The organism is Psychrobacillus psychrotolerans (assembly GCF_900115805.1).
Taxonomy (GTDB): domain Bacteria; phylum Bacillota; class Bacilli; order Bacillales_A; family Planococcaceae; genus Psychrobacillus; species Psychrobacillus psychrotolerans.
This window is the reverse complement of the sequence record NZ_FOXU01000001.1, coordinates 288,358-345,309: the sequence shown is the minus strand read 5'-3', so window position 1 is coordinate 345,309 and position 56,952 is coordinate 288,358. Positions and strand designations below refer to the sequence as shown.

Genomic DNA, 56,952 nt, shown 5'->3' with positions numbered 1-56,952 from the left:
AGTGAAGGACTGGATTGACTCAAATCATCCGAATGCTTCTATCTGCGTCACTGGTGGTCGGGCGGAGCAATTAAAAAAATATTTAAATACTAATAAGGAAATACCGTATATCGTCGAATTTGATGCGACAATGAATGGTGTAATGTATCAAATGCAGCGCGGATCTAACCAACCAAAGGCTGCAATTATAGCAAATATTGGAACAGGTACATCTATACATATTATGCAAGAAAGCTCCCATAAAAGATTGGGTGGTACAGGCATTGGTGGGGGGACTCTTCTAGGTTTGGGTATGGCTTTGACCGGTATATCTGATTTTGATGAAATTATCAACCAATCACGGAATGGTAAGAGGACTGCCATAGATGTATTAGTAAGCGATATTTACAAAGATAATAAGCTACCGATAAAAGGCACTTTAACGGCAAGTAATTTTGGTGGTATTTCCCTTAATAACAGTAATAATACGAGCCCTTCCGATTTGCTAGCGGGTGTTCAAGGAATTATTGGAGAAGTGGTTGCATCTCTTTGTATCCAAGTCGCAGATGCCCATCACGTGGAGGATATTATATACATAGGCACTACACTCGAGGACAATGAATTACTCCAGCAAATCATTGAATCCTATACGGTTTTAAAGCTGAAAAAACCGATCTTTTTAGACCACCATGGCTATAGTGGGGCGATTGGGGCATTGTTAGAATACACTAAATAATTTCATGTCTAATTGTTGCATTATTTGATAATGCATGGTATATTTAAAGAGGATTATTTTTGTTCGGTTAGTAAGTAAGTGGCAACACTTTTACTTAACAGTGTTGAGCAAGGATAGTAACACAATGTGTGCAGATTTTGCATACGAGGAGGATATACACATGGAACAAGGTAAAGTAAAATGGTTTAACTCAGAAAAAGGATTCGGATTTATCGAACGCGATGGCGGAGACGACGTATTCGTACATTTCTCAGCTATTCAAAGCGAAGGTTTCAAATCTCTTGATGAAGGTCAAGAAGTTACTTTTGAAATCGAGCAAGGTCAACGTGGCCTTCAAGCTACTAACGTAGTTAAAGCTTAATTAAACCTAAAACTTAACTTTACAGGCTCTCATTAGAGAGTCTGTTTTTTTTGTGTTTGTCTAATTTCATCTAGGGAACAGTAAGCTATTATTTTGGTTCATATGCTATGATTATAGTAATATTTTGAATAGGACTAAAAATGTTATCGAAAATAGAATAGGATGATAATCATATGAAAAAATGGAAAAAAGAGATTCTCTTAAATGTACCAATCGAATTCGCTTGGCCTTACTTTTACGGGAATATAGCCAAGAAGAAAAAAATATTTCCAAAAGTAATTGATGAGGCAATAGTTCAGCAAACAGAATCTATCGTGGGTACGATGATAAAACAAAGCTATCAAAATGGTTCTTTAACGGAAGAATACGAAGTGACGATTAAAAAATATACAAATGAATCCAACTATAAAGCATTTCAAGAAAGCTTTGTACTTAATAATCGCTTCAAAATAACAACGGAATATGAATTAGAAAGCCAAAGTGACAAAGTGACGAAATTCATTTATACTTCTATAAATAAACCGAAAAACCCACTGCTTTCTGTTTTTCAATTATTTGGTAGTGATGAGGTAATTGTCAATTTTATGAATAAAACTAAGGCGGCAATCGAATCAGATTTTGAGCAAACACAACAAGAGGAAGTATAATAAGGTGAGTATGAATCGAATATAGTTAAAAACAACTGCCTCTTACTTTTTAGGCAGTTGTTTTAATACAGCATCTCTCGCAAGTGCATGGGCTGCTTTGTTTTGGTCGTCTGGAATCCATTTTATAAAGAAAAAGTCAAATGTATCGATTATGGCTAAAATTTGCTCTAAAATCGCTGCAAATTCTGGATTCTTTGCGTATCTTTTTTCAACTGCAGCGCAAACGATTTGCGAATCTGACCTTGCAGAGACAATAGAGGGGGAAAGTTTTTTGGCTTCTTCTAACCCTCTTTGTAGCGCTATAAATTCAGTAGTATGATTGGAATACTCTCCAATGAATTCACTGAATCTCAGGTGATGTCCTTCGCCTTTAATGAACACACCTATACCACTTGGTCCTGGATTGCCAGTGGTCGAACCGTCAATATATACTTCTAACATGATGATCACCTTTTTTAATAAAGTCATGGATATATCTAGTTTGATGGAATGTGGGAATAGTTACACATAAAAGAAACATAATAGTACAATTGTGAAATAGTGAGGAGTAGTGATTTATGAAAAATACAGAACTAATAAATGAAATTGATAATTTATCCGATACTTATTGTAATGGTTGCTTTATCCGAACGCAATTACGAAAAGAAAGCGGTAAAACAATTGCTTATAGATTTTGTATAGAACAATGTACGGTTGGTGAAAGTATTAAACAAATTGGAAGTAAACTAAAAGGTTCAAAATAAAAAAAGCCCCACGACTATTTTGCCGCGGGAAGAAGCGTTTCTATTCGTTTTTTATCACGTTTGCAGCTTGAGGTCCACGGTTTCCTTCAATTATTTCGAACGTTACTTGTTGTCCTTCATCTAATGCTCGAAATCCATCACCTTGAATTCCTGTAAAATGGACAAATACATCTTCTCCATCGTTATATTCGATGAAACCATACCCTTTTTCATTATTAAACCATTTTACTTTCCCCTGTTGCATAAACGTTCCTCCCTTAATCCACTAAGAATTCTATAAATGGATACATAAACTATACTTGAATTGTCAGTCTTCGTCAATAATATGTCGAATTTTCACATAATTTATGGATTTTACTCAAATAGTTTTATAACTAATAGAAGTACTTATGGGAGTAGATAATTTAACTGGAATTATAAGGTCACGGAAATATTGCAGATATTTATTATAAGTTCTTTTTTTCCGTAGGTTGTTCAGTAAAAGTATTTACTTGCTTTGTTAAATCTTCTACTAAATCTTTTAGCTGCTGTTTTTGATGATCTGTTAATTTTTTTTTGATGTTTTCGGGATCAATACCATTTCTTCTAAGGGTATCATCTACTAGAAGGTCAATCACCTTGTTTGAAATATTTATTGGCTTTTCAGGTAAATTACTCAAGTTGTTCACTCCTTCATTTAAAATTAGCTGCATATTAGCATATGCAGCTTTAGGGGAATTGAATAGTTTAAATGATTGGTTATAACCAATTGACATTAAAGAATATCTAGTTTTGCAACGATTGCTACTAGAATTTGAAGCATTGCCTGGATATTTACTGCCAAATCGGTATCGGTAGTTGTCACAGATATATTTCTAGAGCCTTCAACTATCGTAGTTTGGACGTTTCTTTGTTTTGTTTTAATAAATTGATTTAGTTCTTGGGTTACTGCTCTTCCTTGGTCAGAATCACCGATAGTAACACTGATTACAGCTGCAATAGCTGCTTGTATTCCAAGTTGAAGAGAGATGGCTACTTGTGTATCTGTCGTACGTATTTCTACACCTTCCGAATCCTTTACGATAATTCGTTCGAAGGATTGTTGTTTCGTAGATACTACTTGTTTACCGTCCTGTTCTACATCACTGCCATTATTACTCGGATCATCGCAATGATCTAAAGCTCTCCATTTTTTTTTCTCCATTGTGTTTATTCACCTCTTTTGTTTATAATTTTTTTGATTAAAGAATATCCAATCTTGCAACTAATGCCAATAAAACTTGTAACATAGCTTCGATATTAACTGACAGGTCCGTATCAGTAGTGACAATATTGACGTCTTTTGAATTGTCTACATAAATTTTCTGTTTGTTCGTTTGCTCATCGTTAAACTGTTGGAATAATTCTTGTGAAACAGTTTGACCTTGAATAGAATCGCCAATTGCTATACTAATAACTAGTGCTATAGCAAGCTGTAATCCAACTTGCAGTGAAACTGCTGCTTGTGTATCTGTGGTTTGAACGGTTACGTTACAAGAATCTTTTATCCATATTAATTCGTCAGACTCTTGTTCAACAGACGAAAACTGACCGCCGCCTTGGAAAACGGTTGTATCCTCGCTATTTTCAGTGGAATCCCAGCTGTTTTCTTCTTCCCCTTGCTCCCAACGATGATTATTGCATCGTTTACACTTTTTTGGTGGCTCTTCACATTCATACTTACAATGTGTGCATTTCCAATGACTCATTTTATAATCTCCTTTCTCTTTGTTAGCCAGATTGCAATATTTATTACAAGCGGCTTTATATAACATATGAGCTTTTTAAAAAGAGACATAGTCTATTTGACTAGACTATTAAAACTATTTTAGCTAGGTGTTAGTAAAATAAATGCAAATAGTACAGTAGAGCAGCTTTATTGTATATAATAGAGAAGGCGAATCAGACCTGAGGAGATACAAAGATGAATTCTATTGAGCAATGTGAGAATTTAGTTAAAGAAGTGTACATGCACTTTGATGCAAGTCACGACTTTCAACATATAGAAAGAGTACGTAAAAATGCTTTTGATATTGCAGATAGTGAACCATCTGCAAATAGAGAGATAATTGAGTTGGCTGTATTACTCCATGACGTGAGTGATCCAAAATATTCAACAGAAGAAAAGCTTGAAGAAGAGAGAATTATAAAACAGCTGAACTTATCAGATGAAAAAATAGCTCATGTAAAAGAAGTGATCAAAGCAGTCTCCTTTAGTGGAGGTCATGAAGTAGAAGCGAAGACGATAGAAGCGAAAATAGTACGTGATGCGGATAGACTGGATGCTATAGGAGCAGTAGGTATCGCCCGCACATTTGCTTTTGGCGGTGCAAAAGGTAGACTACTATATGATGCATCTGAAACTCCACGAGATAATATGTCCGTAGAGGAATATCGCACGAAGGAAACAGCCTCGGTAACACATTTTTATGAAAAACTATTAAAGCTATCTGAAGGAATGCAAACAAAAAAAGGAAAAGAGCTTGCAGTCGAGCGTCATGCCTTCATGGAACTATTTCTACAAAACTTACGTAAAGAAACAGGTGAACAACTATGAGTCATTTAATCATATCTAATCTAACAAAAACAGTCGGGGAAAAAACTCTATTCGAAAATATTGCCTTTACTATTAACAACCAAAATAGAGCGGGCTTAATAGGTATAAACGGTACAGGTAAATCTACTTTTCTTTCTATAATTGCTGGCGAATTAGAAGCGGATTCTATTGAACGAGATCATCCGAACAAATATCGTGTTGCATACTTAGAGCAACAGCCAACATTTGAAAAAGATGAAACAGTGATTCAAACTGTATTTGGTGGAGATTCTCCTATATTAAAGATTAACAGGGAATACGAGGAAGCTTTGTTGGCATTAATGGAGAACTCCGATTCGACGGAACTTCAAAATACGTTGATGGACTTACAACAAAAAATGGATGATTATCAAGCGTGGGATGTCAATTCATTGGCTAAAACTGCTCTAACAAAGTTAGGTATAACGCAGTTTGAAGAATCTATCCTGCATTTATCTGGAGGTCAACAAAAAAGAGTAGCACTAGCAAAAGTGTTAATCGAACCAGCGGACCTTTTACTATTGGACGAACCTACAAACCATTTAGACAAAGAGTCAACGGATTGGTTACAGGATATGCTACAAAGAGTAGAAGGCTCAATCATATTTGTAACGCATGATCGATACTTTTTAGATACAGTGGCAACTCATATTTACGAGCTTGCAGACAAGACTTTATATACCCATACAGGAAATTATGCAGATTATTTAGAGTCAAAAGCATTACGAGAAGAAATGAACGCATCCTCTCAGCAGAAACTTCAAAATTTATATCGTAATGAATTAAAGTGGATTCGTAGAGGTGCAAAAGCAAGATCTACTAAACAAAAGGCAAGAAAAGATCGATTTGAAGAGATAGATGCAAGTTTAGACCGTGACAATTCATCACTCAATTTAGAATTGGAAATGGTTACAACTCGACTTGGAAAACAAGTGTTAGAAGGCAAAGATATTTCTAAAAGGTTCGACACTAAAAATATCGTAGAGGATTTCTCGTTCTTGTTACAAGCGGGCGATCGTATTGGTATAGTAGGTCCAAATGGTGTAGGGAAGAGTACACTTCTTAAAATGCTTGCCGGTGAAATTCCTATGGATTCTGGCGAAATTATAAAGGGTTCAACAGTTAAGTTGATGCATTTTACGCAGCAGTTACCCGAACTGAATCCCCAAACAAGAATGATCGAATATGTTCGGGAATCATCTGATTTAATAGAAACTGGTTCTGGGGAAAAATTCTCTGCAGCGCAAATGTTGGAACGCTTCTTGTTCCCATTAAACACACATGGTACACAGATAGGGAAACTTTCAGGTGGAGAAAAGAAACGATTAGTACTTTTAAAAATGTTAATGGAGCAGCCGAATGTTCTATTCTTGGATGAGCCTACTAATGACTTAGATATCCAAACACTGTCTGTATTAGAAGACTTTATGGAATCTTTTCCAGGTGTTATTATTACGATTTCCCATGATCGTTTCTTCCTAGACCGCATTGCTAAAAAACTATGGCTATTAAATGGGGATGGAACTGTAACAGAGTGGTTAGGGGTATATTCTGATATGCTTGATGCTCCGAAAACAACTCCAAAGGAATCTTCGAAACAAATAGTAGAAGAGATTAAAGTGGAAATCCCGAAGGAAAAGAGAAAATTTTCCTACAAAGAACAAAGAGAATGGGAAACTATTAGTCAAGATATTGAGAAAACAGAACAGTTAATCGAGCAATTAGAAGGCAAAATGCAAGCTGCCGGAGCTGATTTTACTTTACTGCAAGATATAACAAACCAATTAGCTGATGCTAACGCCAAATATGAGAAACTTATTGAAAGATGGTCCTATTTGGAAGAAATAGCATCTTCTTAACTTTACTTAATGGAGGTATGTAAGCATGAAAATAGTAACGATTGAACCAACACCAAGTCCAAATACCATGAAAGTTGTGATTGATCAGGAATTACCTTTTGGTAAAAGTTATAACTATAAAAAAGACAATATAGCAGATGCACCAAAGGAAATTCAAGCTCTATTTACGATCGACGGTGTTAAAGGTGTTTATCATGTGGCGGATTTCCTTGCTATCGAACGGATTGCAAAGTTTACATGGGAAACAATCTTAGCAAGCGTGGAAAATGTTTTCGGCGCTGCTAATGATGAAGTCAACGAGACAGTTACACCTTTAGAACATTACGGGGAAGTATACGTTCATGTGCAGCAGTATAAAGGAATTCCACTTCAGGTGAAGGTATTTGATAGTGAAACCGAATCGAGATATGGACTATCAGAACGCTTTATTAAGGCATTAGACGAAGCGATGGAAGGCGATAAAGAAAACTATATTTTGCTTCGTAAATGGGTAGATTATGGCGTTCGTTATGGCGATCAGAAAGAAATAGGCGAACAGTTAGTAAAAGAACTGGAAGCTAGTTTCCCGCAGAGCAAGCTAGGGCAGCTTATAGCAGATAAAGATCTTAACGAAGAAGATAAAAAACCAATTAGAGTACCATTTACATTAGCGCAATTCGAGGTTAGTGAATGGGAGCAACGTTTCCAATTACTAAATAACTTGATCAATCCAGAAATTGAGGACTTACCTATATTAGAGCGAGCAGTGCAGGATGAGCAAGTCTCTATTCGACGTTTAGCTACTGTTTACCTAGGGTTGATAGAAGATGAAGCCGTTGTTCCCTATTTAGAAATGGCGCTAAAAGATAAGAGTTCAGCAGTTAGACGAACAGCTGGAGATGCGATGAGTGACTTAGGGTTCGAACAATTTGCTGATGCCATGAAGATTGCTCTCTTTGATAAAAACAAACTAGTTCGCTGGAGAGCAGCGATGTATTTCTATGAAGTTGGCGACACAGATTCACTTCCAGCTCTTAAGGAAGCAATGGACGACAAAGAATATGAGGTTAAACTCCAAGTTCTCATGGCTATTGCACGTATTGAGGGTGGAGAAGAAGCAAAAGGTTCTGTTTGGAAACAAATGAGTGAAGCAAGAAAATAGTACGTATTTTAAACGCAAGAAAGCTGTTCACTAAGATGAACTGCTCTCTTGCGTTTTTTGTTCTATAGGATAAAAATAATGGAGAAATATAATGTTCCGCTAGTAAATCATTAGCTAAGCGAGTATTTAAAAAATGAGGTCAGTAACTGGAATAAAACGTGAGATCTTGATAGTGAGCGAAAGTAAATGCCGCGCTAGACACAAGTAAAGCTACTATTCTTATACCAGAAAGTAATCCAGAACAAATTGGTGAAATAATTTAGCAGCGGGGGAAAGATAGCGATCTTTCACTACGGCCATACCTATTACTCGTTCGTAGGAAGCGTCTTCAATTTTCAATTTAGTCATTTTATCCATTTCTTCTCCGTAAGGTAAAATGGAGTATCCCAGTCCAGCAGCTATAAATCCTGCTACAGTAGCAACTTCATCACCTTCAAAGGAAATAATAGGTTTTAACCCTTCATTCTCGAAAATTTCGTCTGTTGTTTTGCGAAGTGCATAGCCTTTTTTTAGTGCTATAAAGGATTCGTTTGCTATTTCTTTTAACCGGATACTCTTTCGTGCTGCGAGGGGATGGTTTGTTTGCACTATAACAAATAATTCATCTCGCCAAAGTTCTGTCCATTCAATCGGATTTTCGTGTTCCATGGAAGCTAGCAAACATAAATCCAAACTGCCATGTTTTAGTTCTTTCAACTGTGTATGTGTATGATTCTGATGAAACTTAAACGTGATATGTGGATACTCCTTATGAAATGCCCGGATAATATTGGGAACTGTACTTGTTCCTAAAGTATGTAAAAATCCTAGTGAAACTTCTCCGTGTTCAGGATTAATAATATGTTGTATTTCCTCTAAACCTTGCTCCATTTCTTTCATAATATTATTGACCGTCATTAAAAACAGCTGACCGTATTTGTTTAATATAATAGAGCGACCTTGTCTGTCAAATAAAGGGACACCAATCTCTTTCTCTAAGCTTGCAATAGATCTGCTTAATGCGGGTTGAGAAATAGACAGGATTTCTGCTGCTTTCGTCATATGTTGAATCCTAGCAAGTGTCTGAAAATATTCCAATCGCTGCCATTCCATTTATATCATTCCTTTTCTTTCATTCATGCACAAAAGGTATTGTACTGATAAGAATAATAAATTATACATTATAAATAGTCAATGCTACTATTAGTTTAACGGACTAATAGTTTAATGAAATAAAGGGGATATTTAAGGTGAAAGTTGTAGCACCTAAGGCCTTTACATTAGAAGGCGGTAAAAGAGCAGTATTATTGCTTCATGGATTTACAGGGAGTACGAAGGATGTAAAAAGATTAGGGCAATATTTACAAAAAAGAGGCTATACTTGTCATGCGCCTATGTACAGAGGACATGGACTAACCCCAGAAGAATTATTATTAACTAGTCCATCCGAGTGGTGGCAGGATGTAGTAGATGGCTATAATCATTTAAAAAACTTAGGCTATGAGGAAATTGCAGTAGCAGGGATCTCCCTTGGAGGAGTTTTTTCATTGAAAGTGGCTGAAGAGTTCCCCGTAAAAGCGGTAGTATCTATGTGTGCTCCTATAAAAAGAAACAATACAGACGGATTGTTTGATCGGTTATATAACTATGCCAAAATTTATAAATCTTTTGAAGGCAAACCAACAGAAGTAATAATAGACGAATTAGAGACATTAAAAAACACCAACACCGAATCGCTTCATGGAGTTCATGAAATAACTGAAACGACCTGTGATGGCTTACAACGTATAAATTCTCCTATTTTAGTAATGCAAGGATCATTAGATGATGAGATATACCAAAAAAGTGCTTCTTATATTCATGAAACAGTTGAAACAGATGATAAAGAAATTATTTGGTATAAAGAATCTGGTCATATTATTACTCTTGGAAAAGAGAAAGAAAAAGTTTGCGAGGATGTTTACGAGTTTCTCAATCATATCGATTGGATTGCTTCTTAATAAGTTCATGATGAAACCTTTTACTTTAGTGCATGCAATTTTGTGCTTACTATGTAAAAGGTTTTTTCTTGTTGTGATTGTAGTATGATATGTAGTAATCATGATTCAGGAGGAATAACGTTGAGAATTATTAAAGTACTTTTTGGTATTATAATTTTTTTGGGCATTATTGTAGTAGGCGCATATTACTTTGGACCAAAGCTAGTTGCCGATCAAGTCATGGAGAAGATATCGCTAGAGTTACAGGGTAGTGGAGAATTAGAAATGATAAAAAATGAAATTGAAAATGATCCAGAACTTCAAGAATTTATAGCAGAAGGTAAGGATGTAGATAGTAGCAAACTACCATTTCAAACGAAAGAAGAGGCTACGAGAGCTTTGGTAACAAAGTTTGGTATAAGTGAAATTCAAGAAATCCAATTAAAAGCTCAAAATGGGATGACAGTAGAAGAAAAACAGGAAATATTTAATAAGTTAGAAAGTAATCTGACGGAGGAAGAAATGCTTGCCTTAAAAGTATTGGCCTATAAGGAACTGTTCAAATGATTATATGGGGGGTAACATAATATGAATCTTAAACTGAAGGAAGTATTAGAAACAGAGAAGACTATTTTGCAAAATCTTTACTCATTATATCTTCATGACCTTTCAAAATTTACTACACTCTTAGATATTGGAGAACAAGGGAACTTTGAGTATGAGGAAATTGATGATTTTTGGGAATTAGATGGACTTACCCCATATTTCATCCTTTTAGATAAAGACATTATTGGATTTATGCTACTACTGGAAAGACCATTCCTGAAAAAAGATTATGACTTCGGCATAAATGATCTATTTATATTAAATAAATACAAAGGCCAAGGTTTAGGCAGAAAAGCAATACAGGAACTATTCAAAGTTAAGAAAGGGAAGTACTTTGTCATTGAATTAATAGAAAATAGTCCCGCAGTTTCGTTTTGGAAAAACGTTTATAGCGACTTAAATATTCAGTATACAGAAAAACAAGATGTAGTGGATGATGAACAGTGCCTAATTCAGACATTTACTATTAAGTAGCAGGAATGAGCCGAAATAAGTTCATTTCAGGAGAAACTTGACATGCAATGAGAGGATAAACATATTTAGCTATAATTACCAGGTTACTATCTAAGTGTGTCGGGTAATATAACAAGGAGATGCTGAAGATCTCCCTTCGTATTCTCAAACAATAGTTGAGCCCCACTGTTGAAGCGGTGGGGCTTTTTGTATTTCAGCAAGGAATTTTAATGAATCTCAGTAAAATAGACCTGATCAGATCTATTTTCTAAATTCATTGTTCACATGCTCTCGAACGAGAAGTAGCTCGATTACATCTTGTGCGGAATAAGAATAAGAAGCGTGCTCAGGAACTAGTTCATTGTATTGTTTTACAATTTCATTGAGAGTTTGAACATAAAAATTATTTAAAGTTAGTTCATATTTTATCAACATATTCACCTACTTCTTTTTAGGAAGTATGTACCTATCAAATCAAATATATACAGGTGATTGGCTATTCGATGAGCCGAATCAAGCCTAATTTAAAGGAGTCGATTAATCAGATCAGCTTCCACCATTTTGAAAAAAATGGTTACTACACCATTACGCGCTTTTTGGAGAAATAATATTCGAGGATTTAAATTTTAGATTGCCTCTGCTATACATAATTACTTTATTTTTAATTTTGTTTAATAAGTCAAGTTTACCTTCATAATGAAAATGAGCATAATATCCAATCTGACGAATGGTAATTTTAGAAAAAATCTTTTTCCTTCCATCAGTAAGTCAATAAAATTATTTAGTTTTTTGTTGCTCTCGTTGTATGCAGACATTCTTTTTTTCTTTCAAACCACACAACAATGTGTTCGATATTGTTTATTGCTTAAGAATAGCCGTAGATGTAAGCTTTTAATAGAAATTACACACCATACTAGAGAGGAACGTGATCTATTTTGAAGAAAAAAATGATTATTTTATATATTGCTTTAGCAACACTTCTTATAATGATTGGTAAAAGTTTTATATTAAATGAAAGTGTCAAATATTATTTAGTTATTTTTATGTTCGTAGGCTTAGGACTTGCGCTATTACGTATTGGTGTAAACACTGCCATTAAAAAAATAAAAGGCAAGCATATCAGTATTAAAATCCTGTTTTTTGCGGTGCTTCTAGGTCTAGGTTTACCCTTTCAAAACTGGTTTCGAAAAAGTGTAATATTTGCGATGGATTCAGATTATATTTTGCCTTGTATTATTACAACTGCCGCAAGTGTTTTTTTCTTTACTATAATCTTTGGCTTACTTTTTCCAAAAGATCACAAAAATCATACCAAAAAATTAGAACAGTAAAAGTCTCTCCCACCACTACATTTTGATCACTTATTTTACATTGCGTAACATAAAGCTAATTTGTAGTGGTGAATGAATATACTTCAGAGAAAGACTCAAAAATTACCTACCTTCATAAAAGGAATTATCAAAAGAGATATAGGCGTTATCGTAATACTTTGAGTAAATCTTTTAGTTTTCATGAGGTAAAAATCTTACAAAATAATCTCTATCTTCTTTTGAAACACCAATTTCTATTAAACTATAATTGGTGTATTATTCTTTGATAACAAGAGCAAATAGCATATGGAGTCGATTAAATATGGATGGGTAAGGAAAGAGAATTACTTTTTCGCTAAATCTTTTATTCAAATATCATATGAAAGGTGATTTTCTATTTGAGTTATATAAAAGAATGGGTAACTTGAAGATTTGGAGTTTGTTTAACATGTTGCACAAAAATATTTTCGGTTGAACAAGAAAGTCACAAAAATCACAAAAGAGTAAGCAAAACTACGAAAACAGGTTATTAGCTTATGCTGTAAAATTGTTGTTATAATAGGATATGTGAAACTAAAAGAAAGAGGGCGAAACCATGAATGCATACGATGAGTATAAGCATTCACATCTTTCGTGAACCTTGGTGTATCAACGACGTTTATGAAGGGTAAATATTATCTTTTTAAAGAAAAAGTTACAAAAAGATAACATTTATCCTGGTTTTCTCCCAAACTTAGTTTTTTAAGATTTAATCCTTTAGTAAATCAGTAAATTTAGCATGCATTTTTTGTGAAGCATTATCTCTCATTCCACCAGTTACATGTAAATAAATTGCAGTCGTTGTTTTTGAATTTTTATGTCCAACACGATTCATAATGAAATTTAAATCCACTTCAGCTTCTGCTAACAAACTTATATGTGTGTGCCTCAAGATGTAAGTCCGGAATTGTTTTTTATAGTGTTTTTTCACCTAACCTCCGGACTGTTTGATTTAATGATTTAACAGTAGGGGGGATGGCATCTATATTCCCAAATACATAATCTGAAACAATCCATTCTCGAATTACACGATAATGAAATAACTCCTTCAACTTTTCAACAATAATATCATCAATATCAACTGTTCGAATACTACTAATGGTCTTGGGTGGAGTTAGATCAAAATCACCTCGTAGACTTTTCTTAGCGTAAGTAGTTTTGTTAATTCGAATACTTTTCTTTTCCAAATCAATATCTTCATATTTTAAAGCTATTGTTTCCCCTGGACGCATTCCTGTAAAGGCAATAGTATAGATTAATGTCCGATTCATTATATTTCGATGAGCATCTACAGTGTTTAAAAATACTTTTAATTCATCTGTTTCCAGATATAACTTTGATACATCTTCACCATTGGTCTCTTCGAGTGTTAGCTTCTTCTTTGGAACGAATACTGCTTCTACAGGATTTACTCCAATTACTCCAACTTCTTTTGCATAATTGAAAATCATCTTTGCAGCATTGTGAATTCCTCTAAGCGTATGGTAAGCTGTGCCTTTTTCAAATAAATCGTTTAATACTCGTTGTAATTTGAGGGTTGTTATCTCAGTCATCTTCAGCTGGGCTATATATTTATTAATTACAGTAATACAGTATGCCCGATATTCAACTGTAGTTTCCTTGTTTCCTTTTAAACGGTAAAGATTTAACCATTGATCGCTGAATTTATTAAATTTTACTTTCGAATCAAAGCTATGTGATTTTTTTATTTCTTCAATAGTCTTTTCAACTCTTTCTTTAGCTTCTCCTTTGCTTTTGCCACGCCTAGCTATTTGTTTGCGCTTTCCGGTATATGGATCAACCGGACCGTCCACGATACATCTCCACGTGGTTTTATTAATTTGTTTAAAATGCATTAATAATTACCATCCAGTTTTCTGTTACTTAGAGACACTTGATTGAATGATCTCCCACATGTTTTTTAGTTTTTCAACGTCATCTTCTTTGTTATTTGGTAAAGATTTATACCATAGTTGTAACGAGGGGTTAGTAGGGAATGGTTCTTGTAATTCAGGATTAAATTTCTCGTCATCCAAATATCCGGAAATTTTAATTAGTTTCATGTAATCATATTTATATGCTTTAGCTATTTGATGTAAAGTTTCTGGTGAAGGCTTTACTGGTTTGCCCGTTCGCTTATCAATTCCGTTTTCAAGAAGTGATAAATAAGAGTAACTAATATTCATCCGTTTAGCTGCCGTTCGTAATGACTCATCTCCTCGTAATTCCTTTAACAAATCAGCTAGTTTCATAGATATTATCCTTTCTCAAGATAGAATAAGCGTTCATCCTATTATCATTGTCGCTATGATTTTGAAGTGTGACGGTCACATCTGTTGTAGGAAACCCCCAATTTGTTAGTCTTCATTTAAGCTACCTATATAAGTTTTGCATAGTATTGCACACATACTGTTGCAATCTCTTTTCTGCAAACTCGCGCTCAACACCAAATTTCTCTTGGATCATCCATATTGCTTTAGCTTCCGTGTTAGGTAATTCTAGTGTATCTAACATAAAAGTTGGGATGCATGCGTGTTCAGCAAAACTATTAGCTTTCCATTCTTGATATTCTTTAAAAGGCTCTGACCGTTCGGAAGTTTTATAGCATGCATCCTAGAGTTGTTGTGAGGGTGGCTTATTGATAATGCACAGTTAACCAAGTTATGTTGAGTAGTAGGGTGGGCAATTGGATCAACTAACTATTTTCGAAATGATAAATGAATTTGATGATTCAAAATGTAATTGGATTGATATACTAGAAGAATTTGAGATATGCACTGTATTAGCGGTAATACCAGCTGAAGGTTTTAGTCCATTAGAAAATCCATACAAATACGGAAGTGATGAATACGAAAAGGCTAAAAAATATGGAGTGATTATACCTATGATATTTTCAGTCAAATTGGCCCTGGTGAAAAAGCGTGGCAAATTGCTTGCAATAGATTTAGAGATTACAGAGAAAACAACGAGCCTTGTTTGATGGAGATCCGCAGAACTAAGAGGAGTGATGATTTTAGACCATCTCAAGTGATTGATTACATTTGAATCAAAATGTGATTTTATGTATGAGGTAAATTTAAAAGTTTATTATGTCGGAGGCTAACCATTACTCATGACTGAGCATGGTTGCTGAAAGTCTGTCACGAAAGTAGATGATTGAGGATTGTCTCTACAATTAAGTAAATTAATTGTTTTAGAAACCTTTTCCAAATTCTCTTTCGATCTTTAGGCATGACTTTCACCTCCTTTTATGAAGATGATAATCCAAGAATAGGCTTTCCTCTTATTTTATTAGGTGGATACACATGATGCTATCTGTAGATCTATGAACCCTTATTTATTTCTACGTTCCATTCTATCTATTTTTCTAGTTAATTGCTCAATTTGCTTTTGCATACTTTCTATTTCTTTGGATTGATCCGATTGGTTTTGAGGGTTTTGATTATTTGTTTTTTCTAATTCTTGTAAAGTAATCCCTGCAGCGATTGTCTGAAGAGCATCGCCCAATGTAGAAAGTGTTGTTCCAACTAAATTAAGCTTAGCTACATAAATATCTGGTGATTCAGAATTTTCATCCATTTGATGATCAATTCCATTATTCATTTTTACACACCCTTAATTTTATTCTGATTACTAAATTAAATTAAGTGAAAAATAATTATTTAACCATAATTATAGGTTATGGTAATTGACTTGTTTTTTTAGATTTTCTATTTCAGTGTTTAAATAGTCAAGTTGTTTTTGCATGTTTTTACTTTCTGGAGTGTTACTTCGTTCTTGTTGTTGTCCATCAAATGTTGTAAGTACTTCTGCCATAGCAGCTAGGGCATCTGAAAGCGGAATTAAAGCGGCGTTGACTACCGGTAGAATAGATTGGTTGTCTGTTTGGAAATCTGAATTACTTTCTTCAAAATTTAAATTATTATTGTTCAAATCATTAGCCTCCATTGTTTACATTTTCAACTTATATTATTCAATATGTATTTTTTCGTGAAAGGTTTTATATTTTTTAGCGCAGTTCGACCAAGATATGTACTGAGGGAATAGAGGAGAAATTCATTCCCTCAGGGTAAATAGTGTCTACAAAACAGTTTATTCTTACCATCTTAATATAGGTAGGCGCTAAAAGTTGAAAGTAATTGGCAAGCCGAATAGTGTATTTTGTAAATTTTTTAATTTCTGTGTTTATTTCTGTAAGATAATATCGCAGTTTTTAGTGAAGCGTAATTCCCTATTGCAGCATAGCCATAAAACCATCCCATGAAAAGACCTGCAATAAAATGATGGCGGTGACTGATAAAAACTGAAATAAGAAGTCCTAATATTAAGGCTGTAAGAGGAACATATTTGGATTGTACTCGAAAAAGAATCTTAATTATTTGGGTAATGATTATGATTACGGGTATTGCGATTACAGCATCCCAAAAGTTTGTATGGATGGTTGGAAAATTCATTTAGTCACCTCTTAGATAGAGTGTCCAATTAATAAAAACCTAACCATGAAGAGCCTAAGTTTTTTCATAAGATAATGTCGAAGTACAACCATACGGAGGGGTAAAGAGTGAATGAGACCAGAGCCTAGATCGGCATAATCAGCAGGCTTCCCAGACTGCTTTCGGCTCTAGTTAAATAATTATAATCACAATATTGTTGTTTTATACAGGGAGGGACCTCTTCCATAAAGAAAGAGATCCCTTATAACTCAGTCTGCTTCTATTCGTAAAGCTTGAATGTCTTGGCAATCTACGATAAGTGTTGAACCAGGTTCTGTTTCTGGATCATTAAAGAAAGCACAGCAATTTTCCCGATCAAAGGCAATAAAGATAACATCTTCTAAAATTTGGCCACCGGATAAAAAAACATCAACTTCAGTCTGTGTTTGTAATCGTCTTAATTGGTCACAAATGCAACCTTTACATCGATTTCTATCATTCTCATTTGAATCTCTAAAACTCTCAGTAGACTGTCTATGTTTTCTACAGTCAAGTTTATTACATTCTGTACAACTCGAACTCATATTCAAGACCTCCTTTCCTGGCTATTAAAATCTAGCCTTACATTTATAAAGTATGATGTCGCCATGAAAAGAGATTGTACAATTTGTCCAAAAATAATAAAGAGATTAAATTTGGAGTCTTAAAACTATTTATTTTCAAGAGTTTCATAAAATAACGTAGTAAAGGAGTGAGTAAAATCTCAATCACTGAAGGTTTTACGAGTATACAAGAATCACAGTTTTTGAAAATGATCACATCTAATTTGGTTCCAGTGAAATTATTAAGGAAAAGAAGGGTGTTGCAACATTGATCAAGTGTAATGGTCAGCAATATGTTGTGCAGCATCCATCACATATGAGAAGTAATCAGTAGCGAATATTGTAAATAGGAGGTGAAGATATGAAAATTACAAATGAAGAAGTTACAAGTAAACAACATGGTTTAAAGGCTGAGTCGAATAACGAAATTTTAAATTCATTAGTAAAAGAGACGATCACTCTAAATGGACAACTAGGACAAATCTTCAAGAACAGAATTGATGAGTTGAAGCCAGTAATTGAAGTATTAAGAAAGAACAATTACTATTTTAAATACCCTGACAATGAATGTGAAGGGATGTCTACACGAGGCCCTATCATTGATTACAATAATAATCATTATTTTGTCTATTCCATTGATGAAGATTCTGTTTACAAAGTGAATAATTTTAACACAGATTCATCTGAGAAAATTCATTTTTCAAATTTCATCAAACAATGGGATTTTGAAAAAGCAATGAATGGATTAAATTATGTATTAGAATTGCAAGAACGCTTTGCAGAGATTCACAAGAAAAATCAAATTGATATGAGAGCATTGATAGATAAATATTCTTAATATAGCATCTCTCTCGAGGTGCTTTTTCTATGTCTAAAAAAGCAAATAGCATAATGGGGTGATGCCATTGATTGAAAAGAGATTAAATCCAAAAAGGAAACCGGTGCGGGTAGTTTTAGCTATTCTGGCGATTATGTACTAGATGTATAAAAAGGAGGCGACAAAGTGGGAATAGTAATTTATAGAAAATCAGACAACAAAGTTCTGTTAGAGGTAATACAACACCCTTTGTTTAATACGGAAGTATTTGACCGGTTTATTGAAACCGTTGGACACAAGGCTAGTGAATACGAAAAACTAGAAATAACAGCAGATGAAATGCCCCAAGCAATGCAGAAAGAAATAATCATTGTAGATGGTCAGATTACGTTTGGTGAGGATAAGAACCCGGTAGTACTTGAACTAGTAATTCCTTCTGAAGCAGATGCGTTAACAGACTATATCGTCGATGTAGACTACCGAGTAACAATGATTGAACTAGGTCTATAAAAATAGAATGGAGAATGCAAAATGAACTTAACTTTCAGAGCATGTGAATCACAAATTGAACGTCAGTCTTATATTTCAAAAGAGGATATGCGACAGAAACTAGATATTTTTCTAGTCGGTGATCGTATTACTCAAACACAATATGAAGAGTTAACAGAGCAATTAAGCATATAATAAGCTAGAGTTATTTGTTTTATTATTTGTAAATGATTGAAAAAATATATTTCACATATTTGGTATTTTAGTGTATTGTTAATAAAAGTGTTAATATTTAGGAGCTATTTGTTTTGAGTATTACGATAGTATTTGATTTTTACTTCAAACTCAAATATTTATCGTCTATATTTAGACAACTAGATTTTATTTGAGATTCTAATTAAAATACGAGGTGAAATTTAATGGAAAATCTAAAAGACTTTTTTAAAAATAATATAAGGTTTGTTTTAGGATTAATTGTTTACGTAGTTGGTATTTTTGTTATTCTTTCAATTAATTTTAATTCTTTTAACTTAACGCAAAAAATAATAATAACATCAATTGCTGCAATAATTTTTGTTGTTATAAATAAGTTGTTAAAAAGAAATAAAGTTAACAAAATCTAATATTTACCAAATTAGGTTCAAAATGTAAATTGGTGTGATATTATAAAAGAGAAAGGGGGAATTTTAAAATGAATAAGCTTTCTAAAAGTATATTATTAAAGTTAGGTATGGTGGTATCTATCGTTGTATTATCGGTGTTTGGAGGTTTTGTTGAAACTAATAAAACTAATGCTTATGACGAAGGTGATTCAGAGGATATAGCTACACTTGAAACTGCTTTAAGTTTAATTTTTGAAAAAGGTATTGTAACCGATAAAAATGGGTTTACGCTTGGTTATGATAGAGCGATTTTTGAGGAAGAATTAAATGGTTTTGAAGATTATCAAGAGATAATTCAAGGGATGGAAGAAGCAGGGTTATTTGTGGAGGTAAATGAGAAAGGGTTTGATGATTCTTCGGTAATTACTCCCCTAATAGTGGCATGCGAGTGGCATTTAATGAAGGAAAAACCTGAATTTATTGCAGCTGAGAATAAGTGTTTATTAGCAGGATTAAAAGCAAATTACGGTCCAACGACAGCTCTTTCGACAATAGCCAATTTGATTTCTGATAAAGAATTTACTTTAGCTGCTAAAAAAATAGTAGCCCTAGGCATTAAGTCTAATATAGCTGGAATTGCTGTAACTTTAGGAATTGTAATGTACAATTGTAATCAAGACTTAGAGAAGAAATTCCCTGGAAAAAGTAATTGTATGTAATTATATAAACTATACTTTAAGTAAAAAATCGAGGTCCAATAATTTGGGTCTCTTTATTTTTGGAGAATTATCGTGTACATTTTAACAAATCGTTTGTTGTTTTAGATTCAATAGTAAATTTTTTAATTAATCGTTTTACTAATAATAAGAGAACTTATTATTAGTTGCTTTTGGAACATATTGCATTGTAAGAAAAACTTAATAATCAACATTGAGGGCATCCATTGGGTGCTCTTTTTATTTGCCAAAAAGGGGTGAGAGGATGCCAGAAGGAGGCAACTCGTCTATGTTTGAAACAGTTAAAGTACATGGAGAAGAGATAGAGCAATTAAAGAAAGATAGAGAATATTTATTGAAGGGTCAAAACGCTCTGTTCGAATGGAAAAAGGAAATGGAAAAATGGCGACGTGAATCCGACGAAAATTATCATGACCTAAAGACGACCATTCTTACAGAAAACAAAGAAACGCGTTCTTTCTTTCAGTCAATTATGGATAAACAATGGGATTTGATAAAATCCTCAACTGGTATGCAACAGGAACTAAGAAAAGCTGACATCGACATGCAGCAGGAACAAAGGAAGGCAGACATAGAAATTAAAAAAGTTGATACTGAGATCAAACGGGATAATTGGGCAAAAGCTTGGGATTTCATGAAAACAATATTTTCAGCTGGTGGTATCATCTACCTGATACTTGAAGCAACTATTTTAAAATAAGAGGAGGAACTTATGATGACGGCAGTGTTATTATTTGCAACAGTAATTGTACCAATTGTTTTAGGAGTGGTGGAATTAATTAAAAGATCAACCTCGGAAACACTAAATAAGAATTTCATTCCACTCATCGCATTTGCGGTGGGTATTTTTATTGGATTCGCAGGTCAGATAATGAAATACACACTTGATAGTTTAGATGGAGATTTTGGCAAGTTTTTATTACTTGAGGATGAATTAGTGCAGTTATTGATTCCTAAAAATTTAATCAATCTTCATTTGGATGAAGGAGATATTGTTGAGATTATAAAGATCAATGAAACCTACAAAATTACACTTCTGCAAGGCGAAACAGATGATGCTACTGAAAAAGTAAGTAGTTTACTAGAAAAATTAAGAAATAATAAATAGTATTTTATAGCGATTTTCTCTTAATTGAGTTTGTCGCTTTTTTATTTGTCCAAAAATTACTAGTTATAAATTAGAATAAATGTTCTTGTGGTAAAAAAAGATGAAAGGTGGTTTCTATTTGTATTTATAAAACCTGTTTAACAAGTTGCACAAGAATACTTTTGGTTGCACAAGAAAGTCACGAAAATCACAAAAAAGTCACAAAAATCCTGAAAGAGTACGCAAATTGAGAAAACAGGGTATTAGCTAATGCTGGGAAAATGTTGTTATAATAGGATATGTGAAACTAATTGAAAGAAGGCGAAATCATGAATGCATACGATGAGTATATGAAAGGTATTGTAGGACCAATGAGAAGTGAATTAACGGGGGCAGGATTTAAAGAGCTTACTACACCTAAGGATGTACAAGAGCATATGTCTACAGCAAGTGGAGTTTCTTTAATCGTGATCAATTCCGTGTGTGGTTGTGCTGCTGGACTCGCTAGACCTGCAGTTGTTCATGCATTAAATGAGTTAGAAGTTAAGCCTGAAAACTTAGTTACTGTATTTGCTGGACAAGATCAAGAGGCTACTGCAACAATGCGAGGTTATTTTGAGGAGGTACCACCAAGTTCACCTTCTATTGCTATTTGGAAAGATGATAAGTTAGCTTACTTCATTCCACGTGAACAAATTGAAAGTAACTCGATGGAGACTATTAAAGATCATTTATCTGGTGTCCTTTCACAAGTTGTTTCTTCATGAACACCGTAATTACGACAGCTGGAAGAACGAATGAAGCGTATATTTTAAGAGCAAAAGGGATCGCCAAAGAGTTAAATTTACCTTTTATTCAACGGCACAAGAAATCAGTTTCTACTATACAACAAGAGCAGAATGCTAATGTACTTGTGGTGAACAAAGAGAGATTGGAACTGTATTCTTACGGTTTCACTTCTCCTTTTTTCTTTCACCCCAATTCTGCAGCTTTTCGATTGAAGAGACTCATGAATGGTGAGCAAGATTCATTTTTGGAAGCAACGCGTTTAGAGCGAGGTGACCATATTTTAGATATGACAGCTGGTCTGTGCTCCGATAGCATTATTGCTGCTTATGCGGTAGGTGATGAAGGGGTTGTGCGTGCATGCGAGAAGGAACCCCTTATAGCATATGTGGTCGATGTAGGGCTAAAAAATTATGAATCGAATAATGACACATTAGAAACTAGTATGCGGAGAATACATATAATTCATCAAGATGCAGTGGAATACACAAGAACGGTGCCATCCAATTCCTTTGATGTTGTTTATCTAGACCCAATGTTTGAAGAAGTTATTGAAGAGTCTTCCAATTTTCAAGCTTTAAGAGCAGCTGGTATTCACGATGCTTTAAACGTTGAGTGGATAGAAGAGGCTAAGAGAGTTGCAAGAAAGAGAGTTGTATTAAAAGCGCATTTCCGTTCTACGGTGTTTGAACAATTCGGGTTTGAAAGAGAAATAAGATTATCCTCCAAAATTCATTATGGAGTGATAAATTTATAATCTGGTCATATAAATAGAAAAGAGAGTCATGACGTTAGTCACGACTCTCGATATAACTTCCAATTAATCAGTAAAGCAAAGTGATGTTAAATATGCTATTAAAAATAAAAATCCGATACCAATAACTAATCCTAAATCCATCGTGATTTTCCTCCTTTGATAAAAAAAAGCTGTATGGAATGTTTACACATTTTATTGTACAATGAATAGTAAGAAGATGAAACCTTTAGTTCTTTAAAACGTTTAATAGAATGTAGAGTTTTACTAAAATTGCCCAATATAGAAGGTGAATAGGATGAAAAAGTGGTTCCAAAAGTCAATAATCATAACTGTTGCATTGCTAACATTTGGTCTAATATCTCCTAGTCATTTTATATGGGAGCAAATATTAGATACCAAGAGTCCTCCAAGGGCAATTTCTTCTGATGTAAGTGATTATGAACAAGTTACAATAACGGAAGAAGCTCCGACCTATGAACATATGGCAGTTGCTGCCAGAGAACAAGCATACATAAAGTTTGGTAATCGAATAGGACCAGTCATTCAAAATGAATTTGACGACGTTATTTTCCCTAAAATACAAGAGGTTATTGATATGACAATTGCAAAAGCTTCCAGTCAGGAAGTAACACGTTTGTCTATTTCTGAGAAGCCATCTGGAGATTATCACGAAAAGATTTTCAATATTTATAATGAAACTACAAGAAAAGACTTGATCCGTTTTCATGTAAGAACGGACAAAAAACCTTTAGAAGGATATTATTTCAATTTCCATTACCACTTGGCCGAAGATAAATATTCTAAACATTATGTGCTAGGTGACATATATTGGTCAAAAAACACACCACCAAAATGGTTATCCTAAAAAAGCCAAAACACTCATGTGAAAATGAGTGTTTTTTTGTTTGGATAGTGTATATAGAAATATACCCCCTCATTCTTCGTATTCATCAAATGGATTAAGTAAATAATTCTGCCCATAATATTTAGAAGCAGCTATTCCATCTTTCTGAAAAGCCCTCAATTCCCTAATCCGCACTCCGTTTAATATTAAAATACAAATACAGGTAAAATGAGAAATTACATAGCTACAATCGTATCTTCAGTATAGCTTTGCTTCAACAGCTGATCAAATATTTCCTTTTGATTGTAGTAACGGCCTTGACTTTATGATTACCAATCGAAATTAGAATATACTTTTTATGACGCTCTGGAGGTACTTTTGTACAAACTCAAAAGCCAAGAAGATAAGGTTCCCGTTTTTAAATTCCAGTCTACAAATGTGTAAGGTATGTAGAGAATCTAGTCCAAAGTTGAAGATAGAATAATACAATAAAGGAAGTTTTATGCTGGTTATTTAAAAATTTAATTTTATTTGTCTAATTTTTGGGGGGCGAAGGTATAAAAACTACCATGGAGTAAAAAGTAATCAAATCTCCGTAAAATATTAAGATTGGAATGATGAGGTGTCATGACAAAGAGATATAGTATTATACTCACTTTATTTTTAGTTGGAATAACTTTCTATCTTGGTTCTAATTTAAGGGCCTCAGCAGTTAAAGACCGATATCATTACGAAAATACTGGAGAGATAGTGTGGGAGATTAACACGAAAGAAAAGGTCGTGGCTCTTACATTTGACGACGGACCACATCCAAAATACACAGCAGAGATACTGGAAATTTTAGAGAAACATAATGCAAAGGCTACATTTTTTGTTGTTGGTGAACTTGCTGAAAAAAATCCAGATTTAATTTTACGCCAATACAACGAAGGTCATGAGATTGCAAATCATACTTATACTCATCATCCAAAAACAACGCTCTCTAAATTAGAATTAGAGTTAAAACAAACGGATGACTTAATTTTTAGTATAACGGGTTATCGTCCAGAGCTGTTCCGTCCAGTAGAAGGGCAATACACCGATCAAATGATTCAAAGTGTTGTAAAAAAAGGGTACCAAGTGGTGATGTGGTCTTGGCATCAAGATACCGAGGATTGGAAAAGTCCTGGAGTGCATCGTATAGAAAAAAAAGTATTAAATAATGTAGAGCCAGGGAATATCATTTTATTTCATGATGGTGGGGGAAATCGAAGTCAAACAGTTAAAGCTTTAGAAAAAATTATTGAGGAGCTCCAAAAACAAGATTATGTCTTTGTTACGGTGTCAGAACTCATAAAGATAAACAATAAACAAGAAAAATAGGTTTTTAAGAAGCTGTACCTTTAATGTACTAACGGCAATACTAGAGTCTAGAATGTTTAATGCGCGACCTGCCCATCCGTCTAACTTTTCAACGAGCAATTATTTAATAGAACAAAAAAGGTGAATATTACTCCAAATGCACCCCAAAACAATGCTATAATATACTAAAGTTATAAGTAATACAAATTCGAAACCTAATAAACGTTGATTTATCTAGGGCTAGTATTAAAATATTATACATTGCTAAATGGATTGGGTTTTGGTCAAAAAACACACCACCAAAATGGCTCTCATAGTGAGAGCTTTTTTGTATGAAAACGGAAAGAGGGATATGACATGGAGCAATACCTTACTTTGTGTAAACATATTATGAATAGTGGAGTTACAAAAGGAGATCGGACCGGAACTGGTACAAAAAGCGTTTTCGGTTATCAAATGCGCTTTGATCTGTCAGAAGGATTTCCTCTTCTTACCACAAAAAAGACGGCATTTCGTTTAGTAGTCAGCGAGCTACTATGGTTTTTAAAAGGTGATACAAATGTCAAAACACTTATACAAGCTAATAATCATATTTGGGATGAATGGGCGTTTGAAAAATGGGTAAACAGTGAAGAATATACGGGACCTGACATGACAAATTTTGGTGTTCGGGCAGCAAAGGATCCGGAATTTAAAAATGTTGTGCAACAGCAAATGGATCTATTCTGCGAAAAGATATTATCGGAAGATGCATTTGCAGAAGAATTTGGTGACTTAGGTCCAGTCTATGGCCGTCAATGGAGATCTTGGCCGACGATGGATGGTCAAACGATTGACCAATTGCGTAATGTTATAGAGCAGATTAAAGTAAATCCAGACTCTAGAAGACATATCATTACTGCATGGAACCCGGCAGAGGTAGATGAAATGGCTTTACCACCATGTCACGCCTTTATGCAATTTTATGTTGCAAATGGCAAGTTATCTTGTCAGCTCTATCAGCGTAGTGCGGATGTATTTTTAGGAGTTCCCTTTAATATTGCCTCATATGCTTTATTAACACATTTAATAGCTAAAGAATGCCATTTAGAAGTTGGAGAATTTGTACATACTTTAGGAGACGCTCATTTGTATGTAAATCATATGGAACAGGTGACAACTCAATTGGAAAGAGAGCCGCGTGCATTGCCACAACTTCTATTGAACGACCAAAAAGAGTCTATTTTTGATTTTGAAATAGAAGATATTGCCTTAGAGGGTTATGATCCGCATCCGCGAATTAAGGCACCAATTGCCGTATAAAATTAGAGGAGGAAACAAATGATTTCACTAATTGTTGCACATGATCCTAATCGAGTAATTGGATTTGAAAACAAAATGCCTTGGTATATTCCAGGTGATCTTGCTTACTTTAAAAAAACAACGATGGACAAAGCCATTGTAATGGGAAGAAATACATTTGAATCCATCGGGCGAGTGCTACCAGGACGGAAAAATATTATCGTCTCGAGAAATCTCGATTATAAAATTGAGGGTGCTGAGGTAGTGACAGACCTAGTTGAGGCAATTGAAATAGCCTCTGCTCATCATGAAGAAGTAATGGTAATTGGGGGTGAACAAATTTTTCGAGCTGTTTTACCTAAAGCAGATAGACTTTATATAACTTTTATCCAACAAAGTTTTGAAGGAGATACTTATTTCCCGCCATATGGTGATGACTGGGTGTTAGTTGAAACAACGGAAGATATGAAAACGCCAGATGGTATTACTTATGCTTATTTGGTTTATGAACGAAAGGTTAGTGAATAATTTGTTTTCGAGTCTAAGAACTTTTGGATTTTTGTTTGGATATTTACCAGTTTCTTTATCTAAATTAATAACTATTAAAAAGCAAAAGAATATGATTACTACGGAGCAATATGATCGACTTGTTCATCGTGTGCCTCAATTATGGTCAAGTGGAATTCTACAAAGAACGAAAAGTACTTTCAGATTTCAAGGGGAAGAAAATCTTCCAAGTGGACCTGTGTTGTTTATTTCCAACCATGAAGGGAATTTCGATATTCCAAGTTTACTAGCGTATATTCCCAAACCTTTCGGATTCATATCGAAAATAGAAGTAAAAAAACTTCCCATTATCTCGCAGTGGATGGAAGAAATGAATTGTGTATTTTTAGATAGGTCCAATCGAAAAAGTTCCTATCAGTCAATTGAGGATACTGTGAACATTTTAAAAAAGGGGCACTCTATTTTAATCTTCCCAGAAGGTACAAGAAGCAAGGGAGGAGAAGTAGGGGATTTTAAATCAGGATTTGTACGAATTGCAAAAATGGCCAATGTTCCAATTGTTCCAATAGCCATATATGGCACTTCAAACATTATGGAAAAAAATAATAATAAAATTTGTCCTGCTAACGTTCAAATAAGCGTGTTACCCACATACACTGTAGAGAATATTGCCCACAATGAACCGAGCAAAATTATAGAGGATTTACACACAATCATTGCTAAAGAAATCGATTTTATGAGTTCAGCTATCAAATAGTTTACAGAACACCAGTATTCTTCTTATAATAGTAATAAGTAGGAAGGGAAGGGATAGCATATGCCGAAAGTTCATATAGTAACTGATTCTACAGCGGATTTAACATCAGCCCTGATAGAACAATATAATATACATGTAGTACCTTTGACTATTCATATTGATGGTGAATCATATATCGACGGAGTAGATATAAACCCAGAGGAATTTTTAGAAAAAATGGCGACATCTAAAGAACTGCCAAAATCATCGCAGCCATCATCAGGAGTGTTTAAAGAATTATACGACGAGCTAGGTAAAAATGGTGATCAAATTATCTCTATACATATGACTGGTGGCATGAGTGGAACTGTCAAATCAGCACAAGCAGCTGCTGAAATGTCAACTGCAGATGTTACTGTAATCGATTCGAAATTTATATCGTTTGCATTACTATTTCAAGTGGAAGAAGCAGCTAGAATGGCTTCCAATGGCGAGACAAAAGAAGCAATCATTCAAAAAGTGGAAGATATTCGTAGCAAGTCTGATTTATTTGTAGTCGTAGATACTTTGGATAACCTTGTTAAAGGTGGACGAATTGGAAAAGGAAAGGCAATGCTCGGTTCATTACTTTCTATTAAACCAATTGCAAGCTTAGCGGGTGGTGAGTATACACCGATTGCAAAAGTAAGAAGTCATAAACAAGTTGTTAATTACTTATTTGACCGGTATATAGCTGATACAAAAGGGAAAGTGGTCAAAGCAGTAGGTATTTCGCATGCAAATGGGTTTTCTATGGCGACTCCTTTGATGAATTTAATAAAGGAGTCAGGTTTTTTAGACATCCAAGTTTCGTTTACCTCTCCCGTTATTAGTACGCATACAGGACCAGGAGCAATTGGATTTATGTATATGACTGAATAGGTAAAAGGCAGAGGGCAGGGAAGCGTATTTTTCCCTGCTTTTGTTTTACCAAAAGGGGTTTCTGCAAATGAGATATTTAATAATTATTATAAGCGTTATCTTTCTAGTAGGATGTAATTCCAATGATATGGTGGAGGTTAGCTTTTCGGAAAAACAGGATGTGCTTTTTGAAGATTATGTTATTCCTTTTCAGTTCTTCCCGAGAACGATAGAAGTCGTTGGGCTGGGAGATTCTTTAACACAAGGAGTTGGAGATGAGTTAAAGAGGGAAGGATACTTTGGAAGGCTCCAGCAACATTTTTCACAATATAATGGAATAGAAGCTGTAGATTTAACCAATACTGCAAAAAGAGGGCGCAGAAGTGATCAACTATTAAAAATGTTAAAAGCTGGAGATATTGATCATCATATCCGGAAAGCTCATTTAATTACTTTAACTATTGGTGGAAATGACATCATGAAAGTAATAAAAAAAGATTTGTTTAATTTGAAAGTAGAGGCTTTTGAAAAGGAATTAAATAAATTCGAAAAGAATTATGAACAGATTCTTGATGAGATTAGGGAGATTAATAGTACTGCCCCAATTATCATCATGGGTTTATATAATCCTATTACGATTGTTACAGATGAGAAATCTGAATTTGATTTAATTTTAAATAATTGGAATGAAGCTATCGAAGAGATGGCTGAAGATGATATGAATGCTTGTTTTATACCAATCGATCATCTTTTCGTAACAAATACAAATTTGGTTTATCATACAGACTTTTTCCATCCCAATAGCAAGGGATATCAGCTTGTTATAGATGAAATAGTTAGCTCAATGCAAGATTGTGGTTTAATAGATGAGGATAACAGGGAATTGTTGTTTTAGGGAGTTGATGGATTGAATAAGTGGAAAATCGCGTTTTTTTTATTAGTACTACTTTTGATCGGCAGTATTGGAACTGTTGTTTATTGGATAACAGCTCCTGTTGAGTCTGTATGGATAGAGGAAACAAACACACCAGCAGAAGGAAATGTGTTAACTGTAAACGCTACGAAAGAGGATTTTCAAGCTATTGCCAATACTTATCTTAAAAAGGCGATGGGAGATAAGCCTCTTCCCCTTCAAATATCAGTGGATGATCAAATTGTTTTGTCATCAGAGTTCACTGCTTTTTCTATTAACTTGCCGGTAAGAATGTTTTTTGAACCATATGTAGAAGAGAATGGAAATATTCGTTTAGAGCAATCTTCCGTCGAAATTGGACGATTAAGTTTGGATCCCGAAACCATTTTAAAGCTTCTGAGAGATTCGATTGAGCTTCCAAAATGGATGGTGGTAGATCCAGAAAAAGAAGAAGTCCTCATTCAATTATCTGATATTCCCATGGACTCTGGAGTTGGAGTTCGAGCAAAAGAGTTGAATTTAGCAGAGGATATCATTACGCTTGAGATTGTAATACCGAAAGAATAGGAGGCAAAACAATGGAAAAAGCAACTTTTGCGGGCGGCTGTTTTTGGTGTATGGTGAAGCCTTTTGATTCGTACGATGGAATTGAAAAAGTAATCTCAGGATATACGGGTGGACATGTACCTAATCCGACATACGAACAAGTTTGTTCTAATGCAACTGGACATTATGAAGCAGTACAAATCACTTTTGACCCAGCTATTTTTTCATATGATCGTTTATTAGAAATTTTTTGGCTGAATATAGATCCAACTGATGACAATGGTCAATTTTTTGACCGAGGATCATCTTATCAAACTGCTATTTTTTATCATACAGAAGAGCAAAAAGAAAAAGCAATCGCTTCTAAGGATGCTTTGGATGCTTCAGGGAAATTTAAAGCTAAAATTGCAGTGAAAATACTACCTGCCGCGGAGTTTTACCCTGCAGAGGAGTATCATCAAGATTATTATAAGAAAAACCCTGCACACTATAATGGCTATTTTACGGGATCAGGGAGAGCGGCATTTGTGGAAAGTATAAAGGAGGGGCTATAAATGAAAGAGAATTTAACAGAAATGCAATTTTATGTAACCCAACAAAATGGTACGGAGCCTCCATTTCAAGGTGAGTATGATCAGCATTTTGATGAAGGCATATATGTAGACATAGTATCTGGCAAACCTCTTTTCCATTCAAAAGATAAATATGATGCAGGTTGTGGTTGGCCAAGCTTTACTCGACCTATTGAAGAACATGAGGTTTTAGAGAAGTTTGATGATACCCATGGCATGAGAAGAGTAGAAGTGCGTAGTAAAACTGCAGACTCTCATCTTGGACATGTGTTCCCGGATGGACCTAAGGAAGAAACTGGGCTACGGTACTGTATCAATTCTGCAGCACTACGATTTGTACCAAAGGAAAAATTAGCTGAAGAAGGCTATGAAGAGTATAGTAGATTATTTTAATAAATGAATAACTAAAAAGGAAGTGGGGAATCCACTTCCTTTTTTTAGTTAAAGTAACAAGTTTTCGCGTGTATTTTGGGTTCCCGTTAATCAACCAATAGTACCGCTATGATCTCCGTTTAAGGTAGTTAACGGAACGGAAGACTAAGAGCATTATCTTTCGGTTTGTACTACCTAAATTAGTGAAATTGCATTTTCGAAAGCTTCCTCAATGAATAAGAAAGTATTTTTTCTCTTGTTATCCGAAATGGACTTACCTGTTTCGAGGAGTTGTAGAAGGGTGACCGGACAGGCAAACGCCATAAAATTACCAAAAAAAAGAGATGCTGGTTCGTTGTGACGTCCGTCACAATCAAACTAGCATCTCTAAAAATTTTCTTTCAGTAATCATTAGCAACCGTCTGTCTAAAGCCTTCGAGAACGATTGAATTAGGATCGTCTGGTCTTTTGGGGGTAACGAAATTATAGTTTGAATTCATTTACTACTTTACTTAATTCATCTGCTTGGTGCGATAATTCCACAGCAGATGCATTAATTTCTTGCATTGCAGCAGATCCTTGTTCAGCAGCAGCAGCGGACGTTTCCGTGTTGGATGCTGTATTTTCGGCAATTTGCGTTACTTCTATAAAAGATGCAGCAACTTCTTGACTAAAGTTTAGTGTTTCTTCGATTTGTTTTACCATCTTATCGATGATGGAAATAGTTTCATTTGTTTGATTCATAATTTGGTCTAGTGAAGTATTCGTTTCGTTTGCAACTTCAACTCCGCGAATTACACTTTCGACACCTTCTTTATTTTGTTTAACAATAGAAGTAACTTCAGTTTGTATAGAAGTTACAATGCCAGTAACTTCTTTTGCAGCCTTCTGGGATTGTTCCGCTAACTTTCTAACCTCATCAGCAACAACGGCAAATCCTCTGCCATGTTCTCCTGCACGAGCAGCTTCAATTGCAGCATTTAATGCTAGAAGATTTGTTTGTTCTGCAATAGCTGTTATCGTTTTTATAATGGATGTAATTTCGTGAGATTTGATACCAAGTGATTCTACAGTTTGAGTCGTATTAGCCATTGTTTCTTCGATACTCATCATTACGTTGGATGAATGCTGTACAGATTCTCCACCTTTTTGAGCAGCTTCAATCATGTGATCGGTAGCTTGTTTAACTGATTGCGCATCATTGTTTAAGTACCTTGTTGCTTCTTCTAATGAATTCATCTTTTGAATTGCTTCCGTCATACTTCTTAATGTTTGATCACTACCGACAGCAATTTCGTTGGTAGAATCAGCAATAGATTGTATCGTTAAGGCGGTTTCGTCTGAGGAAGCCATTAATTCTTGACCACTAGCCGAGACGTTTACGGTAAGCTCTCTCACTCTTCTTACAAGGTCTGCTATGGATGATATTAATACATTCGTACTCATAGCTATCTCGGAAAATTCATCTTTTGATCTAACTTTTACTCGTCTAGTTAAATCTCCACCAGCTTGAGCAATATCTAATATAGAGCGGTTTATAGCATTAGTACTCCGCTTAATAGAATAGAAAAGGAAAATACCAAATGACAAAGTAAGTATGACAGAAAAAACAGTAAGTGCTATGAATAATATAAGTGATGTATTATTTTCTTTTTTTAACAAAGCAATTTGCTCAATGTTTTTCTTCTCCAGAATTTCATTCATTGCAGCGATATGTACATCCACATAATTCATCGCAGTTTTACCATTTCCTGTATTGACTAACTTTTGTGCTGCCTCTATACCTTGTTCATCACGAATTTTGATTACTCGTTCTGAGTATCCTAAGTATGTTGTGAAAAATTGATCAATTGATTGTAATTTTTGTGATTCTTCTGGACGATTTTTATATGTTTCTGTTAATTGTTTAATATGTGTAATAGTTGAGTCTTTATATTTTTTATAGCTTGCCATATAATTTTGCTTACCGGTAATAATATAACTTTGTTCTGCATTGGCAAGTTGAGCTATTTCGGTCGCAATCTGATTGACCATCATCTGCTCTTTTATATCCACATTTGTAAATTTCTCTAGAGCTTGTTGAGCAGAGAACATTTTGGTAGAGGTCAGTACAAGCATTAATATTAAAATAATGATAAGAACGGTGAATATTATTAATACTCGCCCTCGTATGGATTGTAAGAAACTCCCTTTGGATGTATCATTATTATCTAATTTATTATCCTTTTTCTTTAATCTTTTAAAAAGAGATAAAGGATTTTCCCGTTTAGCTTTTTCTTTACTCGTTCGATTTCTTTTTATAGAGGGGAATTTCAAGGATTTCAAATTCCTGGTAGTATTACTTCTCAATCAGACCAATCCTTTCAATATGTCAAACTATTATCATTTTTAAGTTTACTTGTTTTAGTTTGAATTATCTACATTTTTTTATTTTTTTATAAGTCTTCAGGACTAAAGGAGGGAAATTTTATGAGACAATCGTTTTATTTATTTGCATTAAAGTATCGTGGGGGTCAAAAGGATGATGAAAAGGCAGTATTTGCTAATAGTATGTTTAATCACCACGATTTTCCAAAAGCAGAAACTTCTTTCGATAAAGTTTCGTTGTATATTGAAGAGCTAGCAGATCCGAATATGCCTGCAACTGTATTTGATGAAATATGGGAGTATTATATAGAGGATTCTAAGTAGCAAGTTCATTGCAATTATAGGAAAAAAACGGTATCATTAAGCCGAAACGTATTAGAAATGAGGTTAATTAAATGAGTATTCATATTAATGCTAAAAAAGGTGAAATTGCAGACACAATCCTATTACCTGGAGATCCACTACGTGCGAAGTATATTGCGGAAACATTCTTAGAAGATGTTGTCCAGTATAATGAGGTTCGTAACATGTTTGGATATACGGGAACTTATAAAGGAAAACGTATTTCTGTACAAGGTACAGGAATGGGAGTGCCATCTATATCTATTTATGTTACAGAATTGATGAATGAGTATGATGTACAAAAGTTAATCCGAGTTGGAACTTGTGGTGCAATCCAAAAAGATGTGAAAGTGCGTGACGTAATTCTTGCTCAAAGTGCATCTTCAGATTCATCTATGAACAAAGTTCTTTTGGATGATATAAGTTTTGCTCCAACAGCTGACTTTGACTTACTGTATAAAGCATATAATGCAGGCAAAGAAGCTGGATTGAATTTAAAAGTTGGGAATGTATTTACAGCTGATTTATTCTACAATGAGAACGCACAAAATGAGAAGTGGGCGGACTACGGAGTTCTTGCTGTAGAAATGGAGACAGCAGCTCTTTATACACTTGCGGCTAAATTTGGACGTCAAGCATTATCTGTTTTAACAGTTAGTGATCATATTATCACGGGAGAAGCAACTTCTTCTGAAGAGCGTCAAACAACGTTCAATGATATGATTGTAGTTGCATTAGAAGCTGCAATTCAAGACTAACAACTACTATTAGCTTTGAATAAGATAACAATCATAAATAGACTGTCATCTATATGACAGTCTTTTTTAAAATAATACGATGACTTAAAATATTAAATATTACATACATTATTTAAAGAAGTTTTTTGAAAAGGGTGAAGGATTTGGACGAACAAAAACAAAATAACGAAGAAGAATTTACAGAAATAAAACCAGCATCCAAATATATTAAAATGAAACCATTTGTTTTCCTATTAACTATTTTTGCCCTTGTTGTAGCAACAGCAGCTGTTACCTTGATTGCGTTAACATGGGGGGATGAAAAAGTTGTAAATGTAAATGCAGGTGATAAGAGCGAGCGATCTGAGTTCTCTAAATTGTATTTGGCTTACGATAAATTAGAAGAAGAATATTATAAAGAAGTTGATGAAGAAGCTGTGATTAATGGCGCTATTAACGGGATGATTGATGCTTTAGAAGATCCATATTCCGATTATATGAACCAGGATGAGGCTTCTCAATTCAATGAAAATATTTCTTCGAGTTTTCAAGGGATAGGTGCAGAGATTCAAGAAGTAGACGGAGTTATTAACATCGTGTCACCTATTAAAAACTCGCCTGCTGAAAAAGCAGGGTTGATGCCAAATGATAAAGTTATGGCAGTAGATGGAAAAGATATTAAAGGATTTAGTGCTTCCGAAGCAGTATTACTTATTCGTGGTAGTAAAGGGACAGAAGTAACTCTATCTATACAACGTGGTACTAATGCTGTAATGGATGTAACAATTGTCCGTGACGATATTCCAATTGAAACGGTATATGCAGAAATGTTGGATGATCAAGTGGCGCATATTATTATATCGAGTTTTTCAACAAACACATATGATGAGTTGTTAAAAGCGATTGATGCCATGGAAAAAGAGGGCATGAAAGCGTTAGTACTTGATGTTCGTCAAAATCCAGGAGGTTTACTATCTTCTGCGATAGATATTTCTAATCTCTTTGTAGAAGAAGGAAAGAACTTACTGCAAATTGAAATTCAGGATAACAAAGAGGTTACAGTAGCTACCGATGGAACTCGTATCAAAGTACCTGTTACATTAATCATTGATGAAGGTAGTGCTTCAGCTTCAGAAATATTGGCTGGTGCCTTAAGTGAATCTGCAAATGTACCATTAGTAGGCTTAAATTCTTTTGGTAAAGGGACTGTACAAACAGTAAATGATTTACCGGATGGTTCTAATATTAAAATTACAACTGCTAAGTGGTTAACGCCAGAAGGAAACTGGATTCATGAAAAAGGGATTCTTCCAGATCATGTTGTGGAATATCCATCCTATGCTATGTTACCGCCTCTAGATACTACTGTAACATTGAAAACTAACCAATCCTCCGAAGCAGTTCAAACTGCTGAAGAAATGTTAAAGGCAGTTGGATATGATGTAGGTGAAGTAGATGGTAACTATGACGCACAGATGAATGCTGCTGTGAAGAAGTTCCAGACCGACAACAAACTTAAAGTTTCTGGTGATATAGATGGCGATACTTCTTATCAATTGATGAATTTACTTAGAGAGAAAATTTTAGAAGAAGATCCTCAGTTGTTAAAAGCGCAAGAAGTTGTGAAAGATTTGTTAAACAAATAAAGAGTTGGATGAAAGCTGGCCTATACGGTCAGCTTTTTCAACGAGATTAAGGGAGTTTAAAATTATGAAGGATGTCTATTTACTTAGTGGGTTTTTAGGAAGTGGGAAAACTTCTTTATTGTCACATTTAATCGAACAAATGAAAGAAAAGGGTTTAAAGCCAGCAGTAATCATGAATGAATTAGGAAAATTACCATTTGATAGTCGATCTGTGGATGAAGATGTTCCTATTAAAGAGATGTTAGAAGGATGTATATGCTGTACAGGTTCTGAAAAAATGGAGGCACAGTTGCAAATGTTATTAGAGGGAGAAGTGTTTGATGTCCTCTTAATCGAAACTACTGGTGCAGCTCATCCAGTCGAAGCAATGGATGCCGTGTTATCCCCTTATTTTGCAAATAGATTAAATATGAAGGGTATTATTACAGTAGCAGATAGTAAAAGATGGCTTGAGCGTGACAAAATGACCCCTCAAACACGTATGTTATTTATGGAGCAGATAAAACATGCGCATTTAATACTCGCAAATAAAATAGACCTTCTTTCTGAAGATGAAGTAGCTACGGTAACGATGCAAATTCAAGGTTTTAATAGACACGCTCCTATTATTCAGACTTCTAACGCAAAATTGCCATTGAATATGATTACAGGTCTAGAAGCAACTTATCATGGTCAAGAAGTTAAACAAGCGGCAATAGGTAAGCAACTGACCTTATCCTCCCGCTTACATACTTTTTCGGAGCCAGTGGAAAAAGAAGTGTTCGAACAATGGGTAAAAGAACTCCCAGATACCGTCTATCGTATGAAGGGTTATGTACCATTAGTAGGCTATAAAAACCCTTTTCTGTTTCAGTATGCATATGGTATGGTGCAATGGTTACCAGAATATATAAAAATGGAGCCACAGATTGTAATCATTGGAGATCAGGTAGAAGCAATCACTGTAATTGGAAATACGCCAAATGATTAGTGCGTTTCAGTTACTCTACCAAAATCGTCACTCCGTTGATAATATACAAACTGTTGAAGAGGTTAGAACTATTATTCGGTCTGAGTTATTGGACGAATTTACTCATCCTAGAGCTAGGGTATCTATTCAACAGAAGTATAAATTGGCACTCGATCGTATTAGTAATAGTACGCTATCGGTCAGTAAACAACAGATGGTGATTGAACTGTATAACGAAGAATATAAAAAACTGTCAACCGATTGTAAAAGCTAATATTTTAGCATAGTGGATAAGTTATCCATAAATCTTTGCTAGACTTGTAGATTTTAAAGAAAAAAATATTCTATTGGATTCATTGGTATATTTTATGTGAAAATTTCATTCAATTTTGTGTTTACAATAGGGGAGCACAAAAGAAGGAGGAAATGAAACATGAATAAAAAACATACGATTATGGCTGGAGTATTAGCTAGTGGATTATTAATCTCTGCCAGTACAGCTAGCGCATCTATGAATACTGGGTTTTCACCAACTACTTCCGTGGCAAAAACATCCGTTGTATTTAATGGGGAAGTTCCAAAAAATCTTTCTTATAAAGTAAAATGGAATTACAATATGCAGTTATCATTTGCAAAGCTTCTAAATCTTAAGGATGTTTCTAAGATTAATATAGGCCAAGTAGTGAACAAACCAGTAGCTAAAGAAGATGAAAAACAAACAGAAGAAAAAGCACCGGTTCCTGTAGTGGAAAAACCAGCAGAACCAGCTAAAAAACCAGAAGTGGTAACTCCAGCTAAACCAGCTGAAGAAAAACCTGTAGTAAAAGAACCAGTTCAAGAAAAGCCAGTTGTTAAAGAACCGGTAAAAGAAACTCCTGCAGTACAAGAACCTACAGTTCAAAAACCTGCAGTACAACAACCAGCACCTACAGTAAAAGAACCTGTAGTGCAAAAACCAACAACTGAAGTGAAAGAAGAGGTTAAAGTTACTTCTGAAATTCAGCAAGTGGTGAATTTAACTAACCAAGAACGTGCTAAAGCAGGGTTGAAAGCACTTCAAATCGATACAAAACTTACCCAGTCTGCACAAGCAAAATCTCAAGATATGAAAAATAAAAATTATTTCTCACATACAAGCCCAACTTACGGTTCACCATTTGATCAAATGAAATCAATGGGAATTACGTATAAATCGGCTGCAGAAAATATCGCAATGGGTCAACGTAATGCAGCTGAAGTTGTAGACGCGTGGATGAAATCTCCTGGTCATAAAGCTAATATTATGAACGGCTCATTTACACATATTGGCGTAGGTTTATCAGATAGTGGTTATTATTGGACACAGCAATTTATCGGTAAATAATTAACACACAAAAAAGCGACGCCTATGCGTCGCTTCAGTTTGACGACAAAGGTATTTTTATAAATGGTTATGAATAGTAAATAAATATTCATAAGGGTTTTATTCATCCTATTAAAAGTAAGATATTGAATACTCTATTGGAACTGTTTATAAGGCAAGGTCCACCACGAAGACTCCTATGGGATAGCTTGAGCTGAAGACCCCGCAGGAAGGACATTGGTCGAACTTTGTTTGACCAATGTCTTTGCGACGAGTAACCGCAGGAGCATATGTTTTTAGTAGTGACGAGGAGGCTGAAGCCAAGCCCACGGAAAGCGAAGTGGTGGGCATTGCCGAGTTTAATATTCAACTCTATACATCTAAAATTAAGTTTGTCTACAGTCTAAAGCGACGCCTATGCGTCGCTTTTTGTGTATGTATTATTTGATGCGTCTGAGTATCGTTTTATTATACGAACAGTTACTTGCAGTTCACTGAAGGTTCACAAACGTTGCTCCACACGTTACTTACTATTCGTGGATATTGACTTGGGAAAAGTGGAACCTTAGGGATATACATCGGAGCTGTGCACTTTTACTTCATTTTCTTCTGTAAATAAACAAGTCTTATCGTAAGTGTGATAGCCCCTATAGATAATCCTACAATCAATCCAATCCAATATCCAAAGCGCTCAAACGACGTATAATTGGCTAGAATATAACCGGTTGGTAAGCCAATAATCCAATAGGAAATAATCGCCATGATAAAGGTGATCGTCACATCTTTATAACCACGTAATGCTCCTTGGACAGGCGCTTGAATCGCATCAGACAATTGGAACAATGCGGCAAAGAAGAAAAACTGAACGGTCAATTCGATTACATACTTATCATTCGTATATACAGAGGCTATTTGTTCTCTAAATAACAACAATATCGAAATAGAAACTAAGCTAAAGCAAATCGCTGTTGCAACACTCAACCAACTATAGGTCCTAGCATCAGCGAATCGATTTGCCCCTATTTCATGACCGACTAGAATAGTTGCCCCCATGGCAATGCTAAGAGGGACCATATAAAGCAGTGAAGTAAAATTCATCGCTATTTGATGAGCGGAAATAACCTCGGTTGAATATACACTCATTAGAATGGTAACTGCAGAAAATATAGTGGTTTCTGCAAATAGAGATAAACCTATCGGCACTCCAATCTTCATGAGCATCCGTATTTTCACTAAAGAGGGTTTAGTCCATCTGTGAAAGATTTGTAATTCTGCAAATGGGTTACTCCGAAGTACGATAATAATGGCGATCAGCAATATAAGCCAGTATGTAATTGCCGAGGCAAGTCCTGCTCCGACTCCCCCTAACTCTGGTAAGCCCAATTTACCGTAAATAAGTAGGTAATTTAAGACAATATTAATGGGAGCAGATACTAAGATGATAAACATAGACACTCTTGTTTTCCCTAATGCATCGATAAACGACCGTAAAACGCTATACAAAAATAACGGAATTAGTCCAATGCACAACATCAATAAATATTTCTTTGCTACGATGCGTACACTAGCTTCAAGAGGTATTAAATTTAGTACAGGGTCAATGACTAGGAAAATACCTACAAAAACAACGATTGCAAGCAATATTCCAATATAAAAACCCTGATGAACAAAGGTACGTACATCTTTCTTCTTTTTTGCTCCGATTAATTGTGCTACAATTGGCGTAATGCCTATTAATATACCGGTTAAGGCGGTATATACAGGCACCCATAAAGAGGAACCTATAGAAACACCAGCTAAATGGGTAATGCTATATTTACTTGTCATCAGGATATCAAAGAAGGTCATCAAATAGAGTGCAATTTGCGTGATTAATATGGGTAAAACGATCTTAATCATATACTTACTTTTTTCTGGTAGAGTTCTCATTTCGTGCATGTTGGCATACATCCTTTAAAGTTATAAATTAGTTAGGAGATTATTAATGAATAATAACACAATAGTATTAACGGGTGGAGGGACGGCTGGTCATGTTTCGTTAAATGAAGCCATAATACCCGAGTTAATAAAGAAAAAATACGATATCCATTATATTGGTTCTTATAATGGAATAGAAAAAACAATTATCGGGGATAAATTCCCTAATATTCCGTATCACCCTATTTCTAATGGGAAGTTAAGACGTTACTTTTCCATAAAAAACTTTTCTGATCCATTTAAAGTGTTGTATGGAACAATGCAGGCCATTACTGTGCTAAAAAAAGTAAAGCCTTCTGTTGTATTTTCTAAAGGAGGTTTTGTATCTGTACCGGTTGTACTGGCAGCGAAGCTTTCCAATATACCAGTTGTCATTCATGAATCAGATTTAACTCCAGGGCTTGCCAATAAAATTGCATCGTCATTTGCAGAACATATTTTTACTGTATTCGAAGAGACAATTAAGCATTTACCGGCAAACAAGGCTTCATCTATTGGAGCGATACTGCGTCCTGATTTATTTCATGGTGATGAAAAAATTGCAGAACAGTTAACCGGCTTCGATGCATCAAAAGAAACAATTATTGTCATGGGTGGTAGTCAAGGCTCTGCAAAGATCAATGAAGTAATCAAACAGAATATTGAGCAATTGACAAAAAGATTTCAAGTTATTCATCTATGTGGAAAAGGCAATAAAGATGAGCTATTAGTCGGGAAACCGAACTATATCGCTTTTGAATATGTAACCAATGAATTACCACATTTAATGAAAATATCTAATTATGTAATTAGCCGAGCTGGTTCGAACTCTATATTTGAGTTTTTGGAACTGAAAAAACCGATGTTACTTATTCCTTTATCCGTTCATGCGAGTAGAGGAGATCAGGTTTTAAACGCTAAATATTTTGAGAAAAAAGGATTTGCTTCTATATTAGAAGAGGAAGATCTTACAGCTACAACTTTTATGGACTCTTTTAATCGACTTGTAGATGAAAAAGAAGAAATGATTGATCGTATGTTCGAGGTTAATGCTTCTAAAACACCTGAACAATTTGTTGACCTATTATTAACTTACCAAAAATAAACAACTCCCGTCACTTTGTGAAGTGACGGGAGTTGTTTTACATTGCTTGTTCTTCTTCGTTTTCTTGTTGCATTAGTACTAAGTGGAACAAATCTTTCGGTATATAGTAAAGATCAAATACTTCTTCTGTCTTGTTAACCTCTGCATAGATAGAAGGATGAGATTCATTGGCTTTTAATGCATATCTAAGTTTTTCTGTTGCACGAATACTTTTACTATTACTTTTTCGAATACGTAAAAAAACAGTTTGTATATCTAATTCAAAGAAAATTTCCTGCAAAAATTGTTCTTTAGCTTTTTTATTGTAACCAAGACCTTGAAACGAACTGCCAATCCAAGTACCTAAAAATCCTGCTCCATCTTCTACATCAAACAGATTTATAGTGCCAATTGGTTGGCCAAAATCACTAATAATAGTACGAGAAATAACAGTTCCTTTTTCTTCTTCTTCCATTAACTGTTTGGTCATAAACCAATACTCGTCAGCAGAATTTGCTTTTTGACGTACGAAAGGCAAAATGGTTGGATCTGACATTAGTTCATAAAGAGATGTACATTCAAATAAATCTCGTTTTTTTATCAAAAAAAGCGCCCCCTAAAAGAACCCATAAATGAGCATAGTCATCCTAGTTCCCCTGAAATTTTTCACTTCAACGTGCATAAAAAATTTCGGGGTAGGAATCGAACCTACTAGGACCAGCTCAAAACTGGTGGCGCACCATTTGCCTTCCCTCGGCAAAGCGAACTTTGCCTTATAAAATTATTTGCATTAATAATATACTAATTTTTTTTGGTTTTGCATAGTAGAAAGTATTTTAAAAATAATTAAATTTTTGTAAAAATTTTTTCAATTAATAGATGAAAGATACTTGTAAGTTTCTACATAAATACATATGATTAATATAGCAAAGTATAGAACTCGATTGGAGCTTTTAAAATAGATGTCTAAGTCCTTTTTAAACCATACTCAATTCCATTTATTATATGATTTATCTGATGAATATGTGTTCTTTATGAGAAAAGAAGATTCTACTTATGTATATGAGTTTATCAATAAAAAAGCAGCTGAACTTTTTTCAGAGAATCCGATAGGGAAAACCTTAGATGAATGCTTTAGTGAATTTCATAACAAAACGATTATTCAACAATATAATCGTGCGTGTGCTCAAAAAGGGTCTGTTTGCTACCAGGATCATCATTGTGTACAAAGTGGAACACATATAAACGAAACAACTGTAATTCCTATTTTTGATAATGGAAACACTTATATTCTCGCAATGACTAGAGAAGTTTCACGAACACAAGATTTAAGAGAATCTACTTATCTTTTAGAGACGTATCGAGAAGCTATCAATGAAGTTGCACTTGTTGCCATGACCAATCAAAAAGGAATAATTGAAGTAGTAAACGATTTGTTTGAAAAGACTACGGGGTTTAAAAAGGAAGAAGTAATCGGGAAATCCTTTCACGTGTTAAATTCTAACTATCATGATGAATCTTTTTTTAAGGACATGTGGGACACCATCAGTAATGGACATATTTGGAATGGTCAAATACGTAATCGAACGAGAAACGGCTCTTTTTTCTGGGTAAATGCTATTGTTGTACCTATAAAAGATGATTTAGGGGAAATTGAAAAGTTCTTAACGGTACAATTTGATAATACAGAAAAGAATCGTATGTTAAAGGATTTACGCCATATTGAACGGTCCTTTAAGTTAATCACGGAGTATTCAAATGATTTAATTGCTATTACGGATGCAGATGGATACTTGCTTTATTCCTCACCTAGTCATGAAACTATTTTAAATTACGATAAAGAAGAGTTACTTGGTAGTTATTACTTTAATCTTATCGCTGATCAAACGGAAGCTGTGAATTTCGCCAAGATAAAAATGTTAGATAATTTTCGATTAGAACTTCTCCTTAAAAAAAAGGATGGAAAGTCGATTTGGACTGATACTTCTGTGACGTCCGTGGAGAGTACAGTAGACGATTGTAAAGAAAAGTCGTTTGTTATAGTATCTCGTGAAATAACAGAAAAGAGAGCTTTACAAAACCAACTAAAGTTTATGGCTTATCATGATAGTTTAACTAGTCTACCAAATAGACGTTCCTTTTATGAAGATCTTCCTGAATATATTTCTTCCGCTTGTTCAGCGTTTCCGAATGTAGGCTTACTATATATAGATGGTGATAATTTTAAGGCTATAAACGATCAATATGGGCATGATATAGGGGATCAGTTTCTAACTTATTTCGCTGAAAAGCTTCAAATAAGCTTGGACTATAAGTTTAATGTATATCGTATCGGTGGAGACGAATTTGTCATAATTGTTGATCAGATCAACGACTATGTAAATGGTAGAAGCAATGGTTTGGATAAAATTATTCAATCTATACAAGAAAACTTACGTAAAGGCTGGACAATAGATGACTTTTACTTTTCACCTACCTCTTCTATAGGAGTTGCTATGTTCCCAGATGATGGCTCATCAGTAGACGAGCTTTTAGATAATGCAGATCAAGCTCTTTATATAGCCAAGAAGAATGGAAAAAACAATTATATATATTCCAATACCGTTCATTCATAATGGAACGGTTTTTTCTTGATTTAGGTTATGCTATATAATATAAAACCAAGATGAAAGGAGCGGAGGATATGACGCAACAACATATTCTTTTAATAGAAGATGAAGTAAATATTGCTAAATTTGTGGAACTTGAGTTAAAGCATGAAAATTTTCAAGTTACTGTTTCTCATGATGGACGGGAAGGGGCAGATTTGGCACTTAATCATGCTTATGACTTTATGTTAATCGATGTTATGTTACCAAATTTAAACGGCTTAGAAATATGCCGAAGAGTACGTAGGAAGAAAAGTACTCCTATTATTTTAATCACGGCTAGAGATGCAATTATAGATAGAGTTTCTGGGTTAGAGTCAGGTGCGGACGATTATATTGTTAAACCTTTTGCAATTGAGGAATTGCTAGCTAGAATACGAGCGGTACTGAGAAGAATAGAACCATCTGAAAAAAAAGTGAAAAACGAGTTGTCGATTAAGGGACTAACTGTTGAGCAAAAAGCGCATCAGGTCTTCTATGAGGGAAACGAAATTGAGTTAACAAAAACCGAGTACGATATGCTGGTGTATTTAATGGAGAATTTTAATATGGTACTGACTAGAGATAACATTTTGGAAAAAGTATGGGGCTATGATGTAGAGGTAGAAACAAATGTGGTGGATGTATACATAAGGCATCTGAGAAAAAAACTTCCTGCCGATATTGCAGCACTAATTGAAACGGTTAGAGGCGTAGGATATGTGATGAGATGATGAAAAAATGGACTTTACAGCGTAAGTGGACTTATGCTTCAGCGATTTCCATATTTTTAAGTTTCCTTATGATGTGTATTATTTTATATTTTTCGCTCTTTAATTGGCTGCAAATTTCGGAGGAAAAAACGGCTCAAAATACATTGGATGAGGTTACTCACTTTTTTCAATCGAATGGTCCAATCATCTCCATACAAGATATTCAAAAAAACAGAACATTACTCAATCAGCTGGTCAATCAACAACAATCCATTCGTGTACTGAATAACGATGGTATTGAAATTCTAAGAATCAATGATGCCAGTGATTTTCCAAAGTCATTTACACTTCAAACAGAGGGATTTATTAGAGAAGAAATTGATGGTCATATAATTTTTCATAAAGTGGAGGAATTAGACTTTGGTTTGTTTAAAGGATACGTACAAATCTCTCATAGTTTAGATAGCTTTTCTCAGCTCATGAATTATATATTAATAGCCATGGGAATATTCGCTCTAATCGCGCTTGTCCTCTCGGCTTTAGTAGGGTATATGTTGTCTTCGGTTTTGTTGAAACCTATTAAGGAATTACGAGATGAAATGCAGCTTGCAAAACAGACTAAGTTTTCTAAATCAGTCAGTTTCGTTTACAACAATGAAGATGAAATCGGAGAGCTTTTGAAAATTTATAAGGAACTAATGGATGAAGTATCGACAACCATTTCGAGACAAGATGAATTTATCCATAATGTATCTCACGAATTGCGTACCCCAGTACAAGTAGTGGAAGGACATTTATCATTGTTGAATCGATGGGGAAAAGAAGAGCGTGCCATTTTAGATGAGTCTTTAGAAATATCGCTTACAGAAATTCAAAAAATGAAGTTATTAATCGAGGAAATGTTAAAATTAGCAAAAAATGAGCATCATACGATGAAGGAAGCTACTTCCGTAATATCTGTGCTTCACGAGTTGCAACAAAACTACTTCCATCTATCACCGGAGACGATAATTGAAATTAAAGGAGAAATGCAAGTAAAAGTTCCTGTTCCGCCTACAGCTCTTGAGCAAATTCTGCGTAATCTAATAGAAAATGCGATAAAATATAATGACAAGAAACCATTTATTAAAGCAACAGTTATTTGTAATATGGACCATGTCCAGATTACAGTTGAAGATAACGGAGTAGGTATTGAAAGAACATTGTTACCTAAAATTTTCGAGCGTTTCTTTATCGTTGATGAAGCTAGAACCAAACGTAGAGGTGGATCTGGTTTGGGATTATGTATAGTAAAAAGTCTAGTAAATGAATACGGGGGAACCATTTCTTTGGATAGTGAAAAAGGGAAATGGACAAAATTTTACATTTTATTCCCTAAATTAACAAGTGAATAATCATTCAGTAGCATTGTAAAAAAAATATGACGAAATACTGAATTTTTTTGAAAAAAACCATTGTATTTTTTCCCGATAGTAGTAAGATTGAGATGGAAAAATTGTTCTTATATAAGGATAGTTTGAGACTATATAAAAGAGTGGTAAACTATAGAGAGGTATAAGCGTGTATTTTTTACATGCATTACTCTAGAACTTTTTATCCACTTAAATGTATTTATGATAAATGCCTAAAAGGCACAAAATGTTGGAGGTTTTTCTAAATGTCGAACAATCAAACACCTTGGTCAGCTTTTTCTGGTCCGAACCTTGGGTATGTGATGGAGCAGTATGATGTATTCTTACAGTCTCCGGACGATGTGGATCCTGAATTAGTAGAGTTGTTTAAGCAATATGGAGCACCTAAGATGCCCGCTTCATCATCATCAAACAGCCCTGATACACCTATTGTAGAGCCTAATAACTTTGAAAAAGTGGTTAATGCTATTCAACTAGCAGATGCCATTCGGAATCATGGTCACTTAACGGCTAATATTTATCCATTAAATGATGGACCAAAAGAAGATTCAAAGCTTAATTTAACTACTTATGGTTTATCTGAGCAAGATTTACGAGAAGTACCCGTGTCTTTCCTTATTAAAAATGCTCCAGCCAATATAATGAATGGTTTACAAGCAATAGAATATTTGCGTTCTATGTACACAGATAAAATTGCGTTTGAAATTGCTCATATTGTCAATACGGAAGAACGTACTTGGTTACAAGAAAAGATTGAAAAAGGTGCTATAAGAGAAAAGCTTTCAGCTGAAGACAAAAAACAATTACTTAAACGTTTAACACAAGTCGAAGGATTTGAGAAGTTCATCCATCGGACGTTTGTTGGAGCTAAACGCTTCTCCATTGAAGGTTTAGACTCATTAGTTGTATTAATGGATGAATTAGTTCGTCAATCCAATAAAACAAATACAAAGCAAGTAAATATAGGTATGGCTCATCGTGGTCGACTAAATGTATTAACTCATGTCCTAAATAAACCATATGAAATGATGTTTGCAGAGTTTGCACATGTTCCTACTGAATCATTTTTACCGAAGGATGGTTCACTTGAACTTTCGGAAGGTTGGTTTGGTGACGTTAAGTACCATAAAGGGGCAAGCTATCGCTCTCAATCAGGTTTAACAGTAAAACTTGCGTATAACCCTTCCCATTTAGAGGTAGTAAGTCCTATTGTTACTGGTCAAACACGTGCTGCACAAGAAACAACAGATGCGGCCGGTTATCCTGTTCAAGATAAAAATGCGGCTTTTGCTATTTTAGTACATGGAGACGCAGCTTTCCCAGGTCAAGGGGTAGTAACAGAAGTATTGAACTATAGTCGAGTTCGTGGATATCAAACAGGCGGTTCTATCCATATTATTGCTAATAATATGATTGGTTTTACTACTGAACATTATGATTCTCGATCAACTAACTATTCTTCTGATCCTGCAAAAGGTTATGAAGTACCTGTCATTCATGTGAATGCAGATGATCCTGAGGCAGTAATTGGGGTTGCAAAATTTGCGCATGAATACCGTCAAAAATTCGGGAAAGATATTGTGATTGACTTACTAGGTTATCGTCGCTATGGTCACAACGAAATGGATGAGCCGCTAGTAACAAATCCAACCATGTATCATTCTATTCATAAGCATCCAACTGTTCGTGAGTTATACGGCAAGCAGTTAGTAGCGGAAAACTTAATGGAGAATTCTGATGTGAAATCATTAGACCAGTCTGTTTTCGCTGAAATGCAACAAGCTTATGATCGTGTGAAAGAACTTCCACCATCTACTGTACATGATATCGTTATACCACAAGTTGTTTTAGATGGTATGCCGGAAATTCAAACAGGGGTAGAAGAGAGTAAGCTTGCTAAAATCAATGAAGAGCTACTTACATGGCCAGCTGACTTTAATGCTTTCAAAAAGCTAGAAAAAATATTGAAGCGTCGTGAAGAACCGTTCAAAGGTAAAGGGAAAGTCGATTGGGGCCATGCAGAAACATTAGCATTTGCAACAATTTTACAAGAAGGAAATTCTATCCGTTTATCTGGTCAAGATGCTCAACGTGGGACTTTCTCTCATAGACATTTAGTACTTCATGATGAAAAAACTGGTGCTGAATTAACACCAATTCATGCGATTAGTGATGGAAACGCTTCATTTGTAGTGCATAATAGTCCACTTACAGAAGCAGCAATATTAGGGTATGAATTTGGCTATAACTTAGAGGATAATAACTCACTAACAATCTGGGAAGCACAATATGGTGACTTTGCAAATATGGCACAAGTTATGTTCGATAACTTTATCAGTTCGGCGAGAGCTAAATGGGGTCTTAAATCAGGCTTGGTTATGCTATTGCCACATGCTGCTGAAGGCCAAGGTTCTGAGCATTCTAGTGCTCGTTTAGAACGTTACTTACAATTAGCGGCTGAAAATAACTGGACAGTTGCAAATCTATCTAGTGCTGCTAACTATTTCCACATTTTACGCAGACAAGCAAAAATGCTTAAGGAAGATGCTATTCGTCCGTTAATCATTGTTTCACCTAAATCCTTATTACGTCATCCATTAGTTGGAGCTGATGTAGCAGATTTAACAACTGGTCAATTTGAAACAGTTGTGGAGCAACCTGGTTTAGGCCAACAAGCAGACAAAGTAGAGAAAATTATCTTTGTTAGTGGTAAACTTGCAATAGACTTAGCAGACAAAGTAAAAGATGGTGCAGGTTTCGATCATATTCATATTGTTCGTGTGGAACAACTGTATCCATTCCCACAAGAAAAGATTCAACAAATTGTTTCTCGTTTCCCAAATGCGAAACAACTTGTTTGGGCTCAAGAAGAACCAGAAAACATGGGTTCATGGAACTTTGCTCTACCATATCTATTAGAAATAGCAAAGGATCAAGAAATTACTTATGTAGGTCGTGTGCATAGAGCAAGTCCTGCAGAAGGTGATGGAGATACGTATAAAGTAGAACAAGCACGTATTATTGAAGAAGCTTTAAAAAGCTTATAAGATAGGATTACTAGAGGAGGAAATTTAAGTGGCAGACATCATAGTTCCAGAATTAGCAGAATCAATTACAGAAGGTACCATTGCACAATGGTTAAAACAACCAGGTGATACAGTTGAAAAAGGTGAGTTCATCGTTGAACTAGAAACAGATAAAGTAAACGTTGAAGTTATTTCCGAAGAGGCTGGAGTAGTTAGTGAACTTCTAGCAGCTGAAGGAGATACAGTTCAAGTAGGGCAAGTAATTGCAGTAGTTGGAGCTGGATCAGGTTCAAATACATCAGCACCAACAGCAGCACCTGAAGCTAAAGAAGAAACTAAAGCTCCGGAAGCTCCTAAAGCAGCGCCTGTAGCAGAAGAAACTTCATCTGAGCAAGACCGTACTATTGCTAGTCCTGCAGCTCGTAAACTAGCTCGTGAAAAAGGCATTAACCTAAGTGAGATTTCACCAGTAGATCCTATGGGTCGCGTACGTGTACAAGACGTTTCAGCTCATGGTTCTGCTCCTACACCTGCAAAAGCAGCACCAGCACCAACAGCTAGTGCTCCTAAAGAAGATGATGGTCGTACGACTCGTGAAAAAATGTCTCGTCGTCGTCAAACAATCGCAACACGTCTATTAGAAGTAAGACAAAATACAGCTATGCTTACAACTTTCAATGAAATTGATATGACAAATGTTATGGCACTTCGTTCACGTAAAAAAGATCAATTCTTTGAACAAAATGATGTGCGTCTTGGATTTATGTCATTCTTTACAAAAGCAGTAGTTGCAGCACTTAAAAAATATCCGTATGTAAATTCTCAAATTGATGGTACAGATATTGTGAAAAATAACTTCTATGATATTGGTATCGCTGTTTCTACCGAAGGTGGTCTTGTAGTTCCGATCGTTCGTGATGCAGACCGTAAGAACTTTGCAGAAATCGAAGCTAATATTGGAGAACTTGCTAAAAAAGCTCGTGATAACAAATTAACTCTTTCTGATATGTCAGGTGGTTCTTTCACTATTACTAACGGTGGAGTATTCGGATCATTAATGTCAACACCTATTCTAAATGGTACACAAGTTGGTATTTTAGGAATGCACACAATTCAAAAGCGTCCAATCGCTGTTGGAAATGAAGTTGAAATCCGTCCAATGATGTACATTGCATTATCTTATGACCACCGTGTAATCGATGGCAAGGATTCAGTAGGTTTCTTAAAAACTGTTAAAGAATTACTTGAAAGTCCTGAAGACCTATTACTAAATAGCTAATATTAAAAGACTCCCTTCATCATTGGGAGTCTTTTTTTGTAGAATAATAAGGTATACAGCAAAAAATACAATTTAAGAATAGTTTATTTTATAGCTAGACAGAAGCAGCATAACAAGACAATGAACTAACATATATTTATAGAGTAATAAAAATTAGGAGTGTTTTGATGTTCTTTATTCAGCTATAAAAGGAGTCCAGCCGATTGGAAATAAGAAATGGACAGACTATTACTACATTTGAAAGAATAAGTCGTGTTTTGTTTATTATATTGGGAGCGCTAATCACAGCTATCGGACTAGAAGCCGTACTGATCCCAAACGATATAATTGATGGTGGGATTACGGGAATTTCTATCTTATTTTCTCATATGACGGGATATTCATTAAGTTTATTCCTATTTGTTTTAAATATTCCCTTTATATTTATAGGTTATAAAGAACTTGGGAAGTCATTTGCTTTTAGTTCAGTTATTGGTATCACAGCACTATCAATGTCTACAAGCTTGTTGCATCACATTCCATCTATTATTTCAGGTGATACCATGTTAGTAGCAGTATTAGGTGGTATTATGATCGGTTTAGGGATTGGTATTGTTTTACGTAAAGGTGGTGCCTTAGATGGTACAGAAATTTTAGCAATACTAATTGCGAAGAAATTCCCATTATCCGTGGGAGAAGTTATTATGAGTATTAATGTGTTAATATTTTCATTTGCCATGCTAATTTATGGGCTAAAGGGTGCTTTATGTTCGGCTATAGCATACTTTATAGCTATGAAGGTAATAGACATGGTACAAGCTGGTTTTGATGAATCTAAAAACATTATGATTATTAGCGATCACTCCCGAAAAATTGGTGATGCAATTCAAGCTCATTTAGGTCGAGGGGTTACATATATAGCTGGTGAAGTAGGCCACACAAATGAACAAGTTGAAATAGTCATTTGTTTTATTAATAGGTTGGAAGAACCTGAACTTAGATCACTTATAAAGACAATTGACATAAATGCTTTCGTAGCGATAAATGGGATTGTAGAAATGCATCAATATTAATATCCCAACACTCTAAAAATTTTGCTGCTGTACTTATGTAATGGGCAGACCCTTTAGGAGCTGCCCGGCTAGAGAACTTACTGTTTAGGACGTTTTTGCTTTTGGCGTTCTTTTTCTTGGCGCAGGTTTTTTCTTTTTCGTTTTGTCAAGAGACGCTTGTAAAGCAGACATTAAATCCGTTACATTGGATGGTAATTCTGTTTGTTTTTCAGTTGTCGATACTACATTATTTCCTGCCTTTTTCTCTTCTATTAGCTCCATTAAAGCAGTTCGATATTCGTCTGTGTATTTGTCAGGTTCAAACGTCGTTGTCAACTGGTCAACAAGCATTAGTGCTGTATCGAGTTCTTTTTTTACTACAGACTGTTCCGTTGGAATATTGGGTACATCTGCAGTACTACGAACTTCATCAGGAAAGTGAATTGTTTCCATGATTAATGTTTCGTTGTATACTCGTACGATTGCTAGTTGCTCTTTCGAACGAATCATAATTTTAGCTACTCCGATTTTCCCTGACTCATGTAATGCTTCTCTTAACAAGGAATAAGCTTTGCCGCCACCGCTATCAGGAGCCATAAAATAACTACGCTCAAAATATATTGGGTCTATTTCTTCTAATTTGACAAAGTCTATTATCTCTACCGCTTTGTCTTCATTTTCTTTTTTCAGTTTTTCTAACTCTTCTTCATCTAAAATAACAAATTTGTTTTTGGAGTATTCGTATGCTTTCACGATGTCTTCATTTTTGACTTCTTGTTTACAGCCTTCGCAAACCTTAGCGTAACTAATGGGTGTATGACATTCTTTGTGGAGCTGACGTAATTTAATATCCTTATTTTCAGTAGCTGTATGAAGCTTTATCGGAATATTAACTAAACCAAAGCTGATGCTGCCTTTCCAAACTGTATGCATTGCGCTCACCACTTTTTCATTTTCTTCTTACTATGTATACTTTGCCTTCTTTTTATGTATTAGATAATGATATTTTTACGTAACAAAGATTTGTAAGGAAGATAAAGAAGCTAACAACCTATTACTTCTAGGTCGTTAGCTTCTTTTACTATTTGAACATTTCCTGTGCTCTGAAGGCTTTCTTTAAGTAGCACAATGAACCTTTGTTTGATAGCCATTTGTCTTGTCTACCAAACGAATAATCCAACAAGCATCGCACTTAACAGCGATACAGCCATTCCGCTTACTAAAAGCTTCCAAACATTTTTGCCGATGATTTTTGAACGCTCTTCACCTAAAGTAGAGCTGTATGTACCATAAATCATGCCGACTGTACTAAAATTGGCGAATGAAGTTAAGAAAGTTACAGCAACCGCGACCGTATGTGGATTTAAGTCTAGGATGTTGTTTTTTAGATCCATCATCGCCACAAATTCATTTGTCGATAGTTTAATCCCCATTAACGATGCAACATACATCGCATCTTGGATGCCTAATCCAAGCAAAACCGCAAATGGGAAGAAGATGACACCGAAAATCTTTTCGATTGTCAAACCATCTATAAAGAAGCCCAGGATTCCATTAAGAGCAGTGGTTAATGCCACATACCCTATTACCATCGCTAAAATTACAATAACCATTTTCATGCCGATAAGCATACTGTTTGAAATAGTAGAAAAGAAATCTTGACGTTCTTCTTTAGGAGGAACATAAACAATATCGTCTTCTTTGCTAACTTCTACAGGATTTAAAATACTTGCTAATAACAGGGCATTTAGACAATTAAGTGGAATAGCTGCAAATACATACTCGGCAGGAACCATCGATAAATACGCCCCTATTATGGAACCACTGACACTACTCATACTCATAATTCCAAATGTCAATAATCGTTGGTCCTTTAAAACGACCAACTGTTGACGGATAACTGCTAGAGCCTCTGTATTGCCGAGGAACATCATCTGGATCGAGAAAAAGCTCTCTAGCTTAGGTAGCCCAGATATTTTGGAAATTACCCATCCTACTTTATCGATGATCCACGTCATAATTCCAAAATAAGATAAAATATCGAAGAAAGTTACAATGAAAACTATAGGCAGTAAAGCACTAAAGAAAAAATCAACAGTGTCGTTCGCCATTACAGATGGAAAGGCGAATGAAATTCCTGCATTTGCGGATGATACTAACCATGTAAAGAAAGATGCAATTTTGTTAATTGTCCATGTCCCAATCGTGGTAGATAACATAAACCATGTAATAAGCAATTCAGCGACGAGCAGGGTAAGAATAGAACGCCATTTAATTTTCTTTTTATCCGGCGAACAAAGGTAGACTATGCCTAGGACAACAAATATACCTAGTATATTTAATAGAAAAAACATTTAATCAACTCCAACTTTATTTTTCCCAAAACAAAAACTCTTATTCATTCATCCCTTCAGTCACCAGACAGAAAGTATGAAAAAATAAGAGTCATAAACAAATACGCAGTAATACTAAACATTATAGAAGCAAATGATTAATTGAATTACCTTACTATTTATCTCTCTTTTTCATGCTTCCTTGTAGTCCGGCATTTATTGTGGCTGCCAGGTAGAGACTATCAGGCCAATTTAACTGATATTATACAAGGGTAAAAATTTATAGATTATATTTTAGGAGAAGGTTCATTATATACTAGCGTTTGATCCGAAACAATGAAATGAATAATGTTGTAATGTTAAAAATTATTGTAAAAGTGAGTAAAGTAAATAATGAGAAGATAGCAATAATTTTCGCTTCATATGTATTAAAAAAGGAATTATTATGAAGACTAAAGAAAAACCTCTAGGAAGTAGGAAATAATTTGTTGCCTATGCTTTTAACCGCTTCAACAGAAGTGCCCATAGGAAATGAGTGGCTATACGAAACTAAATATGATGGATTTCGATGTATTCTAGAATGGGATAAAGAGCCATTACTTAAAAGCAGGAATGGAAAATTACTAAATAATATGTTTCCTGAGATTATTAGCTTCTGTCATGAAATTTATGGCAAAATCAAACCTTTTTTACCACTGACAATGGATGGGGAATTAGTACATTTAGTAAATAATTTTCAAAGTGATTTTTCAAAAGTTCAGTTACGAGGAAGAATGAAAAATATAGATACTATTAAAAATAATGCAGAATTATTTACGTGTCATTATGTTGTATTTGACCTGCTCATATATAAAGGTAAAGACCTAACCAAACTTCCATTAACGAAGCGAAAGCAGCAAATGAGTCGATTATTTAACAAAGTAAAGCTTCCTGTTTCTATAAATTATCAGGATACAAATAGGTTGCAGGCAATAAATGTTTATGAAGACAGTCCATTATTGTGGGATCGGATTGTCACGAATAATGGGGAAGGCTTGATAGCCAAACAAACTAAAAGCACATGGAATAGCGCTGAGCGGACCAATAAGTGGCTAAAAATAAAAAACTGGAGATATATTAGTATTATATTAACGAAATATGATAAAAGTAATGGCTTTTTTCACGGCGTAGTTTACCAAAATGGCCTTTTAGTAGAAGTGGTTACGTTTCGTCACGGTCTATCCGAAGTCGAGTTAGCTACACTAATCACATTATTTCAAACGAAAGGAACACAACTATCCAATAATATTTGGGAGTTAGAACCTTCTATTTGCGTAGAAATTGCATGTATAGAATTTGATGGGAAAAAGTTAAGGGAACCAAGATTTCATTTGTTTAAATTGAATACAGACATACAGGATTGTAGTTGGGAACAAATGCAAAAACAATTATACCCTTTACCACCAACAACAAAGATTACTCATCCAGATAAACCTATTTGGCCAAAATCTGGGATACAAAAAGATGATTACCTTATGTATTTACAACGTATAGCACCCTATATGTTGCCTTTTTTAAAAGATAGGCTACTAACAGTTATTCGTTTTCCACATGGTGTTCCTGGAGAAAGTTTCTATCAGAAAAATAGTCCAGATTATGTTCCTGATTTTGTTGCGACAAAGAAAATGGACGATATTAACTATATTATGTGCAATGATTTAGAGACATTGCTCTGGTTAGGTAACCAGCTTGCTTTAGAATTTCATATTCCCTTTCAGACGGTACATACAAATAATCCTACTGAGATTGTATTTGACTTGGATCCACCCTCTGTTAAAGAGTTTTCGTTAGCAGTGGAGGCCGCACAACAGATGAAAGTAATATTTGATCAATTTCGCCTTCATTCGTTTGTGAAGACATCAGGTGGAAAAGGCATTCAGCTTTATATTCCTTTAGAAGAGGATAGCTTTACGTATGAGGAGACGGGTATATTCACCAAATTTATATGTGACTTTTTAGTGGAACAGCAACCAAAATGGTTCACTACGGAAAGGTTGAAAAAGAATCGTGACAATAAATTATATTTAGATTATGTTCAACATAAGGAGGGCAAAACAATAGTCGCTCCATTCTCCCCTAGAGGGAATGAGTTAGGGCTTATTGCAACTCCCCTTAGATGGGAGGAAGTAAAAGATTCCTTAAAGCCTGATACCTTTACGATTCCGTCCGTATTAGATCGCATAACTAAGCAAGGAGATCCTTTTAAATACTTTAGAGTAAACAGCGAAAAAGACAACTTTGCGATGGTGTTAAAACAATTAAAAGATCTTATAAAAAAATGATGATTAATTGTGTTATTAAAACGTACGTTCGCATATAGTGTTAAAAAGGGGGCACGAATATGCGTAATGATTTGGTGAAATACTTACATCGTGGATGGGTTTGTGAGTTAATATATTTGTCCAAAGCAGGTGAAATAAGTAAGCGTAAAGTAAAGCTACTTGGAGTTGAAGGCGATATATTCTACGCATATTGTTTTAAGCAGAAAGCGAAAAGAACATTTCGAATCGACCATTTACTAGCACTTTCTCCTTTACTACAGCAGGAAAGAGGAGCTGTATAATTTTTCTCCTCTTTTAGTAGAATCATTAATTGAAAAAAGTTGGGTTGAAACGTATACTAGTTATAAAGGAAGTGGTTAGATGATACATACAAATTGGGCTACAAAGCCAACTATTAAAACAGTGACATGCACGCAAACAGATGCTAAAAAATTCCTTGTGAGCAATGTACTTACCGTTGGGAAAACTTATGAAGTTAAAAATGAAACAGAAGAATTTATCTTTGTAATTGATAACACTGGAAAAATTGGCGGCTACTACAAGGAATATTTCCAATAAAAAAACCGATGTGAACTCATCGGTTTTTTTTCATAAGGAGACAAGAAAATGAAAAATTTAGTAATGGAAGAAAAACTGAAGAGATTAACCAGAGTGCATTCAGCACAAGATACAGCTCTTATTGGAGCAGGAGGCTATCTATCTCCAGAAGAATATTTGTTAGAAGATGTGCTTATTGCCGTATCTCTAAAAAAACCGGTATTACTGAAAGGGCCTACAGGAGCAGGTAAAACTAAGTTGGCTGAAACAATTTCTGAGTTTTTTTCACAGCCAATTCAAAGTATAAATTGTTCGGTAGATCTAGATGCAGAGGCATTATTAGGTTTTAAAACAATTATAACAAAGGGTGGATTAAGCGAAATTGATTTTGTAGATGGTCCTGTGGTGGAAGCGATGAAGAAAGGGCATATTCTATACATAGATGAGATTAATATGGCCAAATCAGAGACACTTCCTATTTTGCATAGTGTATTGGATTATAG

The 56,952-nt window shown here is 34.8% G+C and carries 67 protein-coding genes, 1 pseudogene and 1 riboswitch (2 of these 69 cut by a window edge); of the genes and pseudogenes, 48 read left to right on the top strand and 20 right to left on the bottom strand.

What is annotated here, in order from left to right:
* From coaW to BM260_RS01915, 3 genes are all read left to right on the top strand, one after another.
* On the top strand, positions 1–715 hold the 3' portion of the coding sequence (coaW, locus tag BM260_RS01925; RefSeq protein ID WP_093534458.1) for a type II pantothenate kinase. The gene continues 110 nt to the left of window position 1, outside the view; the window shows 715 of its 825 coding nt (coding positions 111–825); the start codon falls outside the window, past its left edge; it ends in the stop codon at positions 713–715.
* A 160-nt stretch (positions 716–875) separates the two neighbouring features.
* On the top strand, positions 876–1,076 hold the full coding sequence (locus tag BM260_RS01920) for a cold-shock protein (RefSeq protein ID WP_093534456.1): 201 nt from the start codon (positions 876–878) through the stop codon (positions 1,074–1,076).
* Between the two features lie 173 nt (positions 1,077–1,249).
* Positions 1,250–1,723 carry a hypothetical protein gene (locus tag BM260_RS01915; RefSeq protein WP_093534454.1) on the top strand — a complete coding sequence of 158 codons (474 nt, stop codon included), beginning with the start codon at positions 1,250–1,252 and terminating at the stop codon, positions 1,721–1,723.
* Between the two features lie 42 nt (positions 1,724–1,765).
* Here the strand turns inward: BM260_RS01915 and BM260_RS01910 are convergent, their stop codons facing one another.
* Positions 1,766–2,164: a reverse transcriptase-like protein gene (locus BM260_RS01910; RefSeq protein WP_093534452.1), complete on the bottom strand. Its 399-nt coding sequence runs from the start codon at positions 2,162–2,164 to the stop codon at positions 1,766–1,768.
* Between the two features lie 116 nt (positions 2,165–2,280).
* Between BM260_RS01910 and BM260_RS01905 the strand changes: the two genes are divergently transcribed.
* The gene (locus BM260_RS01905; RefSeq protein ID WP_093534450.1) at positions 2,281–2,466 is read left to right on the top strand and encodes a zinc-finger domain-containing protein; all 186 of its coding nucleotides are present in this window, start codon (positions 2,281–2,283) and stop codon (positions 2,464–2,466) included.
* A gap of 40 nt (positions 2,467–2,506) precedes the next feature.
* Here BM260_RS01905 and BM260_RS01900 read toward each other — a convergent pair whose 3' ends face one another.
* From BM260_RS01900 to BM260_RS01885, 4 genes are all read right to left on the bottom strand, one after another.
* Positions 2,507–2,710: a cold-shock protein gene (locus BM260_RS01900; RefSeq protein ID WP_093534448.1), complete on the bottom strand. Its 204-nt coding sequence runs from the start codon at positions 2,708–2,710 to the stop codon at positions 2,507–2,509.
* A gap of 202 nt (positions 2,711–2,912) precedes the next feature.
* Entirely contained in the window at positions 2,913–3,221 is a 309-nt protein-coding gene (locus BM260_RS18605; RefSeq protein ID WP_245762614.1) for a hypothetical protein, read from the bottom strand.
* Positions 3,221–3,649 carry a spore coat protein gene (locus tag BM260_RS01890; RefSeq protein ID WP_093534446.1) on the bottom strand — a complete coding sequence of 143 codons (429 nt, stop codon included), beginning with the start codon at positions 3,647–3,649 and terminating at the stop codon, positions 3,221–3,223. The genes BM260_RS18605 and BM260_RS01890 overlap by 1 nt, the downstream gene beginning before the upstream one ends.
* A gap of 37 nt (positions 3,650–3,686) precedes the next feature.
* Entirely contained in the window at positions 3,687–4,193 is a 507-nt protein-coding gene (locus BM260_RS01885; RefSeq protein ID WP_093534444.1) for a spore coat protein, read from the bottom strand.
* Positions 4,194–4,408: 215 nt separating this feature from the next.
* Between BM260_RS01885 and BM260_RS01880 the strand changes: the two genes are divergently transcribed.
* The 3 genes from BM260_RS01880 to BM260_RS01870 are packed head-to-tail and all read left to right on the top strand — an operon-like array spanning position 4,409 to position 8,059.
* A complete protein-coding gene (locus tag BM260_RS01880; RefSeq protein ID WP_093534442.1) occupies positions 4,409–5,041 on the top strand; it encodes an HD domain-containing protein in 633 nt (210 codons plus the stop codon).
* Entirely contained in the window at positions 5,038–6,918 is a 1,881-nt protein-coding gene (locus BM260_RS01875) for an ABC-F family ATP-binding cassette domain-containing protein (protein WP_093534440.1), read from the top strand. The genes BM260_RS01880 and BM260_RS01875 overlap by 4 nt, the downstream gene beginning before the upstream one ends.
* Positions 6,919–6,943: 25 nt before the next feature.
* Positions 6,944–8,059, top strand: coding sequence for a virulence factor (locus tag BM260_RS01870; RefSeq protein ID WP_093534438.1), 1,116 nt, complete (start codon positions 6,944–6,946; stop codon positions 8,057–8,059).
* Between the two features lie 219 nt (positions 8,060–8,278).
* Here BM260_RS01870 and BM260_RS01865 read toward each other — a convergent pair whose 3' ends face one another.
* Positions 8,279–9,151, bottom strand: coding sequence for a LysR family transcriptional regulator (locus BM260_RS01865; RefSeq protein WP_093534436.1), 873 nt, complete (start codon positions 9,149–9,151; stop codon positions 8,279–8,281).
* A gap of 137 nt (positions 9,152–9,288) precedes the next feature.
* On the opposite strand from BM260_RS01865, the gene BM260_RS01860 reads away from it, so the two are divergent.
* The 3 genes from BM260_RS01860 to BM260_RS01850 all read left to right on the top strand — a co-directional run bounded on the left by BM260_RS01860 (position 9,289) and on the right by BM260_RS01850 (position 11,097).
* Positions 9,289–10,038, top strand: a complete 750-nt coding sequence (locus tag BM260_RS01860) for an alpha/beta hydrolase (protein WP_093534434.1) — start codon at positions 9,289–9,291, stop codon at positions 10,036–10,038.
* A 120-nt stretch (positions 10,039–10,158) separates the two neighbouring features.
* The gene (locus BM260_RS01855) at positions 10,159–10,584 is read left to right on the top strand and encodes a hypothetical protein (protein WP_093534432.1); all 426 of its coding nucleotides are present in this window, start codon (positions 10,159–10,161) and stop codon (positions 10,582–10,584) included.
* 21 nt (positions 10,585–10,605) lie between these two features.
* A complete protein-coding gene (locus tag BM260_RS01850; protein WP_093534430.1) occupies positions 10,606–11,097 on the top strand; it encodes a GNAT family N-acetyltransferase in 492 nt (163 codons plus the stop codon).
* A 240-nt stretch (positions 11,098–11,337) separates the two neighbouring features.
* Here the strand turns inward: BM260_RS01850 and BM260_RS18320 are convergent, their stop codons facing one another.
* Positions 11,338–11,511 carry a hypothetical protein gene (locus tag BM260_RS18320; RefSeq protein WP_175496158.1) on the bottom strand — a complete coding sequence of 58 codons (174 nt, stop codon included), beginning with the start codon at positions 11,509–11,511 and terminating at the stop codon, positions 11,338–11,340.
* Between the two features lie 500 nt (positions 11,512–12,011).
* Between BM260_RS18320 and BM260_RS01845 the strand changes: the two genes are divergently transcribed.
* Positions 12,012–12,407 carry an MFS transporter permease gene (locus tag BM260_RS01845; RefSeq protein WP_245762613.1) on the top strand — a complete coding sequence of 132 codons (396 nt, stop codon included), beginning with the start codon at positions 12,012–12,014 and terminating at the stop codon, positions 12,405–12,407.
* A gap of 727 nt (positions 12,408–13,134) precedes the next feature.
* Here BM260_RS01845 and BM260_RS18740 read toward each other — a convergent pair.
* The 4 genes and pseudogenes from BM260_RS18740 to BM260_RS18910 form a co-directional block, all read right to left on the bottom strand.
* Entirely contained in the window at positions 13,135–13,356 is a 222-nt protein-coding gene (locus BM260_RS18740) for a tyrosine-type recombinase/integrase (RefSeq protein WP_093534428.1), read from the bottom strand.
* Positions 13,340–14,281 carry a site-specific integrase gene (locus tag BM260_RS01835; RefSeq protein WP_093534426.1) on the bottom strand — a complete coding sequence of 314 codons (942 nt, stop codon included), beginning with the start codon at positions 14,279–14,281 and terminating at the stop codon, positions 13,340–13,342. The genes BM260_RS18740 and BM260_RS01835 overlap by 17 nt, the downstream gene beginning before the upstream one ends.
* 24 nt (positions 14,282–14,305) lie before the next feature.
* On the bottom strand, positions 14,306–14,677 hold the full coding sequence (locus tag BM260_RS01830) for a helix-turn-helix domain-containing protein (protein ID WP_093534424.1): 372 nt from the start codon (positions 14,675–14,677) through the stop codon (positions 14,306–14,308).
* 121 nt (positions 14,678–14,798) lie between these two features.
* A pseudogene (locus BM260_RS18910) lies at positions 14,799–15,005 on the bottom strand (ImmA/IrrE family metallo-endopeptidase); the annotation flags it as partial.
* 106 nt (positions 15,006–15,111) lie between these two features.
* On the opposite strand from BM260_RS18910, the gene BM260_RS01825 reads away from it, so the two are divergent.
* A complete protein-coding gene (locus BM260_RS01825; RefSeq protein ID WP_093534422.1) occupies positions 15,112–15,405 on the top strand; it encodes a hypothetical protein in 294 nt (97 codons plus the stop codon).
* Positions 15,406–15,758: 353 nt separating this feature from the next.
* Here BM260_RS01825 and BM260_RS01820 read toward each other — a convergent pair whose 3' ends face one another.
* The 4 genes from BM260_RS01820 to BM260_RS01805 all read right to left on the bottom strand — a co-directional run bounded on the left by BM260_RS01820 (position 15,759) and on the right by BM260_RS01805 (position 17,331).
* The gene (locus BM260_RS01820) at positions 15,759–16,028 is read right to left on the bottom strand and encodes a hypothetical protein (protein WP_093534420.1); all 270 of its coding nucleotides are present in this window, start codon (positions 16,026–16,028) and stop codon (positions 15,759–15,761) included.
* A 69-nt stretch (positions 16,029–16,097) separates the two neighbouring features.
* On the bottom strand, positions 16,098–16,358 hold the full coding sequence (locus BM260_RS01815; RefSeq protein WP_093534418.1) for a hypothetical protein: 261 nt from the start codon (positions 16,356–16,358) through the stop codon (positions 16,098–16,100).
* A gap of 239 nt (positions 16,359–16,597) precedes the next feature.
* Positions 16,598–16,879, bottom strand: coding sequence for a hypothetical protein (locus BM260_RS01810; RefSeq protein WP_093534416.1), 282 nt, complete (start codon positions 16,877–16,879; stop codon positions 16,598–16,600).
* A gap of 248 nt (positions 16,880–17,127) precedes the next feature.
* Entirely contained in the window at positions 17,128–17,331 is a 204-nt protein-coding gene (locus BM260_RS01805) for a hydrolase (protein WP_093535676.1), read from the bottom strand.
* A 490-nt stretch (positions 17,332–17,821) separates the two neighbouring features.
* Between BM260_RS01805 and BM260_RS01800 the strand changes: the two genes are divergently transcribed.
* The 19 genes from BM260_RS01800 to msrB all read left to right on the top strand — a co-directional run bounded on the left by BM260_RS01800 (position 17,822) and on the right by msrB (position 30,768).
* Complete coding sequence (locus BM260_RS01800) at positions 17,822–18,298, top strand: hypothetical protein (RefSeq protein WP_093534414.1); 477 nt, start codon at positions 17,822–17,824, stop codon at positions 18,296–18,298.
* 165 nt (positions 18,299–18,463) lie between these two features.
* Positions 18,464–18,787 (top strand): hypothetical protein, encoded by a 324-nt coding sequence (locus BM260_RS01795; protein ID WP_093534412.1) that lies wholly within the window; start codon positions 18,464–18,466, stop codon positions 18,785–18,787.
* Positions 18,788–18,808: 21 nt separating this feature from the next.
* Positions 18,809–18,961, top strand: coding sequence for a hypothetical protein (locus BM260_RS18315; protein ID WP_175496156.1), 153 nt, complete (start codon positions 18,809–18,811; stop codon positions 18,959–18,961).
* 224 nt (positions 18,962–19,185) lie between these two features.
* On the top strand, positions 19,186–19,389 hold the full coding sequence (locus BM260_RS01790; RefSeq protein ID WP_093534410.1) for a hypothetical protein: 204 nt from the start codon (positions 19,186–19,188) through the stop codon (positions 19,387–19,389).
* A 68-nt stretch (positions 19,390–19,457) separates the two neighbouring features.
* Positions 19,458–20,087, top strand: a complete 630-nt coding sequence (locus BM260_RS01785) for a hypothetical protein (RefSeq protein WP_093534408.1) — start codon at positions 19,458–19,460, stop codon at positions 20,085–20,087.
* 286 nt (positions 20,088–20,373) lie between these two features.
* The gene (locus tag BM260_RS01780) at positions 20,374–20,805 is read left to right on the top strand and encodes a hypothetical protein (RefSeq protein WP_093534406.1); all 432 of its coding nucleotides are present in this window, start codon (positions 20,374–20,376) and stop codon (positions 20,803–20,805) included.
* A 15-nt stretch (positions 20,806–20,820) separates the two neighbouring features.
* Positions 20,821–21,213: a hypothetical protein gene (locus BM260_RS01775; RefSeq protein WP_093534403.1), complete on the top strand. Its 393-nt coding sequence runs from the start codon at positions 20,821–20,823 to the stop codon at positions 21,211–21,213.
* A 308-nt stretch (positions 21,214–21,521) separates the two neighbouring features.
* The gene (locus BM260_RS01770; RefSeq protein ID WP_093534401.1) at positions 21,522–21,959 is read left to right on the top strand and encodes a BrxA/BrxB family bacilliredoxin; all 438 of its coding nucleotides are present in this window, start codon (positions 21,522–21,524) and stop codon (positions 21,957–21,959) included.
* Positions 21,956–22,735 carry a class I SAM-dependent methyltransferase gene (locus BM260_RS01765; protein WP_093534399.1) on the top strand — a complete coding sequence of 260 codons (780 nt, stop codon included), beginning with the start codon at positions 21,956–21,958 and terminating at the stop codon, positions 22,733–22,735. The genes BM260_RS01770 and BM260_RS01765 overlap by 4 nt, the downstream gene beginning before the upstream one ends.
* A gap of 295 nt (positions 22,736–23,030) precedes the next feature.
* A complete protein-coding gene (locus tag BM260_RS01760; RefSeq protein ID WP_093534397.1) occupies positions 23,031–23,600 on the top strand; it encodes a YpjP family protein in 570 nt (189 codons plus the stop codon).
* Positions 23,601–24,206: 606 nt separating this feature from the next.
* Positions 24,207–24,941 (top strand): polysaccharide deacetylase family protein, encoded by a 735-nt coding sequence (locus tag BM260_RS01755; RefSeq protein WP_093534395.1) that lies wholly within the window; start codon positions 24,207–24,209, stop codon positions 24,939–24,941.
* A gap of 336 nt (positions 24,942–25,277) precedes the next feature.
* Positions 25,278–26,222, top strand: coding sequence for a thymidylate synthase (locus BM260_RS01750; RefSeq protein ID WP_093534393.1), 945 nt, complete (start codon positions 25,278–25,280; stop codon positions 26,220–26,222).
* An 18-nt stretch (positions 26,223–26,240) separates the two neighbouring features.
* A complete protein-coding gene (locus BM260_RS01745; protein ID WP_093534391.1) occupies positions 26,241–26,729 on the top strand; it encodes a dihydrofolate reductase in 489 nt (162 codons plus the stop codon).
* Positions 26,707–27,465 (top strand): lysophospholipid acyltransferase family protein, encoded by a 759-nt coding sequence (locus BM260_RS01740; RefSeq protein ID WP_093535674.1) that lies wholly within the window; start codon positions 26,707–26,709, stop codon positions 27,463–27,465. Before BM260_RS01745 ends, BM260_RS01740 begins: the two co-directional genes overlap by 23 nt.
* A 60-nt stretch (positions 27,466–27,525) precedes the next feature.
* Positions 27,526–28,365 (top strand): DegV family protein, encoded by an 840-nt coding sequence (locus BM260_RS01735; protein ID WP_093534389.1) that lies wholly within the window; start codon positions 27,526–27,528, stop codon positions 28,363–28,365.
* A 67-nt stretch (positions 28,366–28,432) separates the two neighbouring features.
* Positions 28,433–29,239, top strand: a complete 807-nt coding sequence (locus BM260_RS01730; RefSeq protein WP_245762612.1) for a GDSL-type esterase/lipase family protein — start codon at positions 28,433–28,435, stop codon at positions 29,237–29,239.
* Between the two features lie 12 nt (positions 29,240–29,251).
* Positions 29,252–29,824 (top strand): YpmS family protein, encoded by a 573-nt coding sequence (locus BM260_RS01725; RefSeq protein WP_093534387.1) that lies wholly within the window; start codon positions 29,252–29,254, stop codon positions 29,822–29,824.
* 11 nt (positions 29,825–29,835) lie between these two features.
* Positions 29,836–30,357 carry a peptide-methionine (S)-S-oxide reductase MsrA gene (msrA, locus tag BM260_RS18600; protein ID WP_245762611.1) on the top strand — a complete coding sequence of 174 codons (522 nt, stop codon included), beginning with the start codon at positions 29,836–29,838 and terminating at the stop codon, positions 30,355–30,357.
* A complete protein-coding gene (gene msrB, locus BM260_RS18595) occupies positions 30,358–30,768 on the top strand; it encodes a peptide-methionine (R)-S-oxide reductase MsrB (RefSeq protein ID WP_245762610.1) in 411 nt (136 codons plus the stop codon).
* 462 nt (positions 30,769–31,230) lie between these two features.
* Here msrB and BM260_RS01715 read toward each other — a convergent pair whose 3' ends face one another.
* The gene (locus BM260_RS01715) at positions 31,231–33,072 is read right to left on the bottom strand and encodes a methyl-accepting chemotaxis protein (protein WP_245762609.1); all 1,842 of its coding nucleotides are present in this window, start codon (positions 33,070–33,072) and stop codon (positions 31,231–31,233) included.
* A 144-nt stretch (positions 33,073–33,216) separates the two neighbouring features.
* Here BM260_RS01715 and BM260_RS01710 point away from each other — a divergent pair, with 144 nt between their 5' ends.
* The 6 genes from BM260_RS01710 (at position 33,217) to BM260_RS01685 (ending at position 38,151) form a co-directional block, all read left to right on the top strand.
* A complete protein-coding gene (locus BM260_RS01710; RefSeq protein WP_093534385.1) occupies positions 33,217–33,438 on the top strand; it encodes a YozE family protein in 222 nt (73 codons plus the stop codon).
* Positions 33,439–33,509: 71 nt separating this feature from the next.
* Positions 33,510–34,214, top strand: coding sequence for a purine-nucleoside phosphorylase (gene deoD, locus BM260_RS01705; protein ID WP_093534383.1), 705 nt, complete (start codon positions 33,510–33,512; stop codon positions 34,212–34,214).
* A gap of 143 nt (positions 34,215–34,357) precedes the next feature.
* A complete protein-coding gene (locus BM260_RS01700) occupies positions 34,358–35,839 on the top strand; it encodes a lmo1851 family serine protease (protein WP_093534380.1) in 1,482 nt (493 codons plus the stop codon).
* Positions 35,840–35,903: 64 nt separating this feature from the next.
* Entirely contained in the window at positions 35,904–36,809 is a 906-nt protein-coding gene (locus BM260_RS01695) for a CobW family GTP-binding protein (RefSeq protein ID WP_093534378.1), read from the top strand.
* Positions 36,802–37,062, top strand: coding sequence for a hypothetical protein (locus BM260_RS01690; protein WP_093534376.1), 261 nt, complete (start codon positions 36,802–36,804; stop codon positions 37,060–37,062). Before BM260_RS01695 ends, BM260_RS01690 begins: the two co-directional genes overlap by 8 nt.
* A 159-nt stretch (positions 37,063–37,221) precedes the next feature.
* Positions 37,222–38,151: a CAP domain-containing protein gene (locus BM260_RS01685; protein WP_245762608.1), complete on the top strand. Its 930-nt coding sequence runs from the start codon at positions 37,222–37,224 to the stop codon at positions 38,149–38,151.
* A 573-nt stretch (positions 38,152–38,724) separates the two neighbouring features.
* Here BM260_RS01685 and BM260_RS01680 read toward each other — a convergent pair.
* Positions 38,725–40,068, bottom strand: coding sequence for an MATE family efflux transporter (locus BM260_RS01680; RefSeq protein ID WP_093534374.1), 1,344 nt, complete (start codon positions 40,066–40,068; stop codon positions 38,725–38,727).
* 46 nt (positions 40,069–40,114) lie between these two features.
* On the opposite strand from BM260_RS01680, the gene BM260_RS01675 reads away from it, so the two are divergent.
* Positions 40,115–41,191 (top strand): undecaprenyldiphospho-muramoylpentapeptide beta-N-acetylglucosaminyltransferase, encoded by a 1,077-nt coding sequence (locus tag BM260_RS01675; RefSeq protein WP_093534372.1) that lies wholly within the window; start codon positions 40,115–40,117, stop codon positions 41,189–41,191.
* A 37-nt stretch (positions 41,192–41,228) separates the two neighbouring features.
* On the opposite strand, the gene BM260_RS01670 is transcribed toward BM260_RS01675, so the two are convergent.
* Positions 41,229–41,774: a GNAT family N-acetyltransferase gene (locus BM260_RS01670; protein ID WP_093534370.1), complete on the bottom strand. Its 546-nt coding sequence runs from the start codon at positions 41,772–41,774 to the stop codon at positions 41,229–41,231.
* A gap of 358 nt (positions 41,775–42,132) precedes the next feature.
* Here BM260_RS01670 and BM260_RS01665 point away from each other — a divergent pair, with 358 nt between their 5' ends.
* The 6 genes from BM260_RS01665 to BM260_RS01640 all read left to right on the top strand — a co-directional run bounded on the left by BM260_RS01665 (position 42,133) and on the right by BM260_RS01640 (position 51,279).
* Positions 42,133–43,785, top strand: a complete 1,653-nt coding sequence (locus BM260_RS01665) for a diguanylate cyclase domain-containing protein (RefSeq protein WP_093534368.1) — start codon at positions 42,133–42,135, stop codon at positions 43,783–43,785.
* Positions 43,786–43,853: 68 nt separating this feature from the next.
* The gene (locus tag BM260_RS01660) at positions 43,854–44,531 is read left to right on the top strand and encodes a response regulator transcription factor (RefSeq protein ID WP_093534366.1); all 678 of its coding nucleotides are present in this window, start codon (positions 43,854–43,856) and stop codon (positions 44,529–44,531) included.
* Positions 44,531–45,904: a HAMP domain-containing sensor histidine kinase gene (locus BM260_RS01655; protein WP_175496155.1), complete on the top strand. Its 1,374-nt coding sequence runs from the start codon at positions 44,531–44,533 to the stop codon at positions 45,902–45,904. The genes BM260_RS01660 and BM260_RS01655 overlap by 1 nt, the downstream gene beginning before the upstream one ends.
* A gap of 263 nt (positions 45,905–46,167) precedes the next feature.
* Positions 46,168–48,969 (top strand): 2-oxoglutarate dehydrogenase E1 component, encoded by a 2,802-nt coding sequence (locus BM260_RS01650; RefSeq protein ID WP_093534362.1) that lies wholly within the window; start codon positions 46,168–46,170, stop codon positions 48,967–48,969.
* Positions 48,970–48,997: 28 nt separating this feature from the next.
* Positions 48,998–50,227: a 2-oxoglutarate dehydrogenase complex dihydrolipoyllysine-residue succinyltransferase gene (odhB, locus tag BM260_RS01645; RefSeq protein WP_093534360.1), complete on the top strand. Its 1,230-nt coding sequence runs from the start codon at positions 48,998–49,000 to the stop codon at positions 50,225–50,227.
* A 203-nt stretch (positions 50,228–50,430) separates the two neighbouring features.
* The gene (locus BM260_RS01640) at positions 50,431–51,279 is read left to right on the top strand and encodes a YitT family protein (RefSeq protein WP_322788052.1); all 849 of its coding nucleotides are present in this window, start codon (positions 50,431–50,433) and stop codon (positions 51,277–51,279) included.
* 84 nt (positions 51,280–51,363) lie between these two features.
* Here BM260_RS01640 and ku read toward each other — a convergent pair whose 3' ends face one another.
* Positions 51,364–52,191, bottom strand: coding sequence for a non-homologous end joining protein Ku (ku, locus tag BM260_RS01635; protein ID WP_093534358.1), 828 nt, complete (start codon positions 52,189–52,191; stop codon positions 51,364–51,366).
* Between the two features lie 227 nt (positions 52,192–52,418).
* On the bottom strand, positions 52,419–53,612 hold the full coding sequence (locus BM260_RS01630) for a NupC/NupG family nucleoside CNT transporter (RefSeq protein ID WP_093534356.1): 1,194 nt from the start codon (positions 53,610–53,612) through the stop codon (positions 52,419–52,421).
* A 164-nt stretch (positions 53,613–53,776) separates the two neighbouring features.
* Positions 53,777–53,881: riboswitch (purine riboswitch) on the bottom strand.
* Between the two features lie 195 nt (positions 53,882–54,076).
* Between BM260_RS01630 and BM260_RS01625 the strand changes: the two genes are divergently transcribed.
* The 4 genes from BM260_RS01625 to BM260_RS01610 all read left to right on the top strand — a co-directional run.
* On the top strand, positions 54,077–55,912 hold the full coding sequence (locus tag BM260_RS01625; protein WP_093534354.1) for a DNA ligase D: 1,836 nt from the start codon (positions 54,077–54,079) through the stop codon (positions 55,910–55,912).
* A gap of 59 nt (positions 55,913–55,971) precedes the next feature.
* Entirely contained in the window at positions 55,972–56,193 is a 222-nt protein-coding gene (locus BM260_RS01620; RefSeq protein ID WP_093534352.1) for a hypothetical protein, read from the top strand.
* Between the two features lie 79 nt (positions 56,194–56,272).
* Complete coding sequence (locus tag BM260_RS01615; protein WP_093534350.1) at positions 56,273–56,470, top strand: DUF6501 family protein; 198 nt, start codon at positions 56,273–56,275, stop codon at positions 56,468–56,470.
* A 48-nt stretch (positions 56,471–56,518) separates the two neighbouring features.
* Positions 56,519–56,952, top strand: partial view of an ATP-binding protein gene (locus BM260_RS01610; protein WP_093534348.1) — the 5' portion only. The gene runs 430 nt beyond the window's last position; the window shows 434 of its 864 coding nt (coding positions 1–434); it begins with the start codon at positions 56,519–56,521; its stop codon lies beyond the right edge, outside the window.

Bases quoted from the DNA above. Each gene is read 5' to 3' on its own strand.
- BM260_RS01920 (WP_093534456.1), top strand. From the start codon at position 876: ATGGAACAAGGTAAAGTAAAATGGTTTAACTCAGAAAAAGGATTCGGA.
- BM260_RS01915 (WP_093534454.1), top strand. From the start codon at position 1,250: ATGAAAAAATGGAAAAAAGAGATTCTCTTAAATGTACCAATCGAATTC.
- BM260_RS01910 (WP_093534452.1), bottom strand. From the start codon at position 2,164: ATGTTAGAAGTATATATTGACGGTTCGACCACTGGCAATCCAGGACCA.
- BM260_RS01905 (WP_093534450.1), top strand. From the start codon at position 2,281: ATGAAAAATACAGAACTAATAAATGAAATTGATAATTTATCCGATACT.
- BM260_RS01900 (WP_093534448.1), bottom strand. From the start codon at position 2,710: ATGCAACAGGGGAAAGTAAAATGGTTTAATAATGAAAAAGGGTATGGT.
- BM260_RS18605 (WP_245762614.1), bottom strand. From the start codon at position 3,221: ATGTCAATTGGTTATAACCAATCATTTAAACTATTCAATTCCCCTAAA.
- BM260_RS01890 (WP_093534446.1), bottom strand. From the start codon at position 3,649: ATGGAGAAAAAAAAATGGAGAGCTTTAGATCATTGCGATGATCCGAGT.
- BM260_RS01885 (WP_093534444.1), bottom strand. From the start codon at position 4,193: ATGAGTCATTGGAAATGCACACATTGTAAGTATGAATGTGAAGAGCCA.
- BM260_RS01880 (WP_093534442.1), top strand. From the start codon at position 4,409: ATGAATTCTATTGAGCAATGTGAGAATTTAGTTAAAGAAGTGTACATG.
- BM260_RS01875 (WP_093534440.1), top strand. From the start codon at position 5,038: ATGAGTCATTTAATCATATCTAATCTAACAAAAACAGTCGGGGAAAAA.
- BM260_RS01870 (WP_093534438.1), top strand. From the start codon at position 6,944: ATGAAAATAGTAACGATTGAACCAACACCAAGTCCAAATACCATGAAA.
- BM260_RS01865 (WP_093534436.1), bottom strand. From the start codon at position 9,151: ATGGAATGGCAGCGATTGGAATATTTTCAGACACTTGCTAGGATTCAA.
- BM260_RS01850 (WP_093534430.1), top strand. From the start codon at position 10,606: ATGAATCTTAAACTGAAGGAAGTATTAGAAACAGAGAAGACTATTTTG.
- BM260_RS18320 (WP_175496158.1), bottom strand. From the start codon at position 11,511: ATGTTGATAAAATATGAACTAACTTTAAATAATTTTTATGTTCAAACT.
- BM260_RS01835 (WP_093534426.1), bottom strand. From the start codon at position 14,281: ATGCATTTTAAACAAATTAATAAAACCACGTGGAGATGTATCGTGGAC.
- BM260_RS01830 (WP_093534424.1), bottom strand. From the start codon at position 14,677: ATGAAACTAGCTGATTTGTTAAAGGAATTACGAGGAGATGAGTCATTA.
- BM260_RS01820 (WP_093534420.1), bottom strand. From the start codon at position 16,028: ATGAATAATGGAATTGATCATCAAATGGATGAAAATTCTGAATCACCA.
- BM260_RS01810 (WP_093534416.1), bottom strand. From the start codon at position 16,879: ATGAATTTTCCAACCATCCATACAAACTTTTGGGATGCTGTAATCGCA.
- BM260_RS01800 (WP_093534414.1), top strand. From the start codon at position 17,822: ATGAAAATTACAAATGAAGAAGTTACAAGTAAACAACATGGTTTAAAG.
- BM260_RS18315 (WP_175496156.1), top strand. From the start codon at position 18,809: ATGAACTTAACTTTCAGAGCATGTGAATCACAAATTGAACGTCAGTCT.
- BM260_RS01790 (WP_093534410.1), top strand. From the start codon at position 19,186: ATGGAAAATCTAAAAGACTTTTTTAAAAATAATATAAGGTTTGTTTTA.
- BM260_RS01785 (WP_093534408.1), top strand. From the start codon at position 19,458: ATGAATAAGCTTTCTAAAAGTATATTATTAAAGTTAGGTATGGTGGTA.
- BM260_RS01780 (WP_093534406.1), top strand. From the start codon at position 20,374: ATGTTTGAAACAGTTAAAGTACATGGAGAAGAGATAGAGCAATTAAAG.
- BM260_RS01775 (WP_093534403.1), top strand. From the start codon at position 20,821: ATGACGGCAGTGTTATTATTTGCAACAGTAATTGTACCAATTGTTTTA.
- BM260_RS01770 (WP_093534401.1), top strand. From the start codon at position 21,522: ATGAATGCATACGATGAGTATATGAAAGGTATTGTAGGACCAATGAGA.
- BM260_RS01765 (WP_093534399.1), top strand. From the start codon at position 21,956: ATGAACACCGTAATTACGACAGCTGGAAGAACGAATGAAGCGTATATT.
- BM260_RS01760 (WP_093534397.1), top strand. From the start codon at position 23,031: ATGAAAAAGTGGTTCCAAAAGTCAATAATCATAACTGTTGCATTGCTA.
- BM260_RS01755 (WP_093534395.1), top strand. From the start codon at position 24,207: ATGACAAAGAGATATAGTATTATACTCACTTTATTTTTAGTTGGAATA.
- BM260_RS01750 (WP_093534393.1), top strand. From the start codon at position 25,278: ATGGAGCAATACCTTACTTTGTGTAAACATATTATGAATAGTGGAGTT.
- BM260_RS01745 (WP_093534391.1), top strand. From the start codon at position 26,241: ATGATTTCACTAATTGTTGCACATGATCCTAATCGAGTAATTGGATTT.
- BM260_RS01740 (WP_093535674.1), top strand. From the start codon at position 26,707: ATGAACGAAAGGTTAGTGAATAATTTGTTTTCGAGTCTAAGAACTTTT.
- BM260_RS01735 (WP_093534389.1), top strand. From the start codon at position 27,526: ATGCCGAAAGTTCATATAGTAACTGATTCTACAGCGGATTTAACATCA.
- BM260_RS01730 (WP_245762612.1), top strand. From the start codon at position 28,433: ATGAGATATTTAATAATTATTATAAGCGTTATCTTTCTAGTAGGATGT.
- msrA (WP_245762611.1), top strand. From the start codon at position 29,836: ATGGAAAAAGCAACTTTTGCGGGCGGCTGTTTTTGGTGTATGGTGAAG.
- msrB (WP_245762610.1), top strand. From the start codon at position 30,358: ATGAAAGAGAATTTAACAGAAATGCAATTTTATGTAACCCAACAAAAT.
- BM260_RS01710 (WP_093534385.1), top strand. From the start codon at position 33,217: ATGAGACAATCGTTTTATTTATTTGCATTAAAGTATCGTGGGGGTCAA.
- deoD (WP_093534383.1), top strand. From the start codon at position 33,510: ATGAGTATTCATATTAATGCTAAAAAAGGTGAAATTGCAGACACAATC.
- BM260_RS01695 (WP_093534378.1), top strand. From the start codon at position 35,904: ATGAAGGATGTCTATTTACTTAGTGGGTTTTTAGGAAGTGGGAAAACT.
- BM260_RS01690 (WP_093534376.1), top strand. From the start codon at position 36,802: ATGATTAGTGCGTTTCAGTTACTCTACCAAAATCGTCACTCCGTTGAT.
- BM260_RS01685 (WP_245762608.1), top strand. From the start codon at position 37,222: ATGAATAAAAAACATACGATTATGGCTGGAGTATTAGCTAGTGGATTA.
- BM260_RS01680 (WP_093534374.1), bottom strand. From the start codon at position 40,068: ATGCACGAAATGAGAACTCTACCAGAAAAAAGTAAGTATATGATTAAG.
- BM260_RS01675 (WP_093534372.1), top strand. From the start codon at position 40,115: ATGAATAATAACACAATAGTATTAACGGGTGGAGGGACGGCTGGTCAT.
- BM260_RS01665 (WP_093534368.1), top strand. From the start codon at position 42,133: ATGTCTAAGTCCTTTTTAAACCATACTCAATTCCATTTATTATATGAT.
- BM260_RS01660 (WP_093534366.1), top strand. From the start codon at position 43,854: ATGACGCAACAACATATTCTTTTAATAGAAGATGAAGTAAATATTGCT.
- BM260_RS01655 (WP_175496155.1), top strand. From the start codon at position 44,531: ATGAAAAAATGGACTTTACAGCGTAAGTGGACTTATGCTTCAGCGATT.
- BM260_RS01650 (WP_093534362.1), top strand. From the start codon at position 46,168: ATGTCGAACAATCAAACACCTTGGTCAGCTTTTTCTGGTCCGAACCTT.
- ku (WP_093534358.1), bottom strand. From the start codon at position 52,191: ATGCATACAGTTTGGAAAGGCAGCATCAGCTTTGGTTTAGTTAATATT.
- BM260_RS01630 (WP_093534356.1), bottom strand. From the start codon at position 53,612: ATGTTTTTTCTATTAAATATACTAGGTATATTTGTTGTCCTAGGCATA.
- BM260_RS01620 (WP_093534352.1), top strand. From the start codon at position 55,972: ATGCGTAATGATTTGGTGAAATACTTACATCGTGGATGGGTTTGTGAG.
- BM260_RS01615 (WP_093534350.1), top strand. From the start codon at position 56,273: ATGATACATACAAATTGGGCTACAAAGCCAACTATTAAAACAGTGACA.